Source organism: Biomaibacter sp. TOL (assembly GCF_059717795.1).
The window spans coordinates 2,894,793-2,952,463 of the sequence record NZ_AP046092.1 but is presented as its reverse complement, the minus strand read 5'-3'; the positions used below and the strand labels follow the sequence as shown (position 1 = coordinate 2,952,463).

The following is a 57,671-nucleotide window of genomic DNA, read 5'->3' as shown; positions in this document are numbered from 1 at the left end:
TTTGAGAATAACTTCTCTCACCTGCTTTACTTGATAAGGTTTGGAGCCGTTACCTTTTGGCTGCAAGTTCAATATTTCTTCTACATCTTGATTAAAAAAAATATGGTGACTTCCATTTATGCGTTCTTCAAACCCGAGATAGAGAAGCAAATTACATAATTCATCAAAAGAAATATTCTTATCTGACCTACCTCGTAAAACCTTCAATAATATTTTTTCAAATCTACTCATTTACTTTCCCCTAGCATCCTTTTAATCCTGTTTATATTATATATTTTAATTAGCTTTTCATCAATAATCTTTAACGAGGTGTTATTATTTGTGCTGTATGTAGATTTTGACCGTCATATTCTGGGCACTTTGTCAATTTAATAAAAATGCGATGGGAGTTAAAATATTGTTAAAATAATGTTAACAAAATCCGGTTATTAAAAAATTCGGATTTGTATTACATTTTTGGGAAAGGAGAATTGATATGGCCAGCGTGGTATTGAAAAACGTCTGCAAGATTTACCCCGGCGGTGTAAAGGCCGTGGACAATTTCAATCTGGATATTGCCGACAAGGAGTTTGTAGTGCTGGTGGGCCCCTCCGGATGCGGTAAATCCACCACCCTCCGCATGGTGGCAGGCCTCGAGGAGATTTCTTCCGGAGAGCTTTACATCGGAGATAAACTGGTAAACGATGTGCCGCCAAAAGACCGGGATATCGCCATGGTTTTCCATAATTATGCCCTTTATCCCCACATGAACGTGTATGATAATATGGCTTTTGGATTAAAGCTCAGAAAAGTTCCGAGGGCGGAGATTGACAGAAGGGTCAGGGAAGCTGCCAGAATATTGGGCATTGAAGAACTGCTCACCAGAAAACCAAAAGCGCTGTCAGGCGGCCAGAGGCAGCGGGTAGCTTTAGGCAGGGCTATCGTGCGGGAACCCAAGGTGTTTTTGATGGATGAGCCTCTTTCAAACCTTGATGCCAAACTCCGGGTGCAGATGAGGACGGAGCTTGCAAAGCTGCACGACAGGCTTCAGACCACATTCATTTACGTAACTCACGACCAGACCGAAGCCATGACCATGGGCAACAGGATAGTTGTCATGAAGGACGGCGTCATTCAGCAGGTGGATAAACCCCAGCATATTTATGACCATCCGGCCAACATTTTTGTGGCAGGCTTTATAGGCAGCCCTCAGATGAATTTTATGGAAGGCGTTCTTACCGCCGAAGGCGACAATTTATTCATCAACTTCGACCATACAAAACTCTCCATACCTGACGGCGTAAAGAAGAAAATAGACCCGACCTTCATAGGCAAGCAGGTAGTCATGGGTATCCGTCCTGAAGACATCCACGACGAACCCGCCTTCCTGGATTACTTCCCGGAGTATTGCTTTGATGTAAAAGTGGATGTGGTGGAGCTCATGGGTTCCGAGACATATTTATACCTCACCTTCGGAGAGCACACTCTTACAGCCAGAGTGGACCCCAGGAGCAGCGCAAGGCCGGGCGATGTGGTGAAGATAGGTTTTGACATGAATAAACTGCACCTGTTCGATAAGGCCAGCACAAAAAGGATTTTAAGTTGACAATATAATCAAAAATAAATGGCAGCCAAACTAGAAAGGCCAAAAACGTTTAAATGAACCATCAGAAAATATAATCAAAAATAATCGATAGTAAAACCCGCCTAAGATAATCTCCCGGGCGGGTTTTACTTATTTCCCTGAAATTTTAACAGTTCTTCTATATAATCAAAATGTTTATCAATAGAATACATGGATAGATGATATTTGATTGCTACAGCAGCAATGATTGTGTCCGTAAAAGGAATGGTCAAACCTTTTTTTCGCAATTTAAATGAAAAAAGACCGATATCAATCCAATCGGATTTCCTGATATCGATATATGGTAGAGCTTTAATGTTTGTAATCAGTTCCTCGGCTTTTGTCTTATCCTTTACGCCTTGAATGAGTTCGGATATGACCGGCCCTACTACGACAGCTCTATCTTCATCAATAAGAAGGTCTACAATATTGGTAATCTCACTATTGCCCCGAAAATATTCTATCCATATTGATGTATCTATTAAGACCTTACCTGTTAAATTCTTCATTATCTAAACTCCTTATTTTTTCTATATCTTCCGGTCCGATTTCAAATTCGATTTTGCCTTTAAGACTCTTCAACCTGGCAATTTTTTTATATTTAATGGCATCTTTTAATGCTTCCTCAATGGCCTTTGACCTGTTTTTTATAGGATAAATACTCTCTACTTCTTTAATAACATCATCGGAAATATTTAATGTGGTCCTCATCTGCATCACTCCCTTCATATAAATAATACATCACTATGTGATGTTTTTCAAGCAAAAAACTTTCTCTTTAACTAAAATTATTGTATGATTATATTGGTGATATTTCATGCAAAAAACACTGATAAACATTCTTTCTTCAATAAAGCCCTCGCTTCATACGCCTTTTACGCTGATGGATAAATACGGCCGCAGGGTGTTCGGCGATGAATTGAAGCAAAAGTGCCGAAAAGCAACCGTCAGGCTGGGCGGAGCGGAATATCATCTTGCAGCCGATTTGCCATCGGCCCAGCTGAAGGATTTCTGCCTTTTGCTGGAGGGTTTTGCCAACAGCATATTTGAAGAAAAGTTGAGAGCTTACATTCTTGGAAAAAACGTAGAAATTGAGGACTTTCCCTTCCCCTGCGGATTGATAGTCATAAAAAACGAGGTCGGTCTCGACCTCGAACCGCTGGTCCGGAGGCTGTTCGAAGAGGGATTTGCCGTAATAGTCGAAGATATGCTTTTGCTGATTATTCCGACGGGTAATATCGATGAACTCAAGGAGGCCTCCCGGGCGCTTTATGAAACATTGAGCGAGGAATTTCCCACAAGGATTTTAATCAGCATCGGCGGCATCGCCTGTTGCCGGGAGGAATTAACGGGAGCACTGGAAGATGCGAAAAAGGCATTGACATTTGCATGGCCGCTAAAAACTGGAGTCGTGTTTTACCCGGAAATGGAGCTGGAAAAGCTGTTTTCTTTTCTGCCGGAACAAAACATGCGGGAGTTCGTCGGCGAGATCGGCAGCAAGCTTAAAAAACTCGATGAAGATGCCCTCACAACCATTCGAGCGGTCCTGGACTGCAACCTTAATATAGCAGAAGCCGCCCGGAAGCTTTATATCCACCGAAATACTTTAATGTATAGATTAGACAAAATCCATGAGCAGACAGGTCTTGACATCAGGAACTTTCAGGATGCGGTGAAGATGGAAATTTATCTACTATTAAATAGAATTGTCGATACTAATCATCTGTAACTTCTTTTTCATTTAAGGGAATCATGAAGCCTCTCGAACCCCAGTCCCACAAAAAACCAGAATATGCCGTAGTCCAAACGCATAACTCCATCCATGGCAAAGGCTCTACTGCCGTAATCCCAGGGGCATACCCCCGTCAAAAGCCTGATGGCCATTCCGGTTAGATACTCAGCCATAAGGATTATGCCCGCCCATGTAACTCCCCTGACCCACCAGGGTACATTCCTTATCATGTCATGGATGAGTTCGAGAAATAATTTTTCAATATGGAAAACATCCAGAAAACCTCATCCATTTTCAGCAAGATACACATTATAAAATATACCAGACATCCCGAAAGGATAGCTGTGCCCAGGTCCATAGCCTGTCTGATGATACCAACAGGTGTAAAAATCGCGCTCATGTATCCATAGGTAAAATGGACTGCGGCTGCCATGACGGCCGAAGCGATCCCTGACTTAATAAGGCTTTCCGCTATTTTCTTCCCTCCAATGGGACCTATCCTTCTCCTCAAGCTGTAAAAAAGCATCACCGTACCGGCAATGGCGGAAATACTGGTGGAAAGCGCCAGGCCTCCCATGCCCATAAACCTTACTAGGATCAGGTTAAGAATTATGTTTATCGCCATGGCAATGGCGCCGTTTATCATGGGCGTTTTTGTGTCCTGCAGAGAATAAAAACCCCGGTTTAAAACATCCCGGAGACCAAAGGCTACCATTCCTATTGAATAATAGAGGAGGGCCGTGGCGGTCATAAATGTGGCCCTTTCGTCAAAAGCCCCCCGCTCGAAAAGAAACCGCACTATAGGCACTCGGAGAATAATGGCTCCTGCGGTCATGGGCATGACAATGGCGATGACAAAACCCGCTGCCCTTCCCAGAGCATTTTTAAATGCATCCATGTCCTTATTCGCCGAAAGTTTTGAAAGGGTAGGATATACCACTGTCGCTATGGATAGGGTAAAAATCCCGAAGGCAAAACCGTTCAGGCGGTTCGCGAAATTAAGAGCTGCTATACTGCCCTCAGCCAGTCCCGATGCCAGCATCCTGTCCACCAGGGTATTTATCTGGCTTACACCGGTCCCCAAAACCACCGGCACAACCAAAATACCTGTGCGCTTCAGGGCCTCGTCATGAAAATCAGGTTTCCCACCGATTCGAAAGCCCAGTTTGAAAGCCGCGGGCATCTGGATAAGGACCTGGGCGGCGGCTGCCAGCACTGAGGCTGCTACTAATCCCCATATCCCGAAAAGAGAACTTGACAGAAGGGCTCCGATAATAATGAGATTATACGGTATTCCAATGAGGGCCGGGATCGCAAACTGCTGATGGGACTGTAAAAAACCTGTTAAAATGTTTGAAAGGCCTACGAATACACAGACAATCATGGTAACACGGGTGAAACTTACAGCCAGATTGAGGGTCTCGCCGGTAAATCCCATGGCTACCAGCTTTACAAGAGGCTCTGCCATTAAAATGCCTGCCAGGCTTATAGTTATAGATATCGCCAGGACAACATTGAAAAGGTTACGGGCAAAATCTGCCGCAGGAATCTTACCCTTTTTTGCAGCCACATCGGAATATACCGGAATAAAGGTGGTGGCAAGGGCTCCCGCTACGGTGGCAAATATAACCGCTGGGACGGTAAGGGATACCAGATATGCATCGGTCACGTTTGTGGCGCCGAACTTTGCGCCGATCAAGAGTTCCCGAAAAAAGCCCAGTATCTTGCTGGAAAGCGTGGCGGCCATGACCACGGCTGCCGCCCGGGCAGCCTTCCCCGGGCTATACCGCTGATCGGAGGATGCTATTTTATTACAGTCAAATATTTCTTTCTGCAATGGAAAAACTCCTTTCTGAGTTAGTGAGTCAGGGGACGGTTCTCTGACTCATTTTTGAGTCAGAGAACCGTCCCCTGACTCACTGACTCACTTCCGCGGCAAGGTCGTCTATCAGAAGTTCCTGATATCCCGCTCTTTTTACTTCAAGCATGTGCCGGGCCACGGGAGCAAGTTCCGGGCATGCCAGGTTTTTCAGCATTGAAAGCCTTTTTTCGCTTATTGTTTTTTGAGAAAGGCATTTTTTATAGTCCCCGACACTATAATGCCATAATTTTAAATTAGCTTTATATCGCCGAAAAAGCCTGTCGGCAATAAGGATCCCTTCGGGGTCGAAATCGCCGGAATAATAAATTTGCATGCCGCTGTCGACCAGAAGGTCCAGAAGGACAAATGCAGAAAGCCTGGGCTGGCCGAAAGTGCATATAAGCGGGCGCTGGGGCGATTTTCCGGATCTGCTCGTATCGATAAGCGAAGAAAAAATGCCCGGATTTTCCACTACAAACACTTTTCCGATGGGGCTTGTTACTCTGTCGATGCTGCTTAAATTCAAAAGCGGCACTTGAAGCACTTCCCCGTTCTCATAGGCCGCCTGCCATACCGGGTCGGCAATATCGCCTCTGAAAGCCCGAAGTCCTGCAATGGTGACATAATTCGATATCTCATCCATCAAAATCCCTGCAGCGTAGTATACCTCCACCCGGTCCCGGCTGTCTTTCGCTTTTTCGGCATCCATGACGGTGAGAAGGGCGTTGAAAAAAAGATTCCCGACAGCGGTGCCGATATCGAAGGCGTGAGGGTTCTGGGTTATCCTGGACGCAAATACCGCGAGCCGTTCCTTTTTCTTTCGCTTCACAGGCAACTCGTCCAGCGCCCGCAAGACATCCTCCATCTCCCGGAAAAGTCTTTTCCTGTCGTCTTCCTTCGAAAGCCTCGTTTCAACGGCTCTGGCTCCGGCGGCCTTTCCCTCATACACGCTCCTGAGCCAGGTCCTGCTTTCTTCGCTGCGGCACACGGAAAAAAGCCTTTCGAAAAACCGGTCCCTTTGAACCCGAAAAGCTTCTTCGTCTTCTTTTTTGCCGGTCAGCGGCTCTCCAAAATACGCCTCCAGAATTTCCTTCAAAGAATAACATTCGAACCTGGTGCTTTTAAGGGATTCTTCAAATTTCAAAAGGCTTACGCAGGCCGAACTCTGCCTGGTGTAATCCTTTCTGAAATGGTTGGTGAGCACTTCCTTTTCCTCCCGGGAAAGGTTCGAAAGCTGGATGCTGCCGCCAATGCGGCCCAGGCTCTTATATTTTTTTCTGAAGGCTTCAAAAAGCCGTCGGTAACCTCTATTATCTTTAAAAAAGTTTAAATCTTCCTGCTTCATATCCTTCTCATTCTTTCACACATCAAACCTCTCATTTACCACTTCCCGCGGCTTGTGCCGCATCTTCATCCACATCATATTTCAGCATGCGCTTTTTGCCGTCCCATATATATCTTATGACCGTGACAAAGCCGGCGTTCTTCGGCCGCACCAGCTCGCATATGGAAAGCTCCGGCACAGTGTCGTAGTCTCCCCATAGCACCTGCGAATTTATGATAAAATTGAAATTCAAATCCTCCATCAGCCCGAACATGTCCCTTATATTGGTGTCGTCAACGCCCGCAAAGGCTTCATCCAGAGATATTACTCTGGGCGCATCCTGGGCCGCCGAGTTATACCGGGCACATACCGCCGAAAACAGCGGAATATACATGGCCATGGCCTTTTCTCCGCCGCTGAGCTTATCAAAGGCATGGTTGGTGAGCTCTCGGCGGGTTTCCCCTTCTTTTCTGAAATACAGCTTAAACTCAAACCATTTCCTGTAGTCCAGTATATCCTTTATTATATGATGGAACGTCTCCGTATTGTCGGCATTGTCCATGACTTTCCTGGCCCTGTCAACTTTGGACCTGAAATGTCTTGTGACAAGATTAAATTCTTCGGGTTTCAACATCTGGGCACCGGATTTGAGAATTTCCACCAGCTGCCTGGTATCCATTTCCTCTTCGCTTTCGGCAGGGACCGGCTTCCATTGAAGCGAAAACGTAATGCCGCTGGAGGTATCCCTCTCGGACATCAGGCGGTTCATGTCTTTCACCCATTCCTCCGCCCTGAAAATCCTGGCCCTTATCTTTTTCCCGACGTTGTGCAATATTATTTCCTCAAAGAGTTTTCGGTCCGTCTCCCGCAAAAGCGCCTCATTGGCCGCAATATCCTGCTCTATGGTGTCGTACAGGGTATATAGCGATACAATTTTTCCCTGCAGGTTAGCCGTAATCTGGAAACGCCTGAGTTTGGCTGCTGCATGACGGAGCGCATCCATTCTTTCTTCGTCGGATGTTTCCCCGCCGGCTGGGGTTTCTTCCGGGATGGACGCATCCTCGAAAAGATAACCCATGGCAAGCCCGTAGTTTAAAAGCTCCACCTGATTTATATAAAATGCTTCCTGCAAGTCTCTTGTAATTTTCTCTCTGTCCAGGCCTGGCCTTTCCGCAAAAGCCCCCAGAGCCTTTACGATCTTCCGGCAAAAACCCGATATTTCATCATCCCCCGCACTCTCCGGCAAATCTCCTAGGTCCTTCACGAATCCCAGTTTCCATTCGTCAAGAAACCCTTTTTTATAGATGCTGCATATGCCGGATATCAGCTCTATCTTTTTATCAAGCTCCGCCAGTTTTTCCATGTTGTTCTGCCTTCTGGTGGCCGTAGCCGTCGCAAGGTTATCGGCTTCCCTTATTTTTTCAGGGATCTCCTCCAGCCTGCGTATGCACCCCTTCAGCTCCTCTTCCAGCTTCGCAAGGCCCAGAGTCTCTATTGTCTCATTCAGGGCTTTTATCCGCGCAAGGCTTTCACTGATCGCCGCTTCGATATCCCTGATTTCAGCTGTAAGGTCGTCCGCGTCGGCTCTCGCATCCTCATAATTTTGCGTGAGTATAGAAACTTTCTCCGCAGCGGAAAGCATTTTACTGTACGCTATCTCCAGCCGCCCCAGGTTTTCGCCGTATTCGTCCATGTTGTCCAGGGCTTCTTCATAGGACTTTATATCAGCCCTGATATTGATGCCCGATGTGAGCTTTCTGACCTCCGCCCTTAAATTTTGCAGTAAATCAAAAAGCGTATTTACTTCCTGATTCTTGCTTTCCAGGGCTTTTTCGGCATTTTTAAGCTCTCTTTCTGCATCCCGGCAGGTAGCCAGCGCCGCGTCCATGTCTTGCGGACCGGGGAAAGCGTCGTACTCCTGCTTCAGTTGAGCAATCCTTTCGCCCAATATTTCTATTTGTTCATCCATGCTCTGTACGCGTCCGTTTATTTCCTCAATCTCCCGGTTCAAAGCCGCAATCTTTTCTTCCCTGAATCTTTTTCGCGATTCATAACCGATATATCTCGGCCTTTCGCCGCCTCTGCCCTTGCCCTTCAGCACGCCTATGCCGAAAAATCCGTCGTCTTCCACGTAAGTGGCGTTTTCCTCCCGGTACGCCAGGATGTTTCTCAAAGCGTCGTCCACCGTTTCCCGGGAAACGGACACCCCTTCCAGACCGGCCACATCGAAGTACTGCAGCACATTGAGGTTCATGGAAAATCGTCCGGGAGCTATGAACCGGTCGCACATGCTGCCATCCATCGCCATGGCCCTATCCAGATATTCCTTCGGCACTATCAGCGCATCCAGAAGGCCCATGTCTTCCAGGGCTGCTTCCAGCCTGCCCCTGGCTTCTTCATCCACATCTTCTTTAAATTCCAGGGCCATGTAAAGCGGCACATGAGGGATGCCGCTTTCCCGAAGCCTTTTGCGGTTTTGCTCCACCTGGGGATGCCGCTCGGGTTCCGGATCTTTTTTGTTTTTCCATTCCTCAAGCTCGGCCTTCTTCTCATCGAGCAGATTTACTTCCTGCGCTCTCCGGTTTTGAAGCGATATTCTGCTGTCGAGAAGCTGTCGGTTTTTATTCTCGAAAAATGCCCTGACTTCCTTCAATATGTCTTCAAACCTGATTCTGTCGCCATAGTTTAGCGCCAGGCGCGCCAGGGCTTCCAGAGAGTCCCGCTGAATCTTGAGTTCCCCGTTCGCATCGGACCAGGCGTATATCTTTTCCACATACTCGCCTTTCACCGTATCAAACTGGGCTTCCCACTCTTTAAGGCGCCTTAGGCAATCATCCCTCTCTTTCCTCAAAACGTCCTGCTCCTGGAGCGCCCTGTCGTACCTCCTGTTTTCCTCCCGCTCTTTTTGCATGGCCTCCAGGGCTTTCTTTATTTTATTTTTATGTTTTGAAGCCTCGCTCTTCCAAAAAGTAAAATCAAATTTCCTACCGAAAACTTTTTGAAGCTCGTCCTTTGAAAAATCATGTTCCATAAAGTCGGAAGCGCCTGCGGCCTTGTCCATATCCGCCATGGTTTCCCGCATTGCAAGCTCCACGGCTTCCTTTTCCCGGGCAGCCTCTCCTATCTGCCGCTCTAGCTCCTTTTTGCGGGAATTCTTTTCATTCAACTGGCAGCGCTTTTTTTCAAGGGCGGCCTTTCTGTCTTTGAGCTGCTGTTCCTCTTTTGCCAGCGCCTGCCCCGCCTTGAAGGCGTCGTTTTCCCTCAAAGACTCTTCCTTCTGCTTTAAAGCCGCCTGCTCTGCCTGCAGTGCCCCGATTTTTGCAGCAAGCTCCTCCTCCAGCCTCTTCTGGCTCTCGATTTCATTCGCCAGGGCGTCGCGGTTTTTCACGGCTTCTGACAGGTCCTGATAAGATTTTACCAGTGCCTTGGACTTTTCATATAAGATAAAGCGGTTGTAAGAGTCATACTCGGCTTTGAGCCTCGCTGCAGCCCCGCGGCTTTTATACAGTTCATCCAGGTGCGCCTTAATCTCGTCCATGTTTTCTATGGTCTCCGACAGGGGCCTTAAATCTTCGTCGGAAAGTGCCGGAAGGGCGGCATTCATTATCTCGTATATGACAGTCGGGCGGAAGTCCTTGGAAAGCTTGGGGCTTCGAAGCTGCACCAGCAGTTTTATGAGTTCGTCGTATTCTTCCACAGTGTTGAATCCGAAGATGTACTTGTTCACCATTTCCATGTATTCCCTCTGACTCTCCGTCACTTCGCCGCCCGGTACGATCTTCGCCTTCAGCTCCCTTTTGGAAAGAGGCACCTTTTGCTTTTTGCCGTCGGGGCCTATTTCCCATTTGTACAAATGCAAATCCCTGCCCACCCGGCGGCCGTCCAGGATTATAAACCCCCAGGAGTCCAGGCTCTGCCCCCGCCTGGCCTTCAGGCCCAGTCCCACGGTTATGTAACTTTCGGCATATTGCCGCTTGAACTCCATATAAAGATATCCTGTCCTCTCGTCGACGCCGCTTACAGACTCCTCCCCCAAGAGATAATCTTCCAGCCTCCTGGCCCTGGATCCGAAAGGGTCCAGCCTCTCGGGGCTCTTGTTCCCGTCCAAAAGCAGGGGGATGAAGCTCTGCATGGTCACTGATTTGCCTGAACCGTTGGCTCCCCTCAGAAGAAGCCTCCCTCCGGAAAAGTCGAATTCCTCATCATCATAGTACCAAAAATTTATAAGCCCAGCTCTGTTCAGCATCCATCTACTCTTCATGATTTGTCTCTTCCTTCCTGAAATTTTCCGGGTATTCTCCGACAAATTTTCCCATCAAAGGCAGAATTTTAACCGAGCGGAGCGCTCCGTCTTTTTCAATCATCTTCCATGACTCCATCGCATCCGCCACCTCCCGGATGAGCTTTTCGGGTGCAAGCTCCCGGTAAGATTTATACCAGCCGTCTTTATATAATTCCCTGCATTCCAATATGATGCGGTGAAATTCCATTTCCGGCATTTCTATCGTATCGTCGGGCTTTGCCTGAAGCTTCCCTTCCTCCAGCTTTTTTCGGATGAGCCCCGCCACCTGCAGTATGATGTCCGAAACATTGCCTCCGTCAGGAAAAACGTACCTGTTTTGAAAAGAACCGTCATACACGAGGAATGCGGAACTTTTGTGCAGGTGGAGTTTTGCGCCCACGTTTTCCTCAAAATCCTTCTGGATAGTATTCCTGTAATTTTTTATATAGAGGAAATCCTGGTCCTCGGGCCCCCGGCTGTACACCGCCGGCGAAAGCAGCAGCTTGCGGTACACCCTGTGGCGGCGAATGCTGCCTCTGTCGGCGTCTCCGGCGAACCGTTCGCTTTCCAGCAGGGTTTCAAAATCAATGTTGTCGCCGAGTTCCCGCCCGAAGCTTCTCAGAAAATACCCGGATATCCCGGTATTCTCATAGAGCACCTCTGTGCTCCTGTCGTCCGAAAACCTTTCCTGCTCGCCGTCATTCACCTTCAAAATCCCGTATTTTGTCGCGAAAACAAGAGCCCGCACCAACGACCTCCTGTGGGAATACAGCGTCCAGTCCACCTTTTCATCGCCATCATAGGCCGCCTGGATATACTCCGTTATATTTGAAAGCACGAACTGCTCCTCCGGCCCTTTTTCTTCCAGAAAAGCCAGAAGCAGGCACAAAAAGGCGTAATCCATGGGCTCTTTAAAATCCTGGATGCCCATCCAGGGTTCCGCTTCGCCCGGCACCTTCTCCAGCTTTGCCATGCGCGGGTTTATCAAAAGCCTGTACCCCAGCTTTTCCTCCAGGAAAGACTTCATGCGCTCCTGGGCGTCCCTTATTCTGTAATATGCGTCCCGGTCTTCGTCTCTGAGTATCCAGAAGTTTTCCAACAGCATATGTAATTCTTCCATAGAATCACCCGGCCTCCTCAAATTCTATGATAAAAGCCGGCATGTTTATATTGCCGTCCGTGCACCTCAGCCATATGCGCTCATCGTTTTTGGGAAAAATTACCCTGTAAAGCCTGCCGTCTTCCGTCTTTGCCGTTCTGTTCCTGTTTCCCATGGCCTTGCCGATCCAGCGAAGCAGGGTTACCCTCACAGAAGGTTCCAACTCGGGGAGCTCTGCAAGATTTATCCTGTTGCCCGAGATGAGGCTTTCCACCATCTCTCTTTCCCGCGCAAGTTCCAGCAGATATTCCCTCAGGCTGCGGTTTTTATATTCGCCGCTGTCCCGAATGGCGCAGGTTTTGCCGCTTTCGGAATAACTCCTGGTCTTGGGTTTCAGGATGAAAAGGCCGGGCTTTTCCTCCCACACCCCGCCGGTGATACTTTCAGTGGTCCTTTCCTGCTCCCCCGAAAGGTGGCGGGTATTGAAAGCCCCGAACGCCGCAGCCGATAGCAGGTGGGCTTCATTCAAGCTTTTGCACCTTGCAAAGGCTGCCGCAAGCTTCAAATAATCGTCCTTCCGGCTTAAGGTTCTGGAGCGGCTCTCGGCTATTCTGGCTGCAAAGCGGGTTATCTTCCTTATTATCTCATTCGTCACGGAAAAAAGCCGGTACGCTTCGCTCTCGTCGCCGCCGTAACCGAGAAACCAGCCCGTCAGATTTTCCCAGCGGCTCTGGATCTCCTCCCTTATTTCATCAGGCTCCGGGCGGACATCAATCCTGGGGACCGAAAGCTCGTATTCCACCAGCCTGTCTATAACATTTTTTACAACACCTGCATCCAGCTTTCTCAAAAATTCCTCGATGGCCGACGAAAACCGCTGCAGGTCCTTTATAAAATCCCGCAGGTATTCTATCATGCGATCCTTGTATACTATAAAAGCCTCCGTCTTCATAAGCTCATCCGCCCGGGAGCTCTGGAGGCTCGCTATGTAGTCGGTGGCGTTGTGATATATGCTCTCGAAATCCGCATTCAGATCCTGCCACCACCGGTGGGCCGCCGCCGTGTCGGAGGATGCGGAAAAATCATTTATCTTGAGCAGGGCGGCGTATATCCTCTCGAAAAGGGACGGCTCCAGCGACCCGCCATACCCCGAAAGGCTCTCGAGCCTTATAGTCATCCTCTCTATCTCAATGGAGTAAGGGCTGAGCTGATACCTGAACTTCTTATTTTTAAACTCCTCCAGGGTGGAAGCCCTGGTCGTGTCTTGCGTCGAGATGAGGTTTTTCCACTGCGAAAGGGCGTTCAAATCCTGCTCGCACTTATCCATGGTGTAATCCGAAAAGACCTCAAACTGCTTCATATAATCAAAAACATCTTCTTTGTAAAGGAAATAGCGCAGCCTCTGGTGCTGCTCATAAAAAAAGCGCATGATGACTCTGTACCTCGCCGCATTCTCCTGCGTGAGATACTTTGCCTCATCAAGCGGCTTTAAAAGCTCCATGTTTAAGCTATCCATCCCGCATCTCTACCTGCCTTCGACATTTTAATCCACCTTACCCGTTTTATTTTAACTTTTTTAAACTGAAGTTGCAAGCCTGTAAAAAACCGGGTAAGGTAATGCCCTCACCCGGTTTTTCTTACCCGCTATTCATTGAAGGCCTTTTTTCTTTAAAAAAACCCCCAGCACCTTGTCCATCTTCCTGATATGGTTTATCAGCCAGTCAAATAGGAAGTGATTGACCTTTATCACCAGATCAACTGTAGGGCCTTTTTGCTCCAGCTTATTTTTTAAATCCTGAAATTCCTCTATGAAACCGTCATGCTGCTTTTTATGCTTTTCATAATCCGGAAAGCCCTGAGCCTTCATGCGTTTTTCCTCGGCTCCAAAATGCATGACCACATAGTCTCCGAGAAAATCGAGGATACCGGATAATTCCTCCCTGCCCTTTCCCCTGGAGCACGCATCCACCAGCGCATTTATCCTGTTGAACAATTCTTTGTGCTGGCTGTCGATTTCTTCAATGCCCGTTGCAAGATCCTCGGTCCACTGCACAGCCATACAGAAGCCCCCTTTTAAAATTATGAGTCAGCAGTTTGAGTCAGGGGACGGTTCCTTGACTCAACAGGTTGAGTCAAGGAACCGTCCCCTGACTCACCTGACTCATCCCCCAATCTTTACTTTGCCATTTTTTGTTATTTAGATCGCTGACTTTTACAATCAGCTACATATCAACCGGCTTACTTTGTTACAATAACCACCGTGTTTTTTGGTATATTTTCGTAAAACCATTTTGCATCATCAACCGACAACCGGACGCAGCCGTGAGAAGCTTTTGTGCCCAGCTTGTCCGCTTCTGACGCAATAATATTATAATTTTCATCGAATGGAATACTGTGGAAGAGATACCCCTTATTGAACCTCACCCAATTGTAAGCCCCCTGCCTGTATTTTTTGCTGTAGAATGACGGCCCGCGGCTGCCAATCATATAAATGCCTTCAGGAGTTTCATACATGCCCTCCATGCCCGTAGAGCACAAAAAGGTCTTAAACAGCGTATTGCCTTTATAAATATATACCTTTTGGCTATCTGTATCAACTACCACTCCGTAATTTTGATTGGTTGAAACATGTTTTATGCTCTTTTTCAAGACGTACCCATCAACCAGCCTGCCAGAATCATAATCCCTTGCCCTTATCTTCACGTATTCCCCATCTTCGCCTCCAAGCACTTCCACATGGGCAAGGCTGCCGTAAACCATGCCTAATGCCTTTGAATCTGCCATGGGCTTTTGTTTTAAAGCAACAGCTTCTGTTTCTCCCGCATCAATAACTGTCAGCTTGCTCGGAAAAATATAATCTTCCAGAGAGTTGGCTGAATCTGCTGCTCCAGAAGGCATATCATCAGAAGAACTTGCTTTTTGGGAATAAGGTTTTACGGATTCATGATTCACGTTGCCATCCGGCAGTTCCATAAGCGTGGTAAAATTTTGGTTTTTGTTCGGGGCATCAGCAATCTTCCCCGCATTTTCGTTATGAATTACTGTTATGTACCGGCCATTTTGAGCAAAAGAAGGAATCTTAAACACGCTAAAAATCAGCAAAGCCATGACAATAAATATCTTCCAGCAATTCATTTAATATCGTGCCTTTCCCCTTTGCAAAAAACTTTTTAACCAGAATATAGATTATTAATTCGACACGAATGGCCGTTTTCCTCTAAGATTTTTAATTTTGTACTTCTTTTTCATGAATTTAGCAAATAAATTAAAAGGAAAAAGAAGGAATTTGACGGTTTATAATCGAATTTTAATAAACAACGAAACATTTCGGGAGGTCATGCCTTGAAAAAATTTATAGCAGTATTTGCAATCATGCTGCTCGCAATGCTGGTTTTCTTCATGGCTTTCGCCTTCAAGCAGCCGCCGCTCAACAGCAGCCAGAGCTCCGCGCCCACCCGTGAGGCCGAAAAAGAGCCCGAGCCGCAGCAAAACGCTTATGACATAAGGCTTGAATACAACGGGCTAAACCTCATAAAGGCCGAAATGCACTTAAAATATGTGAATAATACAGGTAAAAGCATGAGCGAGCTATATTTTCACCTCTACCCAAATATATTCAAAGACCAGAAACACCCTCCGTTTTCTTCCCGGGACCTTGATCTGGTCTTCCCTGACGGTTTTTCCACTGGAGGCATCGACATCCTCCAGGCTTTGCAGGACGGAGACCCAATCAGGTGGGTAGTCCAAAACAATGACGAGGTATTAAAGCTGTCGCTTAATAAACCCGTACAGCCAGGGGAGTCTTCCAGGATACGCCTCACTTTCACGCTCACCGTCCCGAAAGCCAACTACAGGTTCGGATACAGGGTGTTTGGCGGCGGGGCTGTCACACTTTCTCTCGGCTACTGGTACCCCATTCTGGCGGTTTACTCCAGCGGAGGATGGAAGCTGGACAGGCACCCCGCCATGGGAGACCCCGCTTTCAGCGATATATCAGATTACACCGTCAGCTTCACAGTGCCGCAGGGCTTTACCGTGGCCGCCTCGGGAACATTGAAAACGCATACGGTAAAAGGAGAAAAGGCTGTTTTTGTGTATTCAGCGGAAAAAATCCGGGATTTCGCCGCAGCCATCAGCAATAATTATGAAACCGCCGAGGATTTTGTGGACGGTATAAAAATCATATCCTATTTTCACCCCGAAGACAAAAAAGGAGGTTTCATGGCCCTGGATGTGGCAAAACACGCACTGGCCATCTATAACCGCAGCTTTGGGAAATACCCGTACCCGGAACTGCGCATAGCTGAAGCCAACTTCTACGCCGGAGGCATGGAATTTCCCACTTTTATAATGATGAACACCGCCAAATACCGGGAACCCGCTCTTTCCAACACTTCTTTCGAAAGGTCCATGGCTCACGAAGTAGCGCACCAGTGGTGGTACGGCCTGGTTGGAAATGATTCCATAAACGAGCCGTGGCTGGATGAGGGATTGACGGAGTTTTCAACGCTCTATTACTTCGAAAAAAGGTACGGGGATGCCGGCAGGGAATCTTATTTTGAAAGACAGGTCAATTCCAGCATGAATCTGATAAAACAGAGCAAGAGAAGCATGCGGGACCCCGTCAAATCCTTCATGGACAACCGTGAATATTTCGCCGTTGTCTATGTCAAAGGGGCCTTGTTTTACGAAGAACTGAAAAATACCATAGGCGAGGAAAAAATGCTGGATTTTCTGCGGTCCTATTTAAATACATACATGTATAAAAATGTAAGTTTTGACGATTTCATAAAGTTTTTAAAGTATAGGAATTACCCTGGCATCGATGACAATTTTTTTAAAAAATGGTTTTAATTTATTTGTGCAATAAAAATTAATGCCGGCCTTCTCCTGACCGGCACTTTATTCTTCCTTTATATTATGGACTTGCCGAATAGGCCTCTATCTCGGTGGCGCTGAGCACCTGGGAAAGTGTGGTTACCGTCCCTATGGATGGAGTAGATATAACCGTCACCCGCAGTTGATATAGAACGGGAGTGAGGCCTCTCACAGAAATAGGTGTAGTATCCACATGTTGCAATTGCACCTGATTGAATACTGTAAAAGGAAGCGCGGGTAAGAAAGTAGTTATGGATTGAACCGCAGAATAAATAACGGTGCTGCCGCGCAGTATCTAGGTTTCAATCCTGATAAATCAAAATATTATTGCAACAATGTGTCTCCTTGATATATAATATTAATGCCGAACGATCAAACACCGGATCGTCATTTCATTAAAAATTAATAAGGGGGAATGAAAGTTGAAAGTAGGAGTATTTTGGAGGAGATTCAGAAATGTGGAGCTTCAGAGAAGGCTCACACAGGACAAGATCTTCGATGATGCTTACGATGAGGCCTTTCAACACTATTCAGCCATTAAGGAAGCCGGTTTTGAGGCGGCCCTAATCGAATGGAAAAAAGATCCCCGGGAAACCCTTCAAACTCTGATCAATGAAAAAGTGGACCTGGTCTTCAATGCTTCATCCCTGAGGGAAGTGGCTTTTCTTGAAGTCTTCGGCATACCCTTTGTGGGCTCCGGTCTCGACCTGGTAGCCACCAGCAAAGCCGACCGCAAAAAGATAGTGGCATACCATAGATTGCCAACGCCCGGATTTTTCGTGGCAAACGGTCCCGACAGGATTCCGGAGCATCATCTCAAGTATCCGCTTTTTGTAAAGCCCGTGAGAGGGCGCGGCAGTGCTGGAATAAGCGAAGAAAATGTGGTGAAAAAACCTGAAGATCTGCCCGGGGTGGTAGCCAAGATAACGGAAAAGATGGGCCAGCCGGCTCTCGTAGAGGAGTTCATCAGCGGCCGGGAAATCACCGTGGGTATCATCGGCTATGATGAGCCGAGGGTTTTGCCCATTCTGGAAATTGAGTACAATTCCACCATCACCAATACCTTTGAACATAAGATGCTGGACAATGAAATCATTCACTGCCCTGCAGAACTTTCTCCCGAAGAACAAAACAGAATAATCTACACAGCCAAAAAAATATACAAAGTCCTGAATGCAAAGGATTTCGGCCGCATAGACATGATTCTTGGTCGGGACGGCACACCCTATTTCCTGGAGCTGAACACCTTTGCAGGCCTTACCATGTCCTCCGGCAGGGCCCACAATGGCTACATGGGATATATGGCAGAGGCTCTCGGCATGACGGCTGCGGAATTTATCGGCTCCATAATCCAAAGCGCCATAAAAAGATGCAGCATGGACACAAAAAATGCCGCATCAAAGCGGAACATCATGACTTCATGATTTGCAAAATTAAGGGACATCATTGTATAGCAAGACAGGATGTCCCTAATCTCTTCTCAAAAACTTTAGGATTTGTTCGATAAACCTTTCAAAATCAACAAGTTCATCTGATGCTATTTCATACACTCTTTCAGGAGTTACCTGCTGATATCCATGTACAACCCGATTTCTAAATCCGATCATTGAGCTATATATGTTATAACTATTTATATCAATGACGCTATGCTCTAAAAGTATGTCTAATCCCTCCCGTGCATCCTGCGCAGCCTTATTAAAATATTTTGCGCTTATGTGGTATATTATGTCAATCATAGCTTCCACCGCTGTCTGCAGGGAATACTTTAACCCTCTTAAGAGCCATGTGTCCGCTAATATTTCATCTTTGCCTTTTTCTTTTAATAATTCTCGAATTGATGATACTTGTTCCTTGATATAAGATATTTTTGTAGCAATTCTATCCATGTCAACTGTCATAATTTTACCCCTCCAGAATTATGTTAAGGGCTTCTTTATATCGAGGGTAGTTTTCAGAATAGAGTCGACTAACAATTTCTATTGTATCGGTCACTTTGTCTTCATCTTTAACATATACGGGTTCCCCATTTTTCAAAATCTTAAACGCCAGAATACTGTTGACGTTCTCTACCGATACAACATCAAAAGTATGCCCCTCATAATTGCCCAAGGTATTGACCAGCTTTGCAAGGAAGAGGTCCATTTCTTTTTCGCTTTTTATCGCACCGGTTTGTAATATGATTCCCAAATCAATATCACTATCAGGTCTCATTTTCTCGAGAACGGACCCAAAAAAATATGCCCCAGCCACTTCCGGAAACATCTCCAGTTTTTCCCGGACAAAACTTGAAAGCTTTACTCTGTCCAATTCGATGAGCTCGCCCATGCAATCACCTCCGCTCACCTGATAATTTATTTAGATAGGCGGCGCAATGGCCCCATTAAACCGAAGGCCCGCCGTGGGAAAGTCCCTTTGCTGAAAATATAATCCTGTCACCACGGCCTTCCTGTTTTTGTAGCAGTTTTTCTATAAAAAGGGCTATACCGTCATCATCATTGGTGGCAGTAACGAAATCGGCCTTTTGTTTCACCACGTCGGGACCGTTGCCCATTGCCACACCCAGACCTGCGTATTCCAGCATGGGCATGTCGTTTATATTGTCGCCGATGGCTATTATCTCCTGCCGCCTTATCCCCAGCATTTCTGCCAGCACCGCAATGCCCCGGGCTTTTGACACTTCTCCGTTTAATATATCCACGGTGTTTTTAATGGCAGTGGTCAAAAAAATGCTGTCGCCGAACTTTTCCTTGATATCCCTTTTAAAAATTTCCAGCTCGCCCGGATCCGCATAAATGACTATTTTTGCCGGAGGCTGCGTCATCATTCTTTCTGCACCGGCAATGTCCCCTGCATCTTTTGCCGGCACAAATACAAAATCCCGCAGATAATTATAGCATCCTTCGACAGAGTACTTGCTGGAAAATTTTAAAAAACGCCCGAACTGCATGCTGCGGTAACCCCTTCCGGCGTAAATCTTATAGTCCTCCATGAAAATCTGAACATTAAAGCTCCTGTATTTCGAGGCAATCCGCAATATGTCACGGGCTATCTCCATGGACAGAGGTTTAAAAAAAGCGACTTTCCCTGTGGATATATCCTTTATCAGAGCTCCGTCGTTGCACACCAGCGGAGCGTTAATGCCGATGCTCCTCGCTATGTGCCTTGCGCTGTGGTAAAACCTTCCCGTGGCTATGGTGACCTTCATGCCGGAATCCATAGCGGCCCGCAGGGCCTTTCGTGTGCGGCGCGTAACGGTGTAATGGCTTGTGATTAAAGTGCCGTCTATGTCAAGGGCCATCAGTTTGAAATTATGATTCATCCGGATTCTCCTCAAGCATATATTATATCGATTCCGGTATGGAAAGTCGCCTTATGCCGGCGATAGCGCGGCGGGCTTGATTTTCCGTGCCGGAATCATATATCTTCATCAGATGATATTCAGCAGGCCGAGAAGCTGTTTGGCATTCATCACCGCCTGGGCATTGAAATGGTTGTTCATGGCGATGAATACGACTTCCGTTTTATTGGAAAGCTCCCGTATTCTGGGGATCCACTCCGAAAGCTCCTCCTCGGAGTATAGATAGTCATAGCGTTCATAGGAATTTTCATGAGCATACCACTTTTTGCTGTTTCTGCCATGAAAGCGGATATATCCTATGGGGCCCGTTGCCACAGTCACAGGCGGCAGCAAGCCCTTTATGGGCGGCTCGTCCACGCACACAAAAGCCATTTTGTTTTCCCGCAAAAGCTTTATGGTATCCGGCGTCAGCCAGTCGGCGGTCCGAAATTCCACCGCCAGGGGCAGTTCCCCCATCCTGTCCCGGAACTTCTTCAAATAATCCCTGTTATTCTCGTTGTTGTGAAAACTATAGGGAAACTGCAGCAGCACGCACCCCAGGCGATTTTCATCCGCCAGCGGCTTCACGGCTTCCTTGAATTTGCCCACCGTTGTCTCGCTCAAATCTTTCCCGTGGGTCATCCCTCCGAAGGCTTTCACCACAAAGATGAAACCTTCCGGAGTTTTTTTCATCATGTGGTAAAACATATAGCCGTTGGGCATGCTATAATAGCTGGAATTTACTTCTGTAAACGGAAACACCTTGCTGTAGAAGGCCAACATATCCTTTTCTTTTATGTCCTCCGGGTAAAACTTGCCCTTCCAGTCTTTATAGGCATAACCCGATGTGGCTATGAGTATCAATTTCGTCCCTCCATTTTATCCGAAGCTTGCCGCCAGGTTTCGCCTTATTCTATGAGCAGGCTTTTTTTAAATCCCTCGAAAGTTCGATTATTCGCGTGTTATTATGCAGCTCCTTCATAGTAAGCTCATTTACACTTATCTGAAGCCTGTCAAACTTTTCATCGAGTGCATCGAGCTTCTCATGAATCACCTGTCTGTCATCAAACAGAGCTTTGATTTTATCCGCAATTTCACCATCTATTCTGGTTTCTATCTTGCTTATATCCTGGCGCACTTTTCCAAGCTCTTTTTCCATATTGTCAAATCTTTCATCTGTCTTAGCGAACCTTTTATCGAATTCCACATACAAGGTTTCGAGCAGCCCGTAAGTGTCATCGATTTTCTCTGTGAACTTTTGATCTATTGCATCGATACGTTTATCTACTGCGACGAATTTTTCATTCATTTCATCAAAGCGTTTATCTATTGCATCGAACTTTTTATCTATTGCGTCGAACTTTTTATCTATTGCATCGAAGCGTTTGTCTATTGCATTGAACTTATCATCCATCGCATCCAAACGCTTATCTACCGCATCGAACTTATCGTCCATCGCATCAAAACGCTTGTTAATATCTGTCTGCATCTGTTTTATTAGGTCGTAAATTTTGTCTTCCATCAAAAAGTCCCCCTTTAAAATATTTTGTAAATTCAAGGAAGCGTATCCCTCAATCTATTATAACATAGTTTCCATCAACCCGTCTCCATGTTTTATATTTTTTTTCTGATCCCTTTCAGAGCCGGAGCGTTGCCCTCGGTCCTGCCGAGCTTCCTTTCGTTGAGGCCGTTGTCTTCCAGAAGTTTTGCCCGAAAAATGGCGTTGTCCCCGAAACGGTCTTTTATTTCGTCTACGATCCGGTTGAGGCGGTTCTTCTTTTCATCTTCTTTAAACAGGGACACCTGCTCGAATTCTTTTATGAGCTGCGAAAGGCTCACCCCCAGCAGTCTGAGGGGAGTCCTGCCGTCCCAGTTTGCCCGGAGCAGCTTCCGGGCGGCGGCATATATGTCGTCGGTGGCGCAGGTGCATGGTATGGTCATGGAGCGAGTGATCGTGCCGAAGGAAGCATCCCGCAGCGTAAGGGTGACGATGCGGCCCATGTAATTTTCCCGGCGCACCCTCCTTCCCACCTGCTCCGCAAGGGAGAGCAACACCATCTCCGCCTCTTCGAAATTTGTCACGTCCCTGGGGAGGGTTATGGAATGGCCCATAGACTTTGCGGTATCCATGGAATGCGGGTCCACTGGTCTTTCATCGATGCCGTTGGCCGCAAGATGCAAATAGCGGCCGTTCAATCCGAAAGCCTGGCGCAAAAGCTCCTCCGGCACCCGGGCCAGGTCTCCGATGGTGGCGATGTTCATCTCCCCCAGGCGCTCGGCCATACGGCGCCCCACGCCGAACAATCTGTCCACGGGTAGGGGCCACAGCATCTGCGGTACGTCCTCCGGCGCCAGCACCGTGAGGCCCATGGGTTTTTCCATATCCGACGCCATCTTGGCCAGCAGCTTGTTGCAGGAAACTCCCACCGAGCATGGCAAGTCCAGTTCCTTCCGGATAGCCTTCTGTATCTTTTGCGCAATGGTGACGGAATCCCCAAAAAGACCCTCGCATCCCGTCACATCCAGCCAGGCCTCGTCTATGCTGAATACTTCCACCATGGGCGTGAACCTCCCCAGGATATTCATCACCCTGCTGCTGGTTCTGACATAGAGGTCATAGTCCGGCTTTATAAAGATGGCTTGAGGACACAGTTTTTTCGCCTGCCAGTTGGGCATGGCGGTCTTCACCCCAAACCGGCGGGCCTCATAGGATGCGGTGAGGATGATGCCGTTGCGCTTTCTGGGATCTCCCGCCACCAGTATGGGCTTTCCCTTGAGATTGGGATCTTGTGCCTGATGGCAGGAAGCGTAAAAGGCGTTCATATCCACATGAATGATGGGAAGCATAAAAACCATCTCCGAACAAGTGTTCTACTATCTATTTTATAACCTTTATAAAAAAAGTCAATATGAGTCAGGGATGAGTCAGGGGACGGTTCCTTGACTCATCTCGATGAGTCAAGGAACCGTCCCCTGACTCAAACTGATTCAAAAAAGAAGACCGGAAATATTCCGGTCCTCAATTTAGCTCGATAGTTCCAAATTCCTTCTAGCTTTCGGCTATCTACGGTATCAGTCAAACGAATTACATTTCCGCCAGCTTTTTGTAACTTTCATACCTATCCCTGGCGTCTTCTTCGGCTTTCTTGAAGAGTTCTTCGGCCTTTTCGGGGAAGGTCTGGGTCAGGGCCGAGTATCGCACCTCTCCCATGAGGAACTCCTTGAAGGAAGCGGTTGGCGCCTTTGAATCCAGTATGAATGGATTCTTGCCCTGTTCCTTCAGAAGCGGGTTGTAGCGGTACAGGTGCCAGTATCCCGCCTCCACAGCCTTTTTCTCCTCTAACTGGCTCGAGCCCATTCCGATCTTGATTCCGTGGTTGATGCACGGGGCGTACGCGATGATGAGAGAAGGCCCGGGATAGCTTTCGGCTTCGATTAGAGCCTTTATAAGCTGGTTCTGATTGGCTCCCATGGCCACCTGGGCCACATACACATAGCCATAGCTCATGGCTATCCTTCCAAGGTCCTTCTTCCTAGTCTTCTTTCCCGCAGCGGCAAACTGGGCTACAGCGCCGGTAGGCGTGGCCTTTGAAGACTGTCCGCCGGTGTTGGAGTAAACCTCAGTGTCAAACACCAGCACATTCACATCCTCGCCGGACGCCAGCACATGGTCCAGACCTCCGAAGCCTATGTCGTAGGCCCAGCCGTCTCCGCCAAAGATCCAATGGGATTTCTTGACAAAATATTCCTTCATATCAAGAATCTGGGCCAGAAGCTGCTTTACCCTTTCATCGGCCGCTTCATATTTTTCAAGCAGCGGGATAATGGCAAGTGCAGCTTTTTTGGAGCCTTTGGCGTCATTCATATTGTCCAGCCAGAGCTGGAAGGCCGCTTTAAGCTCCTGTGAAATATCCATTTCCATGGCTTCTCTGATGAGGGATGAAAGTTTTTCCCTGGTCTGTTTTACCGCCAGGTACATACCGAAGCCGAATTCCGCATTGTCCTCGAACAGGGAGTTGGCCCAGGAAGGTCCGTGCCCGTCCCTGTTGGTGCAGTAAGGCGTTGAAGGAGCGCTGCCTCCCCAGATGGATGAACATCCGGTGGCGTTGGCAATCATCATTCTATCCCCGAAGAGCTGCGTCACCAGCTTTGCGTACGGCGTTTCGCCGCAACCCGCGCAGGCTCCAGAGAACTCCAGTAGCGGCTGCTGGAACTGGCTGCCCTTCACGGTTTCGATGCTCATGGGGTTCTCCTTTGGCGAAAGGCTCAGAGCGTAATCCCAGTTGGGAATTTGACTGCTCTGGCTTTCCAGCGGCTTCATGATTAGCGCTTTCTGCTTTGCCGGGCAGGTATTGGCGCATACTCCGCAGCCGGTGCAGTCCAGTACGCTCACCTGGATGCGGAAGTTCAGGCCCTCAAAACCCTTGCCCTGCGCCTTTTTAGAGACAAATCCTTCGGGGGCGTTCTTAACCTCCTCCTCATTCAGCAGGAAAGGCCTTATGGCCGCATGGGGACATACATATGAACACTGGTTGCACTGAATGCAGTTGTCAGGCTGCCACTCGGGAACATTTACCGCAATGCCGCGCTTTTCATAGGCCGCAGTTCCCTGCGGGAAAGTGCCGTCTTCCCTGCCCACAAAGGCGCTTACCGGCAGCTTGTCGCCTTGCTGGCGGTTCATGACGTCCGCCACATTCTTTATGAAATCAGGGACTTCCCTGGCCGCCGCGGCTTCGTCCATGGCTTCAGTCCAGGATGCGGGAATATCCACCTTCACCAGGGCGTCAATGCCGCTTTCCACGGCCTGGTAGTTCATGTTCACGACCTTTTCGCCCTTGTGGCCGTAAGATTCCACTATGGCTTTCTTGAGTTCCTCCACGGCCTTCTCAATAGGAATAATATTGGCCAGTTTGAAGAAGGCAGACTGCATTATCATGTTTATCCTGCCGCCAAGACCTAATTTTTGAGCAATATCCACGGCGTTTATAATGTAAAAATTGATATTATGCTTTGCAAGGTATCTTTTCACCGAAGCGGGCAGCTTTTCATCCAGTTCTTCCACGGACCACTGGGTGTTTAAAAGGAAGGTGCCTCCGTCCTTCAGGCCCGACAGCACGTCGTACTGCCCGATGTAAGACTGCTTGTGGCAGGCAATGAAATCAGCCCTGTCGATGAGGTATGTGGACTTTATGGGTTTTTTGCCGAAGCGCAGGTGCGATATGGTGACGCCGCCGGACTTCTTGGAGTCATAAGCGAAATAGCCCTGGGCGTACATGTCGGTGTTGTCACCGATTATCTTGATAGCGCTCTTGTTGGCGCCCACAGTTCCGTCAGAGCCGAAGCCCCAGAACTTGCAGCAAACTGTGCCTTCCGCAGTGGTATTTATTTCCTCCTCCACCGGCAGGGAAGTATGGGTCACATCGTCTACTATGCCGATGGTGAAATGGTTTTTGGGCTCGTCAGCTTTCAGGTTGTCGAAAACCGCCTTTATCTGGGAAGGCGTGGTATCCTTGGAGCCGAGGCCGTAGCGGCCGCCAACTATCACAGGATGAACTCTGTTTTCAAAATATGCGGTACAAACATCCTGGTACAGAGGTTCGCCCTGGGAACCGGGTTCCTTGGTCCTATCGAGCACCGCAATCTTCTTTACGGTCTTCGGCATGCTGTCAAGGAAATGTTTCACCGAAAACGGCCTGTAAAGATGAACTTTCAATACTCCGACCTTTTCACCTCTTGCCATGAGGTAATCCACGGTCTCCTCGATGGTCTCGCACACCGAGCCCATGGCCACGATTACCCTTTCGGCCTCGGGGTGGCCGTAGTAGTTGAACAGATGGTATTCTCTACCTGTAATTTTACTGATTTCGGCCATGTAGGCTTCCACAATCTCGGGCACTGCCAGGTAATACGGGTTGCATGCCTCCCGTGCCTGGAAGAAAATATCCGGGTTCTGGGCTGTGCCTCTTGTGACGGGGTGTTCGGGATTCAAAGCCCGTTTTCTGAACTCCCTCACGGCTTCGAAATCCACAAGCTTCTTGAATTCTTCATAGTCCATCACTTCGATCTTCTGAATTTCATGGGATGTCCTGAATCCATCAAAGAAATGCAAAAACGGCACTCGCCCCTTAATGGCCGAAAGATGGGCCACTCCCCCGAGATCCATGACTTCCTGGACGCTGCCGGAGGCAAGAAGCGCAAAGCCCGTCTGGCGGCAGGCCATCACATCGGAATGGTCTCCGAATATGGACAGCGCATGGGACGCCACAGCCCTGGCGCTCACGTGAAATACGCCGGGCAGAAGCTCTCCCGCTATCTTGTACATGTTGGGAATCATAAGCAAAAGCCCCTGGGATGCGGTGAACGTAGTGGTCAATGCTCCCGCCGCAAGGGAACCGTGCACCGCACCGGCGGCGCCGGCTTCGGACTGCATCTCCACTACCTTGACTTCCTGTCCGAAGATGTTTTTCCTTCCGTGGGCGCTCCACTCATCCACATGCTCCGCCATGGGGGAAGAAGGAGTAATAGGGTAAATTGCCGCTACGTCTGTAAATGCGTAAGCCACATGGGCGGCAGCGGCATTGCCGTCCATAGACTTCATAACTTTGGCCATGGATTTCTCCTCTCCTTTTGTATATTTATTATTATATTTATTCGGCTCCTGGGATGTTATTGTTGTCTAACAAGTCGTACGATCTTATTCTGTTGTATTGCAGTATTTATACTGTTATGATACAGCATGCATAATTCCTGATAATACGGTTTTGGGAAGTATAACAGAAGCCGGGATAATTATATCACAGTCTTTGATTTTTGTGTATACTTTATATAGGCTTTCTGTGATGCGCCTTTGTGCGGCTCCCCTTGAGCCGCAGTCGGCTAATCACAGTCTTTGATTTTTGTGTATACTTTATATAGGCTTTCTGTGATGCGCCTTTGTGCGGCTCCCCTTGAGCCGCAGTCGGCGTGATGCGACTCAAGGTTTTTTGTATACAGGAATGCCAGTTATATGAATTCTACATAAATCCTCAAAGTCCTCCCTGTTTTCAAAAAAAACACGCCCCGAGGCTAGGGCTGCATCATTTTTTTTCATTCAGCGCTGCGGCTTCTTCTACAGATTCAAAATAATCTTTCATGAGATTCATTAAATATTTTCCGAATTCCTCCTTTAAATCGTCTCTCTTTAATGCATATTCCACCGTAGCTATGAGGTACCCGAGCCTGTCTCCCACATCGTACCTTCTTCCTTCAAAGTTGTACGCATATATGACTTCGAAGTTTAAAAGCTCCTTCAAAGCGTCAGTGAGCTGTATCTCCCCGCCTGCGCCGGGCTTTGTGTTTTCCAGTATCTCAAAAATTCTGGGGGTTATTATGTACCTGCCCAGGATGCCCATGCGAGAAGGGGCATCCTTTTTCCGGGGCTTTTCCACCAAATCATTCACCTTATATATATCCTGCTCTATGTAACTTGCATCAATTATGCCGTATTTGTCCACATCGTCTTCAGGCACCTCCTGAACTCCCAGGATGGAGCAGTTGAACTTTTCATACACGTTTATCATCTGCTTGAGCACCGGCTCTTTAGCATCAATGACATCATCACCCAGCATCACCGCAAAAGGCTCGTTTCCCACAAAAGTCCTGGCGCAGTAAATGGCGTGCCCCAGGCCTTTAGGCTCCTTCTGCCTAATGTAGTGTATATCCACCATGTTGGATATATCCTCCACCAGGTTAAGAAGGTTCTCCTTTCCTTTTTTCTTCAGTTCCAGCTCCAGTTCCACCGATTTGTCGAAGTGATCCTCTATGGCCCTCTTGTTTCTGCCGGTAACTATAAGGATCTCCTCTATACCCGACTTCACCGCTTCTTCAACAATGAACTGTATTGTGGGCTTGTCCACAATGGGAAGCATCTCCTTGGGCTGGGCTTTGGTGGCGGGCAGAAACCTGGTGCCCAGGCCCGCTGCGGGAATTATGGCTTTTTTTATCTTCATGGCCGCACCTCTTAAAAAATTATTTCAATGAACAAGACTTTGATTTTGGGTAAAAACCATCTTCCCTGCCGGAAATGGTCTTGCCTCTCCGGCAGCAGACTTTGTTTTATCACCCAAATCACACCATAAATAATTATTCTACAATAAAACAGGATTTCCTCCAAAAAAGCAGGATTTTCTGCGGTAAAACCGATTTATTTCCTCAGCAATGGCTGTCAAAGGCTGAAAACCATGATAGCAAGTCATTTAATCGGAAGTTTGAAATTAAAAACTACATATTGCACATATTGAACATTTATGCTAAACTCAATTTTGAGAGGTGGTTACATGTTGAATGAATATGGTTTTACCGAGGCAAGAAATGATTTTTCCCGAATATTCAATATAGTATTTAATGAGCGGGAACCTGCGGTTATCAGAAGAAACCGTGATCAAGAGGTATTAATGTTGCGCAAGGATTTGCTGAAAGATATGCTTTCAACTTAGGTTTCGAGATTTAAAACGACCGGACATAAAAAAGCCGCGCCTTTGCACGGCTGAATTCTTTCGAGTTTCCACCTTGCGCTCTGTAAGATGACTCTAAATGAAATCATAATTCAATGCTCTCTTAAAAACCTGTCCACATCTCGCCTATACGGAAGCGAATCCTGAGCGCCGTATTTTGTGGCTGTCAGAGCCCCTACCGCATTGGAGAACATCAAAGCGTCCTTAATATCTTTGCCTTCGGCGAGCGTTACTGCCAGGGCTGCATTGAATGAATCTCCGGCCGCCGTTGTGTCCACCGCTTTTACGCGAAACGCGTCCGTTACAATTCTTTCATCTTTGCTTACATAGGCGCATCCCTTTTCGCCCAGTGTTACGACAACGCTCTTTGCCCCGTAAGACAGAAGCACCTCGGCCCCCTCAGAGACGTCTTCTTTCCCGGTCAATTTAAATAGCTCCGTTTCATTGGGAGTAATGATATCGACATACTTGTAGGCATCCACCGGCAATTTTTTTGCCGGAGCGGGATTCAAAATCACTTTTACTCCCATATTATGGCATAATTTCATTGCGGATTCCACGGTTTCCAGAGGTATTTCCTGCTGGAGGATGACATAATCCGAACCGGCCAGATGTTTTTCACAGCCCTTCACCCAGTTTATGTCAAGTTCGCTGTTGGAACCGCTGTAGACAACTATGGTGTTGCGGCCTTCTTCATCAACTGTAATCAACGCGTTGCCGGTGGATTTTTCTGAAAACTTGATGCACGAGGTGTCAACGCCTTCGTTTCTAAATCTTTCCACAAGCTCCCTGCCCGCCGCATCCCGCCCCACGCAGCCGACCATTATAACATCCGCGCCAAGCCTCCTGGCCGCTACGGCCTGATTGGCCCCTTTTCCTCCGGGCGATACATAAAACGACGTGGCCATGATAGTTTCTCCCATCCGGGGCAATCTTTCCACCCGGGAAGTGTAATCCATATTGATGCTGCCGATAACGGTTATCTTCAAAAGCATCACCTCTTTCAGCTATATTTTTGCGACCGATTCCCTTATCACAAGTTTCGGCTTAAGTATTATTTCCTTTTCATCATTTTTCCCCTCTATGGACTTAATAAGTATCCTTGCCGCCAGGCAGCCCAGCTCGTAGGTAGGTTGCGCCATAGTGGTAAGCTTCGGCGTAATCACGTTTGAAACATAAATATCGTCATAGCCGGTGATGGATATGTCTTCAGGCACCCTTAAGTTGTGCGCTCTGATGCATTCCAGAGCGCCTATGGCCATTAAATCATTGGCGCAGGCTACAGCTGTAAATTGCTTCTTTTTATTGAGAATTTCCGACATGCATTTGAATCCGCTATTCATCTTGTAATTTCCTTCAAGGATCAGATCCTCATCAGGTTTCAGGCCTGCTTCAACCATGGCCTTTTTATAACCCTCATATCTTTGAACGGCCGTATAATTTGTCATCGGCCCGGATATATATGCTATTTTTTTGTGATTGTTTTTTATAAGGTACTGGATTATTTCGTACATTCCGCTTTCCCCATCGGCATATATATATGGTATGCCTTTGATATCAATCAACCTGTCCAGCATAACAAAAGGTATCTCATATTTTAACAGCGTCTTTACATTGTGGTTTTCGGATTTTATCGTGCTTGTATAAATAATCCCGTCTATGCACTTTTCTTTCAGCACTTTAATGTAAGTCTTTTCCTTGGCTATATCGTCATCGGTATTGCAGAGTATGATGTTGTAGCCGTACATATTAGCCGTATCCTCAACACCCCTCACAAGGTCGGGGAAAAAAGGGTTTGTTATGTCGGGCAGTATGAGGCCGAGAGTGTGGGTCTTTTTTGTCACCAGGCCTCTTGCTATGCTGTTCGGGCGATAATCAAGCTTTTTCATGATCTTTAATATCTTCTCTTTAGTCTCTTTGCTTACGCCCTCATCTTTGTTATTTATTACCCTTGATACTGTAGTTATTGATACGTTCGCTTCTTTCGCTACGTCTTTAATAGTTATGGCCATTAGCGGTCACCCTCTGCGGCTTTTCTCACACATTTGATGGTCCAGTCCGACAATTCCCTGATGTTCAGTTTTTTCATTTCCCGCATATATGTCACAAGTTCATCGCCTATGGGGCATGCCCATTTCTCGCTCAGTGCTGCGGGTCCCTTCATGATTCCAAGCACGGCAGCGATCTGGGCCGCATTGCAGTCCACGTCCTGCCCTTCTTCAGCGACTATTTTCATTGTCCTGTCAAAATCGCCGTTCCCGAACCAGAGGGCGATAACCTCTGCCGCAGCGTTTGGATACGCGTGGACCCAGTTGTATTTTTCCAGTCTCTTTTCGCAATTTCTCCACGCAAGCCTCCAGTCGCCCGAAAGCGAACATTGATCCAGCGCATACTTTACCACCTGGTAATACTCGCTGTCTTCGGGAATCAATTTTACGGCGTCTTCCACTATCTTTCTTGCGTCGTTTTTCACAAAGGCGAGGGAGCACATGACCGCATTGAATATTTCACCAAGCACGCCGTTATTGTGATGGGATATTACCCCGTCTTTCCATGCAAGTTCTGCCGCAAGACGGGGATCGCCCGGAGCCACCATCCCGCAGATGGCCCCTCTCATCTGGGCCCCTATCCATTCTGAATACGGATTATTGAAAATGCCGCTCTCGGGCGGATATATGCCGTATCTCAGATTGCGCAGCGCCACATCCTCAGCCGACCAACCGAAGGGTATCAGGGCAATCCATTGTTGGGCGAAATCCTGCGAATCCGCATCGTAGCCTCTGCGCTCAAAAGCCTTCAGAAAAGCGAGCTCATAGGTGATGTCGTCATTGTATGTGTTGGGTTTTCTTACATAGCCGTTTATTTCCCCGAATACTTCCTGCAATTTTTCAGCAGTGTAACCTTCCAGGGCCGTGCCAAGGGCGCCACCGCAAATCTGGCCCATCCATCCGGCGTAAATTTTTTCTTCAAATTCCCTGGAAAATATGTCATATTCATGCCTTTCAAAAGGGCCTGCCGCATTTTGGAATTTCTCCCACGAATCGTACTCTGTAAAGCTCCAGTATGGTGATGCTGGATCCTTTTTCGCATTGTAAAGCTCATGAAATATCATGGAAGTAACCCTGTGAAGCTCTGCCATATCATTTTCCCGATATGCTTTTAAACCTTCGGGAATGAGTTCTTCGGCCTTTGTCACATCATATCCGCGGTTTTCCATGGACTGGACCGCACCGATTATCAGCTTTTCGGGCGCCCCGGAACCGGGCACTTCGCTGTGCCAGAGGATTTTGACGGAAGCATCGGCCTGTTTTTCCAGGTTTGAAATTTCATCCCAGGTTTGCTCTTCTTCACTCAGCACCCGGGGCTTTGCGCTTTTCCTCAGATCCCTTTCCATTTCCCACGCTTTCACCCGCATCGCCTCCTTTGATTTAATATTGATTCCAAAATAGAAACTGGTTCCGCTGCCGGATACGGCCGGAGCCGTTCGGTGAATCGGAATCAATATCTGATTTTCGACTCGCCCCTGCCCTTCTTTAATATATTCGCCGCGTGCTTCTGCACATTTTTTACAATATAATCTGTGTCCATCAGCACCCTTCCGTCCTTTTTTACAAAGCGGCCGCAAACCATGGAATGAACAATATTTTCCGGACCGGAACTGTATATTATCGATGCCAGCGGGTTGTAAAGAGGCAGCGTGTTTATTCTGTTCAAATCCCATATTAAAAGGTCGGCATCGTAACCTTCCTCCACTTTCCCGGTGTTAAACCCGAGGGCTTTGTGGCCGTTCATCAATATGCCCCATATTTCCCTGAGGCGAAAGGCTTCCGGCCTATCACCTAAAAATTTGCCCGCCAGGGCAAACAACCTCGCCTGTTCCAGGGGGCTTTGCGTGTTTGAGCTGGCGGCCCCGTCCGTGCCGACGGCAAGCGGCAGGTTTTCGAATTCTCCCCATATGCCGCCGAAGCCCATGCCAAGTTTCATATATGTCTTGGGGCATACGGCTATAAATGTTTTTTCATTGAGATATTTTAAATCATCCTTCTCAATCCATAATCCGTGGGCGACAATCACGGGCACATCGAATCCACCCGCATCATAAAGCGCCTCAAACGGCGTCCTGCCCACCTCCGTCAGGCTTTTCTCCACCTGGCTTTTCGTCTCGGAAACATGAATGTGAATGCCCACTTTTAATTTCTTCGCCGCATCCACGATTTTTTTCAACGTGTGCGGCGGACATGTGTAGGGCGCATGAGGTCCCATGCGGAGCTTGATTCTGGGATTTGCGCCGTTTTTTTCTTCAATTAAATCGCTAGCCTTTCTCAATTCTTCCTCAAAATCCGCGCTCACTCCGAATACGGTCGGCGCGATATCAGCCCTGATGCCGCTTCCCAGAACCGCCTCATAAATTCTGTCCGCAAACATGTAATGGTCCGCAAAGGCCGTCACGCCGCAGTCTATCATTTCACATATCGAAAGCAGAGAGCCGAGGTACGCCTCGTCGCCAGTGAGCCTGCTTTCATACGGCCAGATTTTTTCATTGAACCAGTCGTCAATATTCACGTCTTCCGCAAGCCCTCTGAAAATGTTCATCGGCGAATGAGTGTGGAGGTTTACAAAGCCGGGCGTTACATAATGGCCAGAAAGCTCCATTGTTTCGGAAGCGCTCTCACCGATTTTTCGCCCTATTTTCTGTATCCTGCCGTCGCCGATGAGTATATCCACATCTTCCGTCACATCGCCCTGCTCATCTATTATATTCACATTTTTTAAAAGCAGTTCATTCACCATATTTTTTCATCAGCCTCTTCAATAGGTCCACAAAACCTTCCCTGGAAAGATCAATTCCTACAGATGCATTCGGGCGAAGGCCGCGGACATTGTATATGTCCACCACCGTCTTGCCGCTCGTGTATATCCCCTTGGTCTCCACATCCACATGATATTGTTCCGTCTTCATGAGGCTTGGCTCAATGACGCTCGCCATGGCAAAGGGATCATGCATTGGCACGCCCTCGTAGCCAAATTCCCTCACAAAATCCAGAGATGACAGCAGTATTTCTCCGACCGTGCGGGATACCCTATTGCCCATATTCAAAAAATCTCCTATTTCATCCTCAAAAACCATGGCCCTGTTGGTGACGTCCAGGCCCACCATGGTCAAATCTATTCCTGATTCAAACACTATCTTCGCAGCTTCCGGGTCTACAAAAATATTGAACTCCGCGGCCGGTGTATGGTTCCCCAGATAGCAGGAGCCGCCCATAAGGGTGATGTGCCCGATTTTCTCCTTTAAATCAGGGTATAAAAGGAGGGCGGTTGCTATGTTTGTAAGGGGCCCGAGCGCAATGATGTGGATTTTCCCCTCATTTTTCAAAGATTCCTCATATATGATTTCATGCGGCTTTTCTTTTGAAAAATCAAAGTCCGCTCGCGGGAGCACTATATTTTTCAGCCCGGTCTCGCCGTGGACGAATTCCGCCGTGGAAAGTTCCCTGACGAGAGGTTTTGACGCTCCCACTGAAACCCTGCATTTTTTGCCTGCATAGGCCACTATATCCCGGGCGTTTTTCGAGGTCTTGTCAATGGTCTGGTTTCCGGCCACAACGGTTACGGCTTTAATGTCCAGCTCGTCGGAGGCAAAAGCCATGAAAAGAGCCACCGCATCGTCCAGCCCCGGATCGCAGTCTATAATCACCGGAATGCTCATCATATCACCTCTCCAAATCAATGATAGCGCATCATCGCTTCATAAATCATTTTGATAAACCTTTCCCTGTCGATGTCAAAAGCCACATCCACATTTTGCTCTTTATTCAAAACATTGTAATAATCCACGACAGTCGCTCCGGTGGTAAATTCTCCGCTGGTTTCAATATCCACATGGAGTTTTCTGGTGGTAATTATGGTGGAGTCGATTACCCAGGCCACCGCACACGGGTCGTGCAGCGGGCTGCCCTTGAACCCGAAGCGGGAATGGAATTTGCCAAAGAAATCCAGAAGTTCGGCCACCATTGTCGCCACTTTTCTATTCATTTTTCTCAAAGTTTCTACTTCATCCTCGTATATCTGAGCCTTGTGGGTGACGTCCAGGCCGCACATGGTTATTGGTATGCCCGAATTGAATACGATGCTTGCAGCTTCCGGGTCTACCAGAATATTAAACTCCGCCGCAGGGGTCCAGTTTCCCCCAAAGCATGCCCCGCCCATGAGAGAAATTCTTTCAATGCCTTCTTTTATCTCCGGGTGGGAAATTAGAGCCATGGCGATATTGGTAAGAGGGCCCGTGGGAATAAGGGTTAACTTTGTATCGCTCTTCTTGATGGTGTCGACTATGACATCCACCGCACCCCTTTTGCTCGGTTTGAGCTTTGACGGCGGAAAAGTCGGCCCATCCAGCCCGCTTTCTCCGTGAACTTCAGGGGCGATTATGAGGTCGCGCATCAGAGGTTTTGCCGCTCCCGCGGCCACTTCCACTTCTATCCCGGCGAAATCCAGAACGTTCAGGGCGTTTTTTAAAGTCTTCTCCAGCGTCTGATTGCCGGCCACCGTTGTTACCGCCTTTACATCCAGCACGTCGCTGGCAAATGCCAAAAGAAGCGCTATGGCGTCGTCATGGCCCGGGTCGCAGTCTATAATTACAGGAATTACAGGCTTTTTCATGCTTTAACTTCCTTTCTTACGGTTTTTGCACCGGCCCTTTGAGTTCTGCGGCTCGCATATATTGCAAGGCCGATGATTGTGGTGATATACGGTATCATCTGGACAAACTCTGCAGGTATCCTCAGGGACTGCAGTGAATTCGACAATGCATCGGCAAATCCGAACAAGAGCGACGCCAGGAAGGTGCCTATCGGAGTGGCCATGCCCATGGCTTCCGCCGCCAATGCGATGAAGCCCCTTCCAGCCGTCATGTCCCTGGAAAACCACGATACGTATCCCATCGACATATACGCTCCGCCGAAACCGGCCAGAATGCCGCTTGCAATGAGCGAAATAAATTGAATCTGCCTCACGCTAATACCCACCGAATCCGCGGCATCGGGATTTTCCCCAACAGCCCTTATCCGAAGTCCCAGCGGCGTCCTGTAAAGAAAATAGTATACCACAATTACTGCAATGAGAGAAAAATACGTCATAACATTGTGATTTGACAGCACAGGCCCCAACACGGGAATTCTGGAAATCAACGGCAGCTCAATCTGCGGCAGCACCTTGCTCGCCAGAGAAGCGGAAATGCCCTTGTCATGAGCCACCAGATACAGCACAAAAACGGTTCCTCCACTGGCCATCAGGTTGAGGGCTATGCCGCCGAGGATTATATCGGTCTTCAGATAGAGGGAAAAATATGCCAGTATGGAAGACATGAAAATCCCGGCTATTATGGCGAACAGCAGCCCCGCCCAGGCGCTGCCCGTATATGCGCTGAATATCACTCCGGTCAGGGCGGCGGCCAGCATGGTGCCCTCCAGGCTTATGTTTATCACACCGGCCCTGTCCGATATCAGGGCAGCCAGAGCCGCAAAAAGAATGGGCGTCGTCACCCGAAGGACCGCATATCCGAAATTTGTTGAAAAAATGATATTCAAAAGATTATCCATCTATCTTTGCCTCCCTGACCACCATTTTGTGCCTCCAATAAGACAGGAACGCCTCTGCCGCAATCAGCATTATCATTACGGCCTGAATGACCGATACCATCTCGCTGGGCACGTCGGTCATCCGCGCCATGAGATCCGCGCCTATTCTCATGTAAGCCAGAAATACGGCCGCTACAGGAACCAACAGCGGATTGTTTCTGGCAAGAATCGCCACTATGATTCCGTCAAATCCGTACCCGGGCAGCGACTGCCACTGGAATCTCTGATACATGCCAAGAAGTTCCGTGGCGCCTCCAATGCCGGCGATCATACCACCGATGATCTGGGAATACAGAATCACCATGTTCGTGTTGATACCGGAATAATCGGCAAACTTGAGGTTGATGCCGGTCATCCTCAGGGCGAACCCCCAGCGGGTCCTGTAGAGAAAATAATATACCACGATGACGGCCAGAATGGCTATAAACACACCCGCATGAATCCTGGTGCGCGGCACAAATTGAGGCAGATTTGCTGTGGGATTAACCGTGTAGGATACCATGGCCCCGGCGTACGGATCCCGCAAATAATAGTTGATGAAATATATCCCCAGGTTGAACATTATATAGTTCAGCATCAGCGATGATACAAGTTCGCTTGCTTTCCACCTGGCTTTGAGAAAAGCCGGGATGAAATTGGCTGCCCCGCCCACGATTCCTCCTGCCGCGATCGCCACCAGCGGATGCATCACGGGCGGGAGTTTGAATTTTATACCGATAGCTGCAGCGGCCACCGCTCCGATGAAGAATGAGCCTTCAGCTCCCATATTGAACTGCTTAGCCTGAAACATCACGCTCACGGCAAGGCTTGTGAATATCAGCGGAATTACCATCTCCAGGACATTTCCGAAATGTCTGAAAGATGAAATCGGCCCGAACAAAAACCTGTTTATGGCCTCAATAGGTTGTTTGCTGATGAAAAAAATTATTATGAATGCCATAATTATGGCAATCAACACGGCAATGACGGTCCGCAGAAATTCAAACAGCGTGCTTTTTTGCATAGAAAGCTCCCCCTATCTCCTCCGCACTTTGCCTCTTGACGCCCAGCATGTAAAGTCCCATTTCCTCTTCAGTGACCTTTGAAGCATCCGGGAAATAGGCCACGATTTCGCCGCCATACATGACCAGGATGCTGTCGCTGATCTCCATGACTTCATTCAAATCCGCGGAAATCAAAAGTATCGCAGTGCCTCCGTCTCGAAGCTCGATGAGCTTTTTATGAATGAATTCTGTGGCCCCCACGTCGATGCCTCTGGTGGGCTGATCGGCGATAAGAAGCTTTGGATTTGAAGAAAACTCCCTGGCCACAACCACTTTTTGAATATTCCCGCCGGAAAGCATCTTAACGGCAAGCTTCGGCGTGCTGCACTTGACCGTATATTCTCGGACAAGCCTTCCGGTAAGCTCGCTTAATTTTTTAAAATTGAGGAAGATGCCGGTGTTATACTCTTTCTTATAAAATCTGTCGGATATGAGGTTTTCGCCAATGCTGGCAGTTCCCGCCACGCCATATGTCATCCTGTCTTCGGGAATGTGGGACGTGCCGAGCTCACGAATCTGCTTTATGCTCAGATTATTTACCAGTTTGCCGCCGATATATATTTTCCCTTCCTGGCAGGCTCGAAGGCCCGTGACTATTTCCACAAGCTCCCTTTGTCCATTCCCCTCGACGCCGGCTATGCCCAGTATTTCTCCGCGGCGGACGCTGAAGCTTATCCTTTTTAAAATGTTTTTTCCATAATCATCGGTGTAGCTCAGGTTCTCTACATCGAGCACCACATCTCCCGGCCTGCTTTTTTGCTTCTGCACTTTCAGGATGACGTCCCTGCCCACCATGAGTCTGGATATCTCTTCTTCGGTGACGTCGGCGGTCCTGTAGACTCCCATGTTTTTGCCGTGCCTCATTATGGTGACCCGGTCCGATATTTCTTTAACTTCTTTTAACTTATGGGAAATGAAGATTATGGTATGGCCTTTGTTTTTCAAGTGAACGAGCTCCGAAAAGAGCTCCGTAGTTTCCTGAGGCGTCAAAACCGCCGTTGGTTCATCGAGAATCAATATTTCGGCGCCTCTGAGCAGCGCTTTCAATATTTCGACCTTTTGCCTCTGTCCCACGGGCAGATCGGCTATTCTGGCCCTGGCGTCCACCTTCAGATTATACTTTTCCGAAAGTTTTTCCGTTATTTCAACGGCTTTTTCAACGTCTATAAAACCCCTCCGGCTGGGTTCCATGCCCAGAACAATGTTCTCGGCCACCGAAAGGGAAGGCACCAGCATAAAATGCTGATGGACCATGCCTATTTTATGCTTTATCGCTACCTGAGGCGAGGAGATGGTTATTTTCTCGCCTTTTAAATATATGGCGCCCTCCTCCGGATGCTCCAGGCCGAAAAGAATCTTCATAAGGGTGGTCTTGCCTGCGCCGTTTTCGCCGACCAGGGCGTGTATTTCTCCTGCGTCGATGGAAAAATTAACGCCTTTATTTGCCACAATGCCGTTGGGATATACTTTTGTGATGTTTTGCATTTTCAGTATTTCATCGGGCATATATATCCCCCTATTATAATTTTGAGTCAGGATAGGTGAGCCAAGGGGTTGAGTCAGGGGACGGTTCCTTGACTCAACAAAGTGAGTCAAGGAACCGTCCCCTGACTCAATATCCCCCCGACTCAACCCCCTGACTCATTGACTTTTTTTCGGAATTTGCTCGCTTACGGTTTGACCGAATTTCTCAACTCGTTCAATTTAGCTGTATCCATTCCGAAAGCGGTATCGACTTTGATTTCGCCGCTTGCGATTTTATCTGCCAAGTCTTTCACTTCTTTTCTTATATCTTCAGACAAAAGCTTTTCATAAAACTCGTTGTCCGCAAGGCCGACCGCTTCTTCTTTAAGGCCCAGTTCTTCAGACTTGCCGAACTGCAGCGTGCCTTCCTTGTACATCTTCACGGCGCGCAGAAGCGAGTTGTCCACTCTCTTTAGCGCTGATGTGACTATGAGGTTTGCCTTTGCCGGATCCGAGTCTTTGAATATCATAGCCTGATCCGAATCCACGCCGATGGCATATTTGTTTTTATCCTTCGCCGCATCCAGTTGGCCGAGGCCCGCCTGGCCCGCCACATTGAAGCCTATGTCCGCACCCAGGTCATACTGAGCCAGCGCCATTTCCTTGCCCTTTGCCGCATTGGAAAAGTCTCCGATGTATGAAATGGCAACTTTTATGTCAGGATCGGCGTATCTGGCACCCTGTATATATCCTACTAAAAAGTCATTGATTACAGGCGTATCCATTCCCCCGAGGAAGCCTATAATCTTCTGGGGATTGGCCAGCGGCATCTTCGAATTGGTAACCCTTGCTGCTACCACACCGGCCAGGAACGAAACTTCGTTCTGTTTGTAAAGTATGGAATAAACATTGTTCAGGTTGCCTTTGCTGTAATCCACGCTGCTGTCAAAAATGAAATATTTCTTGTCCGGATATTCGGGCGCAACCTTTTGCAGTATCTCCGTCATCTGCCAGGTGCCCACTATGATGATGTCCCAGTCCTGCTCGGATACATCCACCAGTGTGGGTTCCCATTTGGTCTGGTCGTAACCCATTTCAATGACCTTGGTTTCCGCTCCCAGTTCCTGCTTGATTAGCTCCATTCCGTGATTTGCGGAGTCAAAAAACGACTTGTCTCCCAGATTTCCATTTAAGAGAAGCACGACCTTAAGTGGTTTTTCCTTCGGCTGCTCCTGGCCCGATTGCTGCTCTGACTGTCCCTGATTCTGCTGCGACTGTTGACCGCCGCCGCAACCGCTGAGCAGCAATGAAAGGACCAACACAAAGCTCAATGCAATAATAAAATACTTTTTCACACTTTCCCCTCCCATTTTAGTTTAACGTTTTACGAAAACGTTTAATTAAATTATAGATAAAAAAAGTTTAACAGTCAATAAAAAATTTTAAATAACAAATTACATATTTATATATACATCATGAATTTTGCATCAGTTGAATTTATATAAAATAAAGGATATTTACAAAATACTCGTTAATTGATATGATAGGAATAAAGAGGATAAAATGCAGATATGTGTAAAAATAGAGAGAAACCTTTTGTCGTCGAACGGTATTCATGTTTTTACACCATGCTGGGGGAAATAAAAGAAGTAGGGGGCTATTGTTAATACTCAAATTTAAAAGGAGGTTGAACAATGGCACAATTGATCGGCATCGATGTCGGGTATGGCTTCGTAAAGGTTACTGACGGCGAGGCTGGCTACTCTTTTCCGAGCGTGGTGGGCGAAGGCCATACCAAACCGACTTTCAGCACAAGAGCAGACCAATTTTCGGCAATCGATCATCTTAAAGTAGGCATAGGTAAAAAAATTTATTTTGTGGGAAAAGCTGCCATTAGACACTCCAGGTTTGTTTATCGGGACCTCTCCTATAATCGTTCCGTGGGAGAAGACTTTGAAATCCTCTTTTTCAGCGCGCTGAGCTTCTTTTCCGGAGGGGCGTTCAACGAATTCAACGTGGTGACTGGCCTTCCTGTGGAAAGGATGCACATGGCTGACAGCCTGGCAAAAAGGGTCAAAGGGGAGCGCTCCATAACCCTTTTCAGTGAAGGCGGCAGCCGGGATATTCGGCTGAATGTCAAGGACGTGGAAATCGTCCCTCAACCGTTGGGAACCTACTGGTCACTTTTTTCCCACCCCCTGGGGCTTGATGCTGCCGCTCCTCCCGAAGGCCACATAGGCATTCTGGACATAGGTTTCAGAACTACGGATCTTGCTGCCATTGAGGACTCCGAATACATTCCCGAAAAAAGCAAATCGCTGACGGTGGGCCTGGCTACCGCTTACAGCGAGATAGGGCTGAGCATCGCTGCCAGGTATGGACTTGAAAAGGAAAGCTATTCACTGGACGGAATAGTCATAAAACGCAAAATCAATGTAGCGGGAGAATCCATTGACATCACGGATATCGTCAACGATGCCTTCGAAAAGCTGGCTACCAATATTCTGGTCGAAGTCAACTCCCAGTGGAGGGTTTCGGATTTCGACAGCATAATAATAAGCGGCGGCGGGGGACAGGCCATAAGCCAGTACCTGTTACCTCAGCTTTCTCAGGCAAAACTTGTCTCCGACCCCATAACGGCCAACTGCCGCGGATACCTGGCCTGGGCCAACCGGCGGTGGAATCCTCCATCCCGCGTCGGGCAGTCACAAGAAGAGTATATACCGCAGCCTTAAGGTGATCTGTGTGAACAGGAATATATTGGAATTATTTGACAATCTCCTGCATCCGGAAGCCCAACCCCTGGAAAACTGCGGCCATATGGAAATCTGCGGAGCTTTCACCGGAGATATCCTGAATGGAATGGACGTATTCGTCGCCCCATCGGGCTATATAAAAGGTAACATAAAAGCCGGAACACTAGTAATCGCCGGAAAGGTCCATGGAAATGTCCAAGCACACAGCCTGGTCATTCACTCTTCCGGCGAGCTTATATACAACAAATTGGTTTACAGGGAATTGCTGGTGGAAGAAGGAGGCGTAATGTTCTGCGCAAATGATGCCGCCGACGCTCACGGGATGCCTGCAATATCCCGGGCACCGGCAGCCGCAGCGTCAGAAGATACGCTGAATACTCAAACATCGTCACAGCCGGTAATTCATGAATCAGCGGCGGAAGAAACTCTGCCGCAAACGCCTGATATGGAGGAGGCTGCATCAGGAATACCGATGGCCGGAAAAACTCCGGCCCGGGTACCGGTTGTGGCAGAAAAAGAATTGCATTTTCAGAGCAGTTTTTAAAGCCGCCTGCTGCGGGCCTGCAGCAGACGGCTTTTTTCAACAAAAAAAATTCCGCCATCTTCTAATCCGCCATGTCAATCTCGATCCAGAATTCCACACCGCCTTCTACGTTTGCTACCCCATATGCGTTTTTATGCGCTTCCTGGATGGCCCTGACTATGGACAGGCCAAGGCCCGTGCCTCCAAGGCTCCGCGTCCTCGCTTTGTCAATCTTATAAAAGCTTGCCCAGACTTTATCCAGCGAATCCTCCGGAATGGGCATTCCCGAATTGTAAACCGAAACCCTTATTTTGTGATCAACCGGCTTTATAGTGAGTTTAATGGCTTTTTTCTCATCCACATGGTCTATGGCGTTATTCATAAAATTTACGATAGCCTGCTCAAATCTTACCGGATCGGCAAAGGCCGTCATTTTTCCTTCCATTTCCACATCTATGCGAATATTTTTTTCCTTCAGCACCGGCTCATACTTTGAAATGATTTCATCTATAAGCTGAGTGACATCGAAGAAAGTTTTATTGACTGAAAACATCCCCGATTCAATCTGGGAAAGATCCAGCAGGTCCTTCACCAGGGCATCCATCTTCTCCACTTCTTCCATAATAACGTCGCAGTAGAAGTTTCGCTTTTTTTCGTCATCAGCGATGTTTGTCTTCAAGCCTTCCGCATACCCCTGAATCAAAAAGATCGGCGTCTTGAGCTCGTGAGATACGCTGGATATGAATTCGCGCCGCATCTTATCCAACTGGCGCTCCCGGTCGATATCCTGTTCCAACCTTCTGTTCCTGTCGTTCAGCTCCCCTATGGCCTGGCTGAGTTTGTGCGAAAGGTGATTTATACTGCGGGACAATTGCCCGATTTCATCATTTCTGTCGATTTTCAAAGTCTGCGAAAAATCCAGCTCGGACATCTTCTTCGTGATCCTGTTCATTTCTGTGATGGGACGGGTAAACCTGCCGGAAATAAACAGCGCCCAGATTCCTGTTATCAAAATCGTAATCAATCCGATGATCGCCGTAAAATCGTTGGATACAGAGGCGCTTTCGGCTATTCCGGCCATGGGCACCCACACCAGAAGTATCAGGCCGCTGTCCAGTTGAACCTGATATCGCAGGGTGTTTATTTTGAAATTCGGGTCTTCTGTAATTATGAAAAATGAATTTTCGTCATAACGCTCCCATTCCTTTATATTTCTCCTGGGCGGCCCCGGAGCCCTCAGGTCCGGCACGGAGTTCGGGCCGGGCGGTGCATTCGGCTCTTTATCCAGCACATAAAAAGGGCTGGCGTTAAAGCCAGGTCTGGGCGGAACACCGCGATTTTGTTGATTCGGATAATACAGTGTTCCGTCGGAAGTCCCTATGAATATTGTGCCGCCTATGCTTTTTTCAAGAGTGTTTATTTCATATATCAGATTTTCGTCATCAAAATCGGACGCCTTTGTTTTGCCGGCAATCAGAGTTGAAAGTTTCCTGCCGGTTTCGATAAGCGTGTTTTTTTTCTGGCTGATGTAATATTTTTCGGCAAAAAAAGTATTGGAACCGTATAAAAGGACTGCAAACAGAACAATGTTTACGGTCATATATATCAACAGCTTGAAGCGAATGGACAAATTCATAATTATCCCTCAAATCTGTATCCGAATCCTCTGATTGTAGTAATGGCGTCGGCCCTTTTCCCCAGTTTTATTCTCAACCGATTGATATGCGTGTCTACCGTCCTCAATCCGCCGTAGTAGTCATATCCCCAGACTTGATTGAGCAATTGTTCCCGGGACACTATTTTACCTCTATTCTCAACCAGGATCAATAAAAGCGAATACTCTTTCGGACTGAGGGAAATTTCATTGCCGTCTACCCTGACCACATGGGAAGCGTCATCGATTTCAATGCCGTCAAAGGTTAACACATTATTTTCGGTCTTCCCCCTGTCTAGTCTTCGAAAAAAAGCATTGATTCTGGCGATTAAAGCCGTGGGCTTCACGGGTTTTTTTACATAATCATCCGCACCTATCTCAAACCCGTGGACTTCGTCGAAATCTTCGCTTCTCGCGGTAAGCATGATGATCGGCACCTGCGACACCTTCCTTATCTCCCTGCATACCGTCCAGCCGTCAAACTCGGGAAGCATGACGTCAAGGAGAATAAGGTCGATGTCTTTTCCCGACTTTTGAAACATTTCCAGCGCGTGCTTCCCGTCGGGAGACTCCAGCACATTGTAACCTTCCCTCTCCAGGAAATCCCTCAAAAGTATCCTTATTCTGTCTTCGTCATCAACTATCAATATAGTTTTCTTCTCCATCCGATACCACCCCGATATCCATATCCTGCTTGTCTTTCGCATAACCATTATACCACATTTATCCCTCCAGTCCAGATTGATTAAATTGAGTCAGGGGACGGTTCCTTGACTCATCTTGATGAGTCAAGGAACCGTCCCCTGACTCACTCGAGAATCGCCTCATTGTTCACAGTTTTTTAACAAAAATAACATAATTTCGTGACATTTTCGATACTGCTTTGTGAAAAATCAGGGTTACAATAAAGCCGTAAAATCAAAAATCTTACATGAAAGGGGTAGAAATTCATGAATCAAAAGCTAAAAATGATTCTGGGTTCCATTTTGATTGGAGGGATGCTGCTGACAGCCGGCGGCACCGTATTTGCGGACAGCAACGCTACCGGCGCTTCCGGCAGTCAGAAATCGGCGATGGATGCGGCGGGCAAAATGATGCCCGGCAGGATGGGCGGCCCGATGGGCATGGGTATGTTCGGCCCTATGGATCGCAGTGATAAGGCTGACAGTAAAGACAACATGGAAGATATCACAAAAAGTCTCGTAGAACAGGGTATCATCCCACAGGAAATTGCAGATAAAATGACGGCCTATATGGAAGAAAAGGCTGCCGAAAGAAAAGCCGAAATGGAAAAAGTGCAGAGCATGACGGAAGAAGAACGCAAAGCTTACTTTGAAAGCAAAAAAGACTCTAACTCAAACGGTAGAAAAGATTTTATGTCTGAAATGGTCGAAGCGGGGATACTGACACAGGAACAGGCGGACGCCATAAAAGCGTATCTTGAAGAACAGGCACAGGCAAAGCGGGAGGAGCAGCAAAAGCAACAGCTAGATAATCTAGTTAGCCAGGGATTGATTACCCAGGAACAGGAAGAAAAGATAATAGCATACTACCAAGAGCAAGAGGAAGCCCGCCAGGCCGAAATGGAAAAAGTGCAGAGCATGACGGAAGAAGAACGCAAAGCTTACTTTGAAAGCAAAAAAGACTCAAATTTAACAGCAAAGCCGGATCCCATGCAGGGATTGGTTGAGGCAGGCATCCTGACACAGGACGAAGCTGATGCCATAAACAAATACTATCAGGAACAAATGAAGGCAAAGATGGAGGAAGCGCAGGCAAAGCGGCAGGAAGAAATTGAAAGTCAGTTGGACAGCCTGGTTTCCGCAGGAACTATAACCCAGGAGCAGAAAGAAAAAATACTGGCATATTTGAATGAAAAAGAAGAAGCTCGCAAGGCCGAAATGGAAAAAGTTCAAAATATGACGGAAGAAGAGCGCAAGGCGTACTTTGATGAAAAGAAAGAATCAAAGCCCGAAAAAGGCGCAGCTGCCGATCCTCTGCAGGAACTTGTGGATAACGGGACGCTGACGCAGGAGCAGGCTGGTGCGGTGGCAAAAGCACTGTTCCAGGCAAGGGACGGAGGTGGGCCGCAACAGGGGGCGGAAGAGAACGCTTCAAATTAGATATATTAAGGAATAAAAAGACAAAGTATTTTTATGAGGAGAAAGGGCTTCAACGATAAAAATAAGGGCAACACCAAAGAAGGGGACGATTTGAGTCAAGGAACCGTCCCCTGACTCAAAAAGAGCGCTTCCCGGGATTAACCCAGGAGGCGCTCTTTTACTTTTTGTATATTGACATTAACCGAGTAATATAATATAGTATTTTTTGTAAACCGTAATATTAGGGAGGCAAATTTTATGGATATAGAAAAAATGGCCGATTTGGAGATGCTTTTGAGGGAAATAAACCATCAAATAAATCTCTACACCCGTTGCTTCCTGAATGAAAAGGGCATCACCATGTCGAGGTTCTGGGTAATGAATAAACTCTCTCTTGATAAGCCCATCACAATGAAAGATTTGCAAAAGCAGCTGCTGCTGGCACCTGCTACGTTGACGGGCCTTATAGACAACCTTGTGGAAGACAATCTTGTAAAAAGATGGCGGGATGATAACGACAGGCGTCTGGTCTATCTTACTTTAACCCCTGAAGGACACAAATTATTAAACGATATATTGCAATATCGCATATCGATATTCGAAAAATCGCTAAAGAATTTTGGCGAAGTAGATATAGAGAAAATAAATGATGACTTGAGATTGATTTTAAATCGCATCAAAAAAACGGCAGACGAATTGCCCTGATGCAAAGGAGGGTCTATATGCCGTATTCCATAGAAGTAATAAATTTAAGAAAACGCTTCGGCAATTACGATGCCGTAAACTGCATCAATTTCAACATAAATGAAGGAGAAGTCTTTGGATTGCTCGGACCGAACGGTGCCGGCAAAACCACTACCATCCGCATGATAACAACGCTTTTGCCTCCGACATCCGGAGAAATTAAAATAGCGGGCATAGATGTAAAAAGAAATGGAGCTTTAGTACGAAGATTGATAGGATATGTTCCGCAGGCACTTTCGGCAGACTCGACATTGACCGGATACGAAAACTTATTATTTGTTGCAAAGCTATTGCGCCTTCCGGCGAGAGAACGGAAAGAAAGAATCGATTATGTGCTGGATATATTGAATTTAAAAGACGCGGCAAACCGGCTTGTGAGAGAATATTCCGGCGGCATGGTGAGGCGGCTTGAAATCGGGCAGGCAATAATCCACCGCCCGAGGATATTGATACTCGATGAGCCCACTGTGGGCCTTGACCCCGTAGCAAGGCACAATGTCTGGGACGTGCTCAACCTGTTGCGAAAACAAACCGGCCTTACTATATTGATAACCACGCATTACATGGAAGAAGCCGAGGCCATCTGCCACAGGGTCGCCATCATGAACAGAGGGCAAATAGCCGCCCAGGGCACGCCCGATGAGTTGAAGGCCCTGACAGGCAACAAAGATGCCACGCTTGAGGATGTTTTTGTATTCTTTACGGGCAATCAACTGGAAACCGGAGGGAATTTCAGTGAAATGCGACAGATCAGAAAGCGCATCCAGCGCTTTAGTTGACATTAAACAATATAATCCATCACCCCTATCAACTTTTACTGCATATTTAGCCAACTCTTTTACAATCGCCGAAATGGAAATAAGAAAATTAAGGCATGACCCTACAGAGCTCTTCACCCGCGCCATTCAACCGGTTTTATGGCTGGTGATTTTCGGCCAGGCGCTTTCCCGTGTGCGGGCAATACCCACAGGCAGCGTGAACTACCAGACATTTATGGCCCCCGGAATACTGGCCCAGTCCATGATGTTCATTTCCATATTTTACGGCCTGAGCATAATATGGGACAAGGATCAGGGAATACTTCAAAAACTCATCGCTATGCCTGTGCCTCGGCCCGCATTTGTAACCGGCAAGGCTTTCGGCGCGGGAGTTCGAGCAGTAAGTCAAGTCATAATCATCCTGCTTCTTTCTCTGCTTATGGATATAAACTTTCGCTGGAGCATATACGGCATATTCATGAGTATTATCACAATAATATTCGGCGCCATCATATTCTCATCGCTGTCCATGGCCCTTGCGGCAATAGTAAAAAGCAGGGAGAGGTTTATGGGGATAGGGCAGGTGATAACCATGCCGCTGTTTTTCGCCAGCAACGCCATATATCCGATCTCCATAATGCCCCACTGGCTTCAGATACTTGCACGGATAAATCCCTTAAGCTATATTGTGGAGCTTTTAAGGGGCTACCTGATAAACGGTAATGTTCCAAATGCAGGATTCGATTGGCTCGTCATAATATCTGTAACCGTTATCATACAGATCATAGCCGCAAGTTTATATCCAAAAATCGTAACGTAAAAAAACAGCCCGTCTACAGGATGAACTGGCTGTCAGCTTGGCCGAATATGTATTCCATTACAAAAAATAAATAAGGACATTTGTATCTATCAGCACTTTTTTGTCCTGTTTAATGTGGTCAATCAAGACGTTTATTCCCAATCTTCTCTCTCCTTTTTAACATACTCATCCATCTCTTCAGCGCATTTGCCATGTACAAATTTACAATCCTGGACTTGCTTCATTTTTTTATGTTGAAAATATTCTTCAAAACGGCTGGAACTGAGTTATCTTCAATTTCTCTGTAAAGTTCCTTTATATATTCAACCTCTTTCTTCAAGCCTTTAGATTCCAGGTATGAAACATATCGTTCAAAGAATTCAACACTTGAAATATCATCAATGCTTTTGACTACAATTCCGCTGTCATCTACCGACTGCGGCAGGCTGTTGAAATACTCGGTCAAAGAATGTAGAAAAATGTTTTTAATTGCATAAAAGTGCTCGTCGGTTAAGAAGGAAAAAAAATCTCTGATTTTGGATAGTTGGCTTTTAAAAACTTCATCATCAGCCTTTTTTTCCGCTTCAGCTATTGTCTCATAAATACAGCCAAACACCTTTTCGAAAATGATTTCTTCCTGCAAGAATTCATCCGCAGCATCATAAAAATAATTAAAAATATTGCTATTATCATTTAAAACATTGCCGGATGCAGCATCAAAAAGCATCTTTACAGTTGCTGCAAAAAACTTCAGGAAAAATGCATATATTGTGTAGAACGGGAACCTGAAACTAAGCTTGCCGTCCATTATCTCATCCAAATCATCCCGAACATCCTCCATCGCCCTGGCACCCATATATTCTGCAAACACAGGATATTCGGCATTTATTTTAGAGAGTTCATTCATGTCATCCTGATTCAATTCATCTTTACCGTCAAATATCTCTTCCAATTTCTCCTGTGCTTCGTCGATTTCCTTTAAACTGGTATGTAAAATGGGAAGCATAAATCCATAGGCAAATTCGGTTAACAATCCTAATGAAATCCAGTGAAACACATTTTTGATTTCTTCTTCGGTGTATTCATCCGTCCGCAAGGAGTATGCCACTTCTAACAGATAATCCTCAGGTGATAAGCTGCCGATAATTTCATCCATGATAGATTCCATCTCATCATCATCCGTGTCAATATCCATATCTATCAGCAGGGAACCCGGTATTCTGACATATTTCATTCCATTCTTTTTCTTCAGTATTTTTTCAATGGTTTCTATAAATTCTTCTGAGCTGACTGTAAGAACCTGTTCCTCCTCTTCCCATGCCTGTAAAATTATTTCTGCCAATCTTTCAATATCGGTTTCTGCTTTGGCTTCATCCGCATCCAGATCAGCGCCGTACATTATACTGATTATCCGTAAAAACTCCCTGCCTTCTGCGGTAACGGCAACCTCCTTTTCAATAGCTTTCATAAGGCCCGCTTCAATTTTTTCCACCTTCGGAAGACAGCATTTCTTGTATTTTTTGCCGCTTCCGCACACACACTCGTCGTTTCGCTCAACATTGAAAACCTCAGATGGCATTTGACAACCTCCATAATTTTAATATAAGCCACTTTGTTTTTCATCTTATCAATTATTTGTTTTTTTGTAAATATGTTTTTCTGGACTCTGGTTTGAGTTTATGGTAAAATAGTCCAACGGGAGGAATGATATAAATGAAGGTAGGCATTGTCGGCGCCGGTAAAGCTGGAACACTTTTTCTAAATACCCTTTCAAACATCAGCGGCGTTGATATCATCGGAATAATGGACATTAACAGCAATGCACCGGGATTGAGATTTGCAAAGGATCGCGGCATACCAACTTTTACCGATCTTGCAGCCTTAATGCAGAATGATATGGATATAGTGCTGGAGCTTACGGGCCGTGATGAGGTGCTGGAAAATATACGAAGCATAAAAAGCGAAAAAACCCATATCATCGACTCCAATGCCGCAAAGCTGGCGCTGCTGCTTTCCGAGCATCAGCAGACATTGAATGAAAAACTTAAGAATTATATAATTCACATTGAAAACTTATTAAAAAATTTGGGGAAAAATATATCTGAAATAAACCAAACCGTAGAAGCCATCAATGATACATCAAAACGGATTATTGACTCTGTATCCGATTCCCTCGACAGCATTAAAAAAACCGATCAGATAATAAAACTGATAAATGACATCACAGCCCGCATAAAGATACTCGGCATCAACGCCTCCATAGAATCCGCCAGAGCCGGCGAACACGGCAGAGGGTTTTCGGTTGTGGCCCAGGAAATAGGCAAGCTTACCAGCTCCAGTAAAGATGCCACAGCCGAAATTATGGCCATAATAGAAAAAATGACGCAGGACATCACCAATATATCCGAAATCACAAAAGCTCTGGACCAGATCTGCCGTCAGCAAACTCAGGTGGCCGTATCGCTGGAAGAGGACAATCAAAAGATGGAGCAAATCCTCCTGTCAGAGCAGGCCTTATCTTGGGAAAAAGCTCCCCATACACTACAGTAGAGCCGTCATAAATTATATTTTCTTCTCCCACTCCCAGGCTGTCTTTATGATAAAACTCAGGTCGTCATACCGGGGTTTCCAGCCAAGCTTTTGCTTTATCTTGGTGGAGCCGGCCACAAGTTCCGGGGGATCGCCGGGCCTCCTCTGAGCATATTCCACAGGAAAATCCACTCCGGTAACCTTTTTTGCGGTATCTACGACCTGCTGCACCGAATACCCCTGACCGTAACCGCAGTTGAAAACATCAGACACACCGCCTTCCAGCAAATACTCAAGAGCCAGCATATGGGCATCCGCTAAATCCATCACATGGATGTAATCCCTTATACAGGTGCCGTCAGGGGTGGGATAATCGGTGCCATAAACAAAAAGCTTGTCCCTTTTCCCGCAGGCGGCTCTCACACACATGGTTATGAGATGTGTGGCATCTTTCTTGGTTTCCCCTATCTTTCCTGACGGGTCGGCTCCAGCAACATTGAAATACCTCAATGCCACATATCCGAAATCTCCTGCCAAACAGGAATCTCGAAGGATTCTTTCCACCGCGGCTTTGCTTTCGCCATAGGGATTCACCGGGCAGAGCGGCGTATCCTCTGTTATTGGCATCTTTTTTGGTTCACCGTAAACCGCAGCCGTAGATGAAAAAATGATCCTTTTTACCCCGCACTCTCTCATGGCTTTAAGCACGTTTATAGCGCCGCAGGTATTATTTTCGTAATATTTTAAAGGTTCCTTCACAGACTCCGGCACCACTATCTTTGCTGCAAAATGCATTACAGCATCGGGCTGAAAGTCATCCATAGCGGCCTTTATTTTTTCAAAATCCAGTATGTCTCCCCTCACCAGCCTGCCATACAGTATGTTGCCAGCATTTCCAGAGGAAAGGTTGTCGTAAACCACAACCTCGTTGCCCTTTTCTCCCAAAAGCTTAATCACATGGCTTCCTATGTAACCCGCTCCTCCCGTAACAAAAACCCTTGCCAATTTTTTCTGCCTCCCAAATTTTATCCTTAATATATACACTTTTAATGTTATAATCTTACCACCCATAAGGATGATTTTCAATAAAATTTTGCACCTTCCCGGGCGGTTTTTAGGATGTCGGCCTTATATTTATAAAAGCCGCGTTTTTTTGCGCGGCCAAGATTATTTCCCTGGTTTGAATCTGAAATTTTCTCGGCAAAAAACTTATTTGCTCTTGCTTTTGAAATTTACATCATCATTTTTGGCTCTACTTTTCCGGCGAGCAATAAACCCCGGCCGCCATGCATATATTCTGGCATGGGCTTCACCACTCTTTACGCCCTATCCGATGAATTGCATCAGGCTTTCGTTCCAGGCAGAAGCGCATCCATACGGGACGTGATCCTAGATTCAGCCGGAGCGTTGACTAATCTTCGGTTGGTGATTATAAAATCGCCTTTTATCTTCTTTAAACATTGCATTCAAGGCATCGTCCAATATCAAAATAGCTTCTTTTCAGCAATACATCCGCACGGTCTCATTAACTCATTGGTTATTGTTTTTGGTTAGGGGTCGGGTTGCTTTTTCCTTTTTCAAAAATAACTTTCCCAACTCTATCTATATGTTCTTTTAGTTCTTTATGGCTAAGATGGGTATAATCTACAATATCAAAAAAATACGGCAATGGCCCCTTTTCCTCTAACATGGCATGAAGAGCTGATACAGTATCAAAGGTGATATTTTCACCATAAATCCCTATATCCACATCTGACCCCGGTTTGTAATTTCCCTTGGCCCTTGACCCAAATATAACAGCCTTTTCTATTTCATGAAATTTTTTTATGGTATCAATGATGTACTCTATTTCAAATTCCCTTAATCCAAAATTCATAACAACTCCCCTAGCTTAAAATAAAGCTCTTTAATGATTTTATAATATTTTTCCCTTATTAGCTTTTCAACTTCCATTGTTCTTTTTTCATCATAAGTATGTGCCATTAAATTCCTTTTTTCCAATGCATCAATCCATGTATGCCCATCTGTAATTAGTTGTATTTGAAAGGCTGTTTGTATTACGTTTCTAGGACTTTTCACATCAAAGCCCTCTTGTTCTAAGTAATCTTTCATAGTTTTCCAAGCCAATTCAAAAGTATATTCAAAACATTGTATTAATCCTTGAACTTCAAATTTGTTTAATTCATCTTTTTCTATAAATTCCGTGAACTGCATCACAGCCTTTTTAAAATTTTCAAATCTCTGTTTCCACCTAACATCAATACTCATCTATATCACTTCCTCTATAATCTTTTATTTTCTTGATATTTCTCACTCATTCGTTTTTATTTTACTATTTATGTTGTGGCTTTGCAATAAGTAAGATTTGATATTATAGAACATTTGTTCTCTTTTATTATATAATCTTATTTGTTTTCCGTCAATGGGGATTGGAATTTTAGGTTATTATATATGAGTGTAAAAGTTACAGTTGTGGTTCAGAAAGAGGAAAACTGGTACGTCGCAAATTGGTACGGGATGCAACCCATGTCCCAGCAGGCAGCAGCAGCTACCCATCCCGGCCATCAGGTTATTGCTGCAATAAGGCAAAGGAGGTAAGTAGTAAATGAAAATGCTTGCAGACCCGGTCATCAGGTTATTGCTGCAATAAGGGGAAATATGCGAGCTGATGATGTGCTTACTTTGGATGCGATTACAGTTTTGCTGAGCAGTCACAAGGTATTTTCTTCCATAGACATGATTCATGTTTTAGGCAATCACAAGTACATGGGCGATGACGGCTCAAAAGAAGTAGCCATCTTCGGCAACCCGAAGAACGGCCCGAGTGTAAATCCCGCTGGCTGATATTCGGTAGATTACGGCAATATGCATATAGCTGTTATAGGGTGGACAGAAGACCCAAATATCATGCAGGGTGAACTTGAAGTCTAATACTTTGGACAGTTTGGCCTTAAAAGTTTCATCCGTCCGGCCACATGTCGAAGTTATAAACAAAACTGATTGCAAGCAAAAATAGGCTTATCTGGCCAACATTATCAAGAAAGCCGCACTTTTTGCGCGGCTAATATTTACAGGGTTTGATTACCCAGAAACCTTTCTTTTATAATATTAGCAAATTCCAATATATCGCTTAAATTTTTTTGAAGGATAGCATACACAATTTCTGGTTGGACTCGTATATAATCATGAACAATAACATTGCGAAACTGAGCCATTTTTTTAAGATTCTCTTTCAATCTTTCATCCAAGATCTTTTGTTCAAAAAGTACTTGGAATACATCTTTGTTGTCAACTGGCTCTCGATAACCTTCGTAAGAAATAATGTGGTTTGCAATATCTAAACATGCTTCAACAGCCATATGCAATGTTCTTTCAACATAGCGGCGAACTACTTTATCATGTGAAAAGTTTTCCCAATTAACGGTCTGTCTGGCTTCATCAAGATCACTGCAATATTCCTCCAAGACGGTTAATCTTCTGACTATTGTCTCCGGCTCAACCATTTTTATATTTCCTGCCCTTCTCTTCTAATCTTTTCAAAGCCTGACTGTGGTATAAGTCATAAAAGCGTTTCTTATCAAAGTATTTTCTTCGCTTTTCGACTTCGAAGGATACTCGCCTTTCAATGTCTCTGTCAAGAACAATTTCCTTGTTCAGCATCACTTGATGAACAAAATACAAATCGGCATTTTCCAGGTCAACAATATCTACTTTTGTCTTCAATATATCTTCCAGATCATTAGCAAACTCCAATTTCCTTTCAAAGCGATGCAACAAAGATAGCCCCCTAATGAACAAAACAGCAATATCTAAATCACTGTTTTTAGTTGTTTTTTTCTTTACAACTGACCCAAACAAATATACTGTAGAAACATCATCTTGCTTTGCAAAATATCTCATTATGTCTGTAATACATTCCTTTTTATCCATAATCAAACTTCCTTAAAAATAATATTTCCAATTAAGAGTATCCATCTTATCAACTCCATCATATCAATTATTCAATTTTTTGTAAATAGCATGGAACATATGTTTAATGAAACAAAATGTTTCTTCATTACCCCGCAATTTTTAATACATTCAAAGCAAAATTTGTTATTTTCATACTTCTTCTATTAACCATTTCCTTATCTTTTTTTCTATACTCTGGTTTCCGCCATTACTATCCGTATATTCGTCCGCATATCGCACAAACAGTTTACCTCGTTCCTTTTTTATGTCGGTAACAAGCCCTTCCAACCCAGAGTGGGCAAAGAAGTTCCTCTTGTCGGGGGTCTGTCTTTTATTTTGGCTATCGTAAAATGTTATAAGCAATTGCCATGCAAAATCTTGAGCATTGTTTTCGGTCTTTTTTTCAGAATTTGATACTTCATTTCCCAGGAAAACTCGGTTTAATTTTATATCAAACAAATCATAAACTCCTTTAGATTCCTTATCCTTAATGTTTCCGTTTATATCAATATGAAATTTTTCTTTTATTTCATTCAGGCTTACACCTTTATCCCTATCATACTTTTTAAATCCATAGAAATCTAAGACTTCAGCCAAACCGGCATAAAAACCCAGCGTCAATATTACTTTTGAATAGCTGGTTTTTTCCAGCCCGGGGGATTCTTTATAAGAAGCATAAAGCCGCAATTTCATATCCGCCAGCAGTTGCTCAAAAACTCCGTCTATCTCTTTCCAAGAATGAAAACCGAAATGATATACAGCCAAAGGAATATTATTCCTTATAGCTGAAAATATGATTGCAAACCTTTCCAGCAATTCCTTCAGCTTTCGCTTTTTCGACCTTTCTTGTTCATAAATTTTTTTATCAATACTCATACGAACATTACTTTCTAAGTCATCCCTGCTAATTGGAGACGTAAAAAATGCCTTAAATTCCATTTTTTCCTGATGTATATCATACTCTCTTGCGGACCGGCCCAATATAGGATCGGAAAAGGCGAGCCAAATTTCCGGTCTTTTGGCTATGTCAATCCAGTTTCTCAAACCCGCCCATGTGCTGAAAAATCTCACCGCTTCAAGGATAGCCGAAACAAAAATATTGTGCCCGCTGGAAATGTCTACATATATCCTCTCCACTTCACCGGCAATATACCTTTCCATCATGTCTAAAGCTATTTCAAACACAATATCATTAAATTTTCCACCGAATTGTACTCCTGCATATTCTCCCGTGGAGTGCACTACAATAAAATCATCCGTTTCGCTGGAATAAGGCATTTTTTCGAAAAATTCCGCTGGATTTTGCAGATACTCGCTTCCTCTGCTTGATATTATATATTTTATTCTTTCTAAAAAATCCCTGTCATCAAAATTTGCATCCTTAACAGTGGTATTCAATGGCAGGCTTACTGGATATACAAGGACCACCTTCACGTCATCGCCGCTTTCCCGCAAGTACTCCTTCAATGCAAAAGAAGAAAGGAGTTTTGTTTTCATATGGCCGTTTATTTTAAACCTCTGCAATTCGAACATATTCCTGTCCACTCTTCCGATCTGATATATCATACTCTTCACTTTCGTTCACTCCTCTATTCGGCTCATCATTCCATATCCAAGCCCTGTTTTTGCCCCTATGCCAAATTCGCCAAGTGCGGAGTTTAAAATACCCATCATTTCTTCCTTTAGTTTCAAATAATTATCGGCTTCCCAGTTTTCGATAATATTACTCATTCTGGATTTTTCGCTATGCTTCAGCAGCCCGGCCCTCATTTTATCATACAGTACTGTAAAGCAAAACCCTATGCCGCTTTTCACCGTCAAAAAGAAGATGGGATTGGGGTCCTGACTGTCATCCGGCGGCATATTTTTAGTATAATAATTACCGTAATGAACATTCATAACATCGAGTTCAAATATTGTATCTTCAGTATTCTTTAAATCACTTTTATGTTCAATTGTGGGAAAAGCATCCATAAACTCTAAAAGGCCCTGGAATCCCTGTGTGCCAAATAGAATTTTATATTTCAATAATTGGTCATCGTCATTTTTAAAATTAATTTCACTCTTATAAAATACCTTTTTTAATTCCTTTACTTCTTCACCACTTTTTGCTTCAGCCAAACGCCAGAAAGCAACCATTCGGCATAATCCCTTCTGTGCGCTTGCAGGAATATAGGGTATCCCGAAGATGTGATGAAGGGTCAAAGAAGTCTCCAGCACATGTTCTGAGCCAAGTCCAACCATGAGGCGCGATCGTGTTGTAAAGGTGTCGTCTATCAGAACTTCATAATCCTGGTTCTCAAGGGCTTTTTTCTGGGCTTTTATTCTTTCCTGCATCAGAACTAAAATAGATTGATCATCTATTTTAAACTCGGATGTCCGAAACTTTTCCGCAATACCTTCTAGAAAGCATTTCTTTGATTCACCGCCAACAGTTTTGTTCATTTTTTTGATATTCTCTCTGCCGTTTTTTACCACTTCTGCATCAATAATTGGAACAAATTTTGAATACATCAGTGAAAAATTATCCACTTCAAGACCTTTTGTTTTGCTTTTTATTTGTTTAGGAATGTATTCTACGGCCTTGCTTGCTCTATCAGAATTTTCCTTTTCTATTTGTTGCCAGTCGAATGTACCGAATTTTATCCGTCCGTAACTTTCATAGCTATTTCTTCTCTTCACTTTCTTCACTCCCCAGATTTACTTCCGCCATTCGTTTGAGCCAATTTGCAACAGCCAGAGTTTCAGTGGTGATAATCATTAACTTTTGCTGTGAAGCTTCTATTGTATCTTCCAAAGCGTCCATAGTGATTAAACCCTTTTTCTTCAACCATTCATCGAGAATGCCGTATATTTTCAAACTGCCGCCCTGCTTATAAAAGGCAAGGACAGGAATCAGACCGTTTGAAACGATTAAAGCCGGAAGCTTTTTGGCATCGGTTTTAAATTTATCTATTTCATTTTTAATATTTTCCTTTTTCTTTTTATCTTCTTCCTCATTAAATTCTTCCATCATTTTCTTGATCTTTTTAAGGCAGAATCCTGCCCGTTCCTGTTCAATGGATTTTATACCCATTTGTTTTCCCCTCCATCATCACCA

The 57,671-nt window shown here is 46.0% G+C and carries 56 protein-coding genes (2 of these 56 cut by a window edge); 14 read left to right on the top strand and 42 right to left on the bottom strand.

Annotation, left to right across the window (positions count from 1 at the left end; all coding sequences use genetic code 11):
• Positions 1 to 231, bottom strand: partial view of a type II toxin-antitoxin system HicA family toxin gene (locus AC6I1H_RS14595; protein WP_497738258.1) — the 5' portion only. Its footprint begins 24 nt before the window's first position; only the first 231 of its 255 coding nucleotides appear in the window; its start codon is at positions 229 to 231; the stop codon falls past the left edge of the window.
• Between the two features lie 244 nt (positions 232 to 475).
• Here AC6I1H_RS14595 and AC6I1H_RS14590 point away from each other — a divergent pair, with 244 nt between their 5' ends.
• Complete coding sequence (locus AC6I1H_RS14590) at positions 476 to 1,585, top strand: ABC transporter ATP-binding protein (RefSeq protein WP_497738257.1); 1,110 nt, start codon at positions 476 to 478, stop codon at positions 1,583 to 1,585.
• Between the two features lie 125 nt (positions 1,586 to 1,710).
• Here AC6I1H_RS14590 and vapC read toward each other — a convergent pair whose 3' ends face one another.
• Together vapC and AC6I1H_RS14580 are read right to left on the bottom strand one after the other, a co-directional pair.
• Positions 1,711 to 2,112 carry a type II toxin-antitoxin system VapC family toxin gene (vapC, locus tag AC6I1H_RS14585; protein WP_497738256.1) on the bottom strand — a complete coding sequence of 134 codons (402 nt, stop codon included), beginning with the start codon at positions 2,110 to 2,112 and terminating at the stop codon, positions 1,711 to 1,713.
• A complete protein-coding gene (locus AC6I1H_RS14580) occupies positions 2,093 to 2,314 on the bottom strand; it encodes a type II toxin-antitoxin system VapB family antitoxin (protein WP_120768048.1) in 222 nt (73 codons plus the stop codon). The genes vapC and AC6I1H_RS14580 overlap by 20 nt, the downstream gene beginning before the upstream one ends.
• Positions 2,315 to 2,420: 106 nt before the next feature.
• Between AC6I1H_RS14580 and AC6I1H_RS14575 the strand changes: the two genes are divergently transcribed.
• Entirely contained in the window at positions 2,421 to 3,332 is a 912-nt protein-coding gene (locus AC6I1H_RS14575) for a PucR family transcriptional regulator (protein WP_497738255.1), read from the top strand.
• Between the two features lie 8 nt (positions 3,333 to 3,340).
• On the opposite strand, the gene AC6I1H_RS14570 is transcribed toward AC6I1H_RS14575, so the two are convergent.
• The 8 genes from AC6I1H_RS14570 to AC6I1H_RS14535 form a co-directional block, all read right to left on the bottom strand.
• Positions 3,341 to 3,565 carry a putative ABC transporter permease gene (locus AC6I1H_RS14570; protein WP_497738254.1) on the bottom strand — a complete coding sequence of 75 codons (225 nt, stop codon included), beginning with the start codon at positions 3,563 to 3,565 and terminating at the stop codon, positions 3,341 to 3,343.
• Positions 3,562 to 5,172, bottom strand: a complete 1,611-nt coding sequence (gene murJ, locus AC6I1H_RS14565) for a murein biosynthesis integral membrane protein MurJ (RefSeq protein ID WP_497738253.1) — start codon at positions 5,170 to 5,172, stop codon at positions 3,562 to 3,564. Before murJ ends, AC6I1H_RS14570 begins: the two co-directional genes overlap by 4 nt.
• A gap of 79 nt (positions 5,173 to 5,251) precedes the next feature.
• A complete protein-coding gene (locus AC6I1H_RS14560) occupies positions 5,252 to 6,541 on the bottom strand; it encodes a TIGR02679 family protein (protein WP_497738252.1) in 1,290 nt (429 codons plus the stop codon).
• A gap of 31 nt (positions 6,542 to 6,572) precedes the next feature.
• Positions 6,573 to 10,781, bottom strand: a complete 4,209-nt coding sequence (locus tag AC6I1H_RS14555) for a TIGR02680 family protein (RefSeq protein ID WP_497738251.1) — start codon at positions 10,779 to 10,781, stop codon at positions 6,573 to 6,575.
• Positions 10,771 to 11,922 carry a TIGR02678 family protein gene (locus AC6I1H_RS14550; protein WP_497738250.1) on the bottom strand — a complete coding sequence of 384 codons (1,152 nt, stop codon included), beginning with the start codon at positions 11,920 to 11,922 and terminating at the stop codon, positions 10,771 to 10,773. The genes AC6I1H_RS14555 and AC6I1H_RS14550 overlap by 11 nt, the downstream gene beginning before the upstream one ends.
• Before the next feature lie 4 nt (positions 11,923 to 11,926).
• A complete protein-coding gene (locus tag AC6I1H_RS14545; protein WP_497738249.1) occupies positions 11,927 to 13,417 on the bottom strand; it encodes a TIGR02677 family protein in 1,491 nt (496 codons plus the stop codon).
• A gap of 132 nt (positions 13,418 to 13,549) precedes the next feature.
• Positions 13,550 to 13,960 (bottom strand): bacteriohemerythrin, encoded by a 411-nt coding sequence (locus AC6I1H_RS14540; protein ID WP_497738248.1) that lies wholly within the window; start codon positions 13,958 to 13,960, stop codon positions 13,550 to 13,552.
• Between the two features lie 179 nt (positions 13,961 to 14,139).
• Entirely contained in the window at positions 14,140 to 15,036 is an 897-nt protein-coding gene (locus AC6I1H_RS14535) for a L,D-transpeptidase (RefSeq protein WP_497738247.1), read from the bottom strand.
• A 207-nt stretch (positions 15,037 to 15,243) separates the two neighbouring features.
• Between AC6I1H_RS14535 and AC6I1H_RS14530 the strand changes: the two genes are divergently transcribed.
• Positions 15,244 to 16,755 (top strand): M1 family metallopeptidase, encoded by a 1,512-nt coding sequence (locus AC6I1H_RS14530; protein WP_497738246.1) that lies wholly within the window; start codon positions 15,244 to 15,246, stop codon positions 16,753 to 16,755.
• Positions 16,756 to 16,819: 64 nt separating this feature from the next.
• Here AC6I1H_RS14530 and AC6I1H_RS14525 read toward each other — a convergent pair whose 3' ends face one another.
• On the bottom strand, positions 16,820 to 16,972 hold the full coding sequence (locus AC6I1H_RS14525) for a hypothetical protein (RefSeq protein WP_497738245.1): 153 nt from the start codon (positions 16,970 to 16,972) through the stop codon (positions 16,820 to 16,822).
• A gap of 229 nt (positions 16,973 to 17,201) precedes the next feature.
• Here AC6I1H_RS14525 and AC6I1H_RS14520 point away from each other — a divergent pair, with 229 nt between their 5' ends.
• Positions 17,202 to 18,203, top strand: coding sequence for a D-alanine--D-alanine ligase family protein (locus AC6I1H_RS14520; protein WP_497738244.1), 1,002 nt, complete (start codon positions 17,202 to 17,204; stop codon positions 18,201 to 18,203).
• A gap of 45 nt (positions 18,204 to 18,248) precedes the next feature.
• Here AC6I1H_RS14520 and hepT (AC6I1H_RS14515) read toward each other — a convergent pair whose 3' ends face one another.
• The 8 genes from hepT (AC6I1H_RS14515) to galU form a co-directional block, all read right to left on the bottom strand.
• Positions 18,249 to 18,677 (bottom strand): type VII toxin-antitoxin system HepT family RNase toxin, encoded by a 429-nt coding sequence (hepT, locus tag AC6I1H_RS14515; protein WP_497738243.1) that lies wholly within the window; start codon positions 18,675 to 18,677, stop codon positions 18,249 to 18,251.
• A 4-nt stretch (positions 18,678 to 18,681) separates the two neighbouring features.
• The gene (locus AC6I1H_RS14510; RefSeq protein WP_497738242.1) at positions 18,682 to 19,104 is read right to left on the bottom strand and encodes a nucleotidyltransferase domain-containing protein; all 423 of its coding nucleotides are present in this window, start codon (positions 19,102 to 19,104) and stop codon (positions 18,682 to 18,684) included.
• A gap of 55 nt (positions 19,105 to 19,159) precedes the next feature.
• Positions 19,160 to 20,098 carry a Cof-type HAD-IIB family hydrolase gene (locus AC6I1H_RS14505; protein WP_497738241.1) on the bottom strand — a complete coding sequence of 313 codons (939 nt, stop codon included), beginning with the start codon at positions 20,096 to 20,098 and terminating at the stop codon, positions 19,160 to 19,162.
• 108 nt (positions 20,099 to 20,206) lie between these two features.
• On the bottom strand, positions 20,207 to 20,980 hold the full coding sequence (locus AC6I1H_RS14500; RefSeq protein WP_497738240.1) for a DUF72 domain-containing protein: 774 nt from the start codon (positions 20,978 to 20,980) through the stop codon (positions 20,207 to 20,209).
• A 49-nt stretch (positions 20,981 to 21,029) separates the two neighbouring features.
• Positions 21,030 to 21,638 carry a coiled-coil domain-containing protein gene (locus AC6I1H_RS14495; RefSeq protein WP_497738239.1) on the bottom strand — a complete coding sequence of 203 codons (609 nt, stop codon included), beginning with the start codon at positions 21,636 to 21,638 and terminating at the stop codon, positions 21,030 to 21,032.
• A gap of 92 nt (positions 21,639 to 21,730) precedes the next feature.
• On the bottom strand, positions 21,731 to 22,963 hold the full coding sequence (locus AC6I1H_RS14490) for a DNA polymerase IV (protein WP_497738238.1): 1,233 nt from the start codon (positions 22,961 to 22,963) through the stop codon (positions 21,731 to 21,733).
• Positions 22,964 to 23,201: 238 nt separating this feature from the next.
• On the bottom strand, positions 23,202 to 26,726 hold the full coding sequence (gene nifJ, locus AC6I1H_RS14485; protein WP_497738237.1) for a pyruvate:ferredoxin (flavodoxin) oxidoreductase: 3,525 nt from the start codon (positions 26,724 to 26,726) through the stop codon (positions 23,202 to 23,204).
• Positions 26,727 to 27,192: 466 nt separating this feature from the next.
• Positions 27,193 to 28,104 (bottom strand): UTP--glucose-1-phosphate uridylyltransferase GalU, encoded by a 912-nt coding sequence (galU, locus tag AC6I1H_RS14480; protein WP_497738236.1) that lies wholly within the window; start codon positions 28,102 to 28,104, stop codon positions 27,193 to 27,195.
• A 327-nt stretch (positions 28,105 to 28,431) separates the two neighbouring features.
• On the opposite strand from galU, the gene AC6I1H_RS14475 reads away from it, so the two are divergent.
• Positions 28,432 to 28,590 carry a RelB antitoxin-like protein gene (locus tag AC6I1H_RS14475; protein WP_497738234.1) on the top strand — a complete coding sequence of 53 codons (159 nt, stop codon included), beginning with the start codon at positions 28,432 to 28,434 and terminating at the stop codon, positions 28,588 to 28,590.
• Positions 28,591 to 28,700: 110 nt separating this feature from the next.
• On the opposite strand, the gene rbsK is transcribed toward AC6I1H_RS14475, so the two are convergent.
• The 10 genes from rbsK to AC6I1H_RS14425 form a co-directional block, all read right to left on the bottom strand.
• Positions 28,701 to 29,597, bottom strand: a complete 897-nt coding sequence (gene rbsK / locus AC6I1H_RS14470) for a ribokinase (protein ID WP_497738233.1) — start codon at positions 29,595 to 29,597, stop codon at positions 28,701 to 28,703.
• Positions 29,598 to 29,615: 18 nt separating this feature from the next.
• The gene (locus AC6I1H_RS14465; RefSeq protein WP_497738232.1) at positions 29,616 to 30,620 is read right to left on the bottom strand and encodes a LacI family DNA-binding transcriptional regulator; all 1,005 of its coding nucleotides are present in this window, start codon (positions 30,618 to 30,620) and stop codon (positions 29,616 to 29,618) included.
• Positions 30,620 to 32,017: an ADP-ribosylglycohydrolase family protein gene (locus AC6I1H_RS14460; protein ID WP_497738231.1), complete on the bottom strand. Its 1,398-nt coding sequence runs from the start codon at positions 32,015 to 32,017 to the stop codon at positions 30,620 to 30,622. The genes AC6I1H_RS14465 and AC6I1H_RS14460 overlap by 1 nt, the downstream gene beginning before the upstream one ends.
• Positions 32,018 to 32,106: 89 nt before the next feature.
• Positions 32,107 to 33,399, bottom strand: coding sequence for an amidohydrolase family protein (locus tag AC6I1H_RS14455; protein WP_497738230.1), 1,293 nt, complete (start codon positions 33,397 to 33,399; stop codon positions 32,107 to 32,109).
• Positions 33,389 to 34,321, bottom strand: a complete 933-nt coding sequence (locus tag AC6I1H_RS14450) for a nucleoside hydrolase (RefSeq protein WP_497738228.1) — start codon at positions 34,319 to 34,321, stop codon at positions 33,389 to 33,391. The genes AC6I1H_RS14455 and AC6I1H_RS14450 overlap by 11 nt, the downstream gene beginning before the upstream one ends.
• 14 nt (positions 34,322 to 34,335) lie before the next feature.
• On the bottom strand, positions 34,336 to 35,271 hold the full coding sequence (locus AC6I1H_RS14445; protein ID WP_497738227.1) for a nucleoside hydrolase: 936 nt from the start codon (positions 35,269 to 35,271) through the stop codon (positions 34,336 to 34,338).
• Positions 35,268 to 36,209, bottom strand: coding sequence for an ABC transporter permease (locus AC6I1H_RS14440; RefSeq protein ID WP_497738226.1), 942 nt, complete (start codon positions 36,207 to 36,209; stop codon positions 35,268 to 35,270). Before AC6I1H_RS14440 ends, AC6I1H_RS14445 begins: the two co-directional genes overlap by 4 nt.
• Complete coding sequence (locus tag AC6I1H_RS14435; protein ID WP_497738225.1) at positions 36,202 to 37,251, bottom strand: ABC transporter permease; 1,050 nt, start codon at positions 37,249 to 37,251, stop codon at positions 36,202 to 36,204. Before AC6I1H_RS14435 ends, AC6I1H_RS14440 begins: the two co-directional genes overlap by 8 nt.
• Positions 37,229 to 38,797 carry an ABC transporter ATP-binding protein gene (locus AC6I1H_RS14430; RefSeq protein WP_497738224.1) on the bottom strand — a complete coding sequence of 523 codons (1,569 nt, stop codon included), beginning with the start codon at positions 38,795 to 38,797 and terminating at the stop codon, positions 37,229 to 37,231. Before AC6I1H_RS14430 ends, AC6I1H_RS14435 begins: the two co-directional genes overlap by 23 nt.
• 164 nt (positions 38,798 to 38,961) lie before the next feature.
• Positions 38,962 to 40,110, bottom strand: coding sequence for a BMP family ABC transporter substrate-binding protein (locus AC6I1H_RS14425; protein ID WP_497738223.1), 1,149 nt, complete (start codon positions 40,108 to 40,110; stop codon positions 38,962 to 38,964).
• A gap of 339 nt (positions 40,111 to 40,449) precedes the next feature.
• Here AC6I1H_RS14425 and AC6I1H_RS14420 point away from each other — a divergent pair, with 339 nt between their 5' ends.
• On the top strand, positions 40,450 to 41,490 hold the full coding sequence (locus tag AC6I1H_RS14420; RefSeq protein ID WP_497738222.1) for a ParM/StbA family protein: 1,041 nt from the start codon (positions 40,450 to 40,452) through the stop codon (positions 41,488 to 41,490).
• Between the two features lie 10 nt (positions 41,491 to 41,500).
• Positions 41,501 to 42,055, top strand: coding sequence for a polymer-forming cytoskeletal protein (locus AC6I1H_RS14415; protein WP_497738221.1), 555 nt, complete (start codon positions 41,501 to 41,503; stop codon positions 42,053 to 42,055).
• A gap of 61 nt (positions 42,056 to 42,116) precedes the next feature.
• On the opposite strand, the gene AC6I1H_RS14410 is transcribed toward AC6I1H_RS14415, so the two are convergent.
• Positions 42,117 to 43,670, bottom strand: coding sequence for a HAMP domain-containing sensor histidine kinase (locus AC6I1H_RS14410; RefSeq protein WP_497738220.1), 1,554 nt, complete (start codon positions 43,668 to 43,670; stop codon positions 42,117 to 42,119).
• A gap of 2 nt (positions 43,671 to 43,672) precedes the next feature.
• Positions 43,673 to 44,353, bottom strand: coding sequence for a response regulator transcription factor (locus tag AC6I1H_RS14405; protein ID WP_497738219.1), 681 nt, complete (start codon positions 44,351 to 44,353; stop codon positions 43,673 to 43,675).
• A gap of 285 nt (positions 44,354 to 44,638) precedes the next feature.
• Here AC6I1H_RS14405 and AC6I1H_RS14400 point away from each other — a divergent pair, with 285 nt between their 5' ends.
• The 4 genes from AC6I1H_RS14400 (at position 44,639) to AC6I1H_RS14385 (ending at position 48,112) form a co-directional block, all read left to right on the top strand.
• Entirely contained in the window at positions 44,639 to 45,811 is a 1,173-nt protein-coding gene (locus AC6I1H_RS14400; RefSeq protein WP_497738218.1) for a hypothetical protein, read from the top strand.
• A 237-nt stretch (positions 45,812 to 46,048) separates the two neighbouring features.
• Positions 46,049 to 46,495 carry a MarR family winged helix-turn-helix transcriptional regulator gene (locus tag AC6I1H_RS14395; protein WP_497738217.1) on the top strand — a complete coding sequence of 149 codons (447 nt, stop codon included), beginning with the start codon at positions 46,049 to 46,051 and terminating at the stop codon, positions 46,493 to 46,495.
• A gap of 17 nt (positions 46,496 to 46,512) precedes the next feature.
• Complete coding sequence (locus AC6I1H_RS14390; RefSeq protein WP_497738216.1) at positions 46,513 to 47,313, top strand: ABC transporter ATP-binding protein; 801 nt, start codon at positions 46,513 to 46,515, stop codon at positions 47,311 to 47,313.
• Positions 47,270 to 48,112, top strand: a complete 843-nt coding sequence (locus tag AC6I1H_RS14385) for an ABC transporter permease (protein ID WP_497738215.1) — start codon at positions 47,270 to 47,272, stop codon at positions 48,110 to 48,112. The genes AC6I1H_RS14390 and AC6I1H_RS14385 overlap by 44 nt, the downstream gene beginning before the upstream one ends.
• Before the next feature lie 220 nt (positions 48,113 to 48,332).
• Here AC6I1H_RS14385 and AC6I1H_RS14380 read toward each other — a convergent pair whose 3' ends face one another.
• Positions 48,333 to 49,670: an SEC-C domain-containing protein gene (locus AC6I1H_RS14380; RefSeq protein ID WP_497738214.1), complete on the bottom strand. Its 1,338-nt coding sequence runs from the start codon at positions 49,668 to 49,670 to the stop codon at positions 48,333 to 48,335.
• A gap of 134 nt (positions 49,671 to 49,804) precedes the next feature.
• On the opposite strand from AC6I1H_RS14380, the gene AC6I1H_RS14375 reads away from it, so the two are divergent.
• The gene (locus tag AC6I1H_RS14375; protein ID WP_497738213.1) at positions 49,805 to 50,641 is read left to right on the top strand and encodes a methyl-accepting chemotaxis protein; all 837 of its coding nucleotides are present in this window, start codon (positions 49,805 to 49,807) and stop codon (positions 50,639 to 50,641) included.
• A 12-nt stretch (positions 50,642 to 50,653) separates the two neighbouring features.
• On the opposite strand, the gene galE is transcribed toward AC6I1H_RS14375, so the two are convergent.
• Positions 50,654 to 51,625, bottom strand: coding sequence for a UDP-glucose 4-epimerase GalE (gene galE / locus AC6I1H_RS14370; RefSeq protein ID WP_497738211.1), 972 nt, complete (start codon positions 51,623 to 51,625; stop codon positions 50,654 to 50,656).
• 186 nt (positions 51,626 to 51,811) lie between these two features.
• Between galE and AC6I1H_RS14365 the strand changes: the two genes are divergently transcribed.
• Complete coding sequence (locus AC6I1H_RS14365) at positions 51,812 to 52,174, top strand: VanZ family protein (RefSeq protein WP_497740814.1); 363 nt, start codon at positions 51,812 to 51,814, stop codon at positions 52,172 to 52,174.
• Here the strand turns inward: AC6I1H_RS14365 and AC6I1H_RS14360 are convergent.
• Together AC6I1H_RS14360 and AC6I1H_RS14355 are read right to left on the bottom strand one after the other, a co-directional pair.
• Positions 52,158 to 52,496: a nucleotidyltransferase family protein gene (locus AC6I1H_RS14360; protein ID WP_497738210.1), complete on the bottom strand. Its 339-nt coding sequence runs from the start codon at positions 52,494 to 52,496 to the stop codon at positions 52,158 to 52,160. The two genes, AC6I1H_RS14365 and AC6I1H_RS14360, sit on opposite strands and share 17 nt — an antisense overlap.
• Positions 52,493 to 52,888, bottom strand: a complete 396-nt coding sequence (locus AC6I1H_RS14355) for a nucleotidyltransferase substrate binding protein (RefSeq protein WP_497738209.1) — start codon at positions 52,886 to 52,888, stop codon at positions 52,493 to 52,495. The genes AC6I1H_RS14360 and AC6I1H_RS14355 overlap by 4 nt, the downstream gene beginning before the upstream one ends.
• 390 nt (positions 52,889 to 53,278) lie before the next feature.
• Between AC6I1H_RS14355 and AC6I1H_RS14350 the strand changes: the two genes are divergently transcribed.
• Positions 53,279 to 53,464, top strand: a complete 186-nt coding sequence (locus AC6I1H_RS14350; RefSeq protein ID WP_497738207.1) for a hypothetical protein — start codon at positions 53,279 to 53,281, stop codon at positions 53,462 to 53,464.
• A 224-nt stretch (positions 53,465 to 53,688) separates the two neighbouring features.
• Here the strand turns inward: AC6I1H_RS14350 and hepT (AC6I1H_RS14345) are convergent, their stop codons facing one another.
• The 6 genes from hepT (AC6I1H_RS14345) to cmr4 all read right to left on the bottom strand — a co-directional run.
• Positions 53,689 to 54,123: a type VII toxin-antitoxin system HepT family RNase toxin gene (gene hepT / locus AC6I1H_RS14345; protein WP_497738206.1), complete on the bottom strand. Its 435-nt coding sequence runs from the start codon at positions 54,121 to 54,123 to the stop codon at positions 53,689 to 53,691.
• Entirely contained in the window at positions 54,116 to 54,550 is a 435-nt protein-coding gene (gene mntA / locus AC6I1H_RS14340) for a type VII toxin-antitoxin system MntA family adenylyltransferase antitoxin (RefSeq protein WP_497738205.1), read from the bottom strand. Before mntA ends, hepT (AC6I1H_RS14345) begins: the two co-directional genes overlap by 8 nt.
• A 171-nt stretch (positions 54,551 to 54,721) precedes the next feature.
• Positions 54,722 to 56,137 carry a CRISPR-associated CARF protein Csx1 gene (gene csx1 / locus AC6I1H_RS14335; protein ID WP_497740813.1) on the bottom strand — a complete coding sequence of 472 codons (1,416 nt, stop codon included), beginning with the start codon at positions 56,135 to 56,137 and terminating at the stop codon, positions 54,722 to 54,724.
• A gap of 15 nt (positions 56,138 to 56,152) precedes the next feature.
• Positions 56,153 to 57,253, bottom strand: a complete 1,101-nt coding sequence (gene cmr6, locus AC6I1H_RS14330; RefSeq protein ID WP_497738204.1) for a type III-B CRISPR module RAMP protein Cmr6 — start codon at positions 57,251 to 57,253, stop codon at positions 56,153 to 56,155.
• Complete coding sequence (gene cmr5 / locus AC6I1H_RS14325; protein ID WP_497738203.1) at positions 57,237 to 57,647, bottom strand: type III-B CRISPR module-associated protein Cmr5; 411 nt, start codon at positions 57,645 to 57,647, stop codon at positions 57,237 to 57,239. The genes cmr6 and cmr5 overlap by 17 nt, the downstream gene beginning before the upstream one ends.
• Positions 57,638 to 57,671 carry the end of a type III-B CRISPR module RAMP protein Cmr4 gene (gene cmr4 / locus AC6I1H_RS14320; RefSeq protein ID WP_497738202.1) on the bottom strand. The gene runs 1,073 nt beyond the window's last position, so the window shows 34 of its 1,107 coding nt (coding positions 1,074-1,107); the start codon falls outside the window, past its right edge; its stop codon occupies positions 57,638 to 57,640. The genes cmr5 and cmr4 overlap by 10 nt, the downstream gene beginning before the upstream one ends.

Coding starts and splice junctions, on each gene's coding strand:
- AC6I1H_RS14590 (WP_497738257.1), top strand. CDS start 476: ATGGCCAGCGTGGTATTGAAAAACGTCTGCAAGATTTACCCCGGCGGT.
- vapC (WP_497738256.1), bottom strand. CDS start 2,112: ATGAAGAATTTAACAGGTAAGGTCTTAATAGATACATCAATATGGATA.
- AC6I1H_RS14580 (WP_120768048.1), bottom strand. CDS start 2,314: ATGAGGACCACATTAAATATTTCCGATGATGTTATTAAAGAAGTAGAG.
- AC6I1H_RS14575 (WP_497738255.1), top strand. CDS start 2,421: ATGCAAAAAACACTGATAAACATTCTTTCTTCAATAAAGCCCTCGCTT.
- AC6I1H_RS14570 (WP_497738254.1), bottom strand. CDS start 3,565: ATGATAAGGAATGTACCCTGGTGGGTCAGGGGAGTTACATGGGCGGGC.
- AC6I1H_RS14560 (WP_497738252.1), bottom strand. CDS start 6,541: ATGAAGCAGGAAGATTTAAACTTTTTTAAAGATAATAGAGGTTACCGA.
- AC6I1H_RS14555 (WP_497738251.1), bottom strand. CDS start 10,781: ATGAAGAGTAGATGGATGCTGAACAGAGCTGGGCTTATAAATTTTTGG.
- AC6I1H_RS14550 (WP_497738250.1), bottom strand. CDS start 11,922: ATGGAAGAATTACATATGCTGTTGGAAAACTTCTGGATACTCAGAGAC.
- AC6I1H_RS14545 (WP_497738249.1), bottom strand. CDS start 13,417: ATGGATAGCTTAAACATGGAGCTTTTAAAGCCGCTTGATGAGGCAAAG.
- AC6I1H_RS14540 (WP_497738248.1), bottom strand. CDS start 13,960: ATGGCTGTGCAGTGGACCGAGGATCTTGCAACGGGCATTGAAGAAATC.
- AC6I1H_RS14535 (WP_497738247.1), bottom strand. CDS start 15,036: ATGAATTGCTGGAAGATATTTATTGTCATGGCTTTGCTGATTTTTAGC.
- hepT (WP_497738243.1), bottom strand. CDS start 18,677: ATGACAGTTGACATGGATAGAATTGCTACAAAAATATCTTATATCAAG.
- AC6I1H_RS14510 (WP_497738242.1), bottom strand. CDS start 19,104: ATGGGCGAGCTCATCGAATTGGACAGAGTAAAGCTTTCAAGTTTTGTC.
- AC6I1H_RS14505 (WP_497738241.1), bottom strand. CDS start 20,098: ATGAATCATAATTTCAAACTGATGGCCCTTGACATAGACGGCACTTTA.
- AC6I1H_RS14495 (WP_497738239.1), bottom strand. CDS start 21,638: ATGGAAGACAAAATTTACGACCTAATAAAACAGATGCAGACAGATATT.
- AC6I1H_RS14490 (WP_497738238.1), bottom strand. CDS start 22,963: ATGCTTCCCATCATTCATGTGGATATGAACGCCTTTTACGCTTCCTGC.
- nifJ (WP_497738237.1), bottom strand. CDS start 26,726: ATGGCCAAAGTTATGAAGTCTATGGACGGCAATGCCGCTGCCGCCCAT.
- galU (WP_497738236.1), bottom strand. CDS start 28,104: ATGAAGATAAAAAAAGCCATAATTCCCGCAGCGGGCCTGGGCACCAGG.
- AC6I1H_RS14475 (WP_497738234.1), top strand. CDS start 28,432: ATGTTGAATGAATATGGTTTTACCGAGGCAAGAAATGATTTTTCCCGA.
- AC6I1H_RS14465 (WP_497738232.1), bottom strand. CDS start 30,620: ATGGCCATAACTATTAAAGACGTAGCGAAAGAAGCGAACGTATCAATA.
- AC6I1H_RS14455 (WP_497738230.1), bottom strand. CDS start 33,399: ATGGTGAATGAACTGCTTTTAAAAAATGTGAATATAATAGATGAGCAG.
- AC6I1H_RS14450 (WP_497738228.1), bottom strand. CDS start 34,321: ATGATGAGCATTCCGGTGATTATAGACTGCGATCCGGGGCTGGACGAT.
- AC6I1H_RS14445 (WP_497738227.1), bottom strand. CDS start 35,271: ATGAAAAAGCCTGTAATTCCTGTAATTATAGACTGCGACCCGGGCCAT.
- AC6I1H_RS14440 (WP_497738226.1), bottom strand. CDS start 36,209: ATGGATAATCTTTTGAATATCATTTTTTCAACAAATTTCGGATATGCG.
- AC6I1H_RS14435 (WP_497738225.1), bottom strand. CDS start 37,251: ATGCAAAAAAGCACGCTGTTTGAATTTCTGCGGACCGTCATTGCCGTG.
- AC6I1H_RS14430 (WP_497738224.1), bottom strand. CDS start 38,797: ATGCCCGATGAAATACTGAAAATGCAAAACATCACAAAAGTATATCCC.
- AC6I1H_RS14420 (WP_497738222.1), top strand. CDS start 40,450: ATGGCACAATTGATCGGCATCGATGTCGGGTATGGCTTCGTAAAGGTT.
- AC6I1H_RS14410 (WP_497738220.1), bottom strand. CDS start 43,670: ATGAATTTGTCCATTCGCTTCAAGCTGTTGATATATATGACCGTAAAC.
- AC6I1H_RS14405 (WP_497738219.1), bottom strand. CDS start 44,353: ATGGAGAAGAAAACTATATTGATAGTTGATGACGAAGACAGAATAAGG.
- AC6I1H_RS14400 (WP_497738218.1), top strand. CDS start 44,639: ATGAATCAAAAGCTAAAAATGATTCTGGGTTCCATTTTGATTGGAGGG.
- AC6I1H_RS14395 (WP_497738217.1), top strand. CDS start 46,049: ATGGATATAGAAAAAATGGCCGATTTGGAGATGCTTTTGAGGGAAATA.
- AC6I1H_RS14390 (WP_497738216.1), top strand. CDS start 46,513: ATGCCGTATTCCATAGAAGTAATAAATTTAAGAAAACGCTTCGGCAAT.
- AC6I1H_RS14380 (WP_497738214.1), bottom strand. CDS start 49,670: ATGCCATCTGAGGTTTTCAATGTTGAGCGAAACGACGAGTGTGTGTGC.
- AC6I1H_RS14375 (WP_497738213.1), top strand. CDS start 49,805: ATGAAGGTAGGCATTGTCGGCGCCGGTAAAGCTGGAACACTTTTTCTA.
- AC6I1H_RS14360 (WP_497738210.1), bottom strand. CDS start 52,496: ATGAATTTTGGATTAAGGGAATTTGAAATAGAGTACATCATTGATACC.
- AC6I1H_RS14355 (WP_497738209.1), bottom strand. CDS start 52,888: ATGAGTATTGATGTTAGGTGGAAACAGAGATTTGAAAATTTTAAAAAG.
- AC6I1H_RS14350 (WP_497738207.1), top strand. CDS start 53,279: ATGCGAGCTGATGATGTGCTTACTTTGGATGCGATTACAGTTTTGCTG.
- hepT (WP_497738206.1), bottom strand. CDS start 54,123: ATGGTTGAGCCGGAGACAATAGTCAGAAGATTAACCGTCTTGGAGGAA.
- mntA (WP_497738205.1), bottom strand. CDS start 54,550: ATGGATAAAAAGGAATGTATTACAGACATAATGAGATATTTTGCAAAG.
- csx1 (WP_497740813.1), bottom strand. CDS start 56,137: ATGATATATCAGATCGGAAGAGTGGACAGGAATATGTTCGAATTGCAG.
- cmr5 (WP_497738203.1), bottom strand. CDS start 57,647: ATGGGTATAAAATCCATTGAACAGGAACGGGCAGGATTCTGCCTTAAA.